Genomic DNA, 57501 nt, shown 5'->3' on the forward strand with positions numbered 1-57501 from the left:
ATGACTAAAACAGCCGATTCAGTTTGGATGGAATGTTTGTCTTTTATAAAAGACAACATTAAGCCGCAGGCATATAAAACTTGGTTTGAGCCTATAAAGCCAATTAAATTGGCAGGGGAAGCATTGACGGTTCAGGTTCCTAGTAAGTTTTTTTATGAGTGGCTAGAAGAGCATTACATCAAACTGTTAAGAGTAGCTTTGGTTCGTCAGTTAGGTAATGATGCTAAGCTAATTTATGATGTACGTATGGAAAATACGTATAGTAGTAATAGTCCGCAAACAGTAAAAATACCTAGTTCAAATCGTAATCCGTTAAAACCACAAAAAGTAACCGTTCCGTTAGAATCAAAACGAGAACTAAAAAATCCATTTGTAATTCCTGGCTTGCAAAAAGTAAAGATAGAATCTCAACTAAACCCAAATTATAACTTTGTAAATTTTGTTGAAGGAGATTCAAATAGATTAGCACGTTCTGCAGGTATGGCTGTGGCTAATAAACCAGGAGGAACTTCATTTAACCCATTACTAATATATGGTGGAGTTGGATTAGGAAAAACACACTTAGCTCACGCTATTGGTGTTGAGATTAAAGATAAATATCCAGATAAAACGGTATTGTATATTTCTTCTGAAAAATTTACACAACAGTTTATTGATTCTGTAAAATCAAATACCAGAAATGATTTTATTCATTTCTACCAAATGATTGATGTGTTGATTATTGATGATGTGCAGTTTTTATCAGGAAAAGCTGGTACGCAAGATGTGTTCTTCCATATTTTCAATCATCTACATCAAAATGGAAAACAGGTTATTTTAACTTCGGATAAAGCACCTGTTGATATGCAAGATATCGAACAACGGTTATTATCTCGTTTTAAATGGGGGTTATCAGCTGAGTTACAAGCACCTGATTACGAAACAAGAATTTCAATCTTACAAAACAAATTGTATAGAGATGGTGTTGAAATGCCTGAAGAAATTGTTGAGTATATAGCAAAGAATATAAAGTCGAATGTTCGTGAGTTAGAAGGAGTGATAATTTCAATGATAGCTCAAGCTTCTTTTAATAGAAAAGAGTTTACAATTGAATTAGCAAAGCAGATTGTAGATAAATTTGTTAAGAACACGAAAAAAGAACTGTCTATTGATTACATTCAAAAAGTAGTATCGAAATACTTTGATATGGATGTGGCAACCTTACAGTCAAAAACACGTAAGCGTCATATTGTACAGGCTCGTCAGTTAGCGATGTACTTTGCTAAACGTATGACAAAATCATCGTTAGCAAGCATTGGAAGTCAAATAGGTAAAAGAGATCACGCTACTGTATTACATGCGTGCAAAACTGTAGATAATTTGACTGAAACTGATAAGCAGTTTAAAAAGTATGTAGAAGACTTAACAAAAAAGTTAACTTTATAAACAACGAACCTCACCTAGTGAGGTTTTTTTATGAGTATGAAAAAAATATTAATGGTTTGTTTAGGTAATATTTGCCGATCTCCTCTTGCTGAGGGAATTTTAAAATCTAAATTATCATCTGAAAGTTTTATAGTTGATTCTGCCGGTACTGCGGGTTATCATGTAGGTGAATTACCTGATGGGCGCTCTATTGAAGTAGCTAGAAAATATGGGATAGATATTACCAATCAACGTTCAAGAAAATTTACAAAAGCTGATTTTGATAAGTTTGACATGATTTTTGCAATGGATCAAAATAATTATGCAGATATTGTAGCTTTGTCTGAAAATGAAGAGCAACATGAAAAAGTAAAGATGATTTTGAACGAATTGTATCCTGATGAAAACAGGAGTGTTCCAGATCCTTACTATGGAGGAGGTCAAGGTTTTGAAAACGTGTATAAAATGTTAGACGAAGCGTGTGAAATTATAGCTTCAAAATTAGAACAGAAATAATGAAAGGTAAATTATACTTGATTCCTACAACGTTAGGTGATACTGAACCATTAGAGGTGATGCCATTGTCAGTAAAAAAAGTGGTAGAACAATTAGATTACTTTATTGTTGAAAACGAAAAGTCTGCTCGAAGGTTCATTAAAAGAATTACACCAACAAAATCACAACCTTCATTGGAGTTGATGTTGTTAGATAAGTATTCTGATGATTTAGAAACTAAGAATTATTTAGATGTTTGTGAAAAAGGAATATCAGTAGGTTTGCTTTCTGAAGCAGGTGTGCCAGCAGTAGCAGATCCAGGCGCAAGTATTGTTAAGTTGGCGCATCAAAAAGGGATTCAAGTAGTTCCATTGGTAGGACCTTCTTCTATTTTGTTGGCAATTATGGCGTCTGGTATGAATGGGCAGAGTTTTGCGTTTAACGGATATTTACCTATTGATAAGTCAGACAGAAAAAAAGCAATTAAAGATTTAGAGAAGCTTTCAAAAGAAAAAAATCAGTCACAGCTTTTTATCGAAACTCCTTACAGGAATGAAAAAATGTTAGATGATTTACGCGCTACTTTGTCTCCTGATACAAGAGTTTGTGTGGCGTGTGATATAACACTTCCAACAGAATATATTAAAACACTAACGATAAAAGAGTGGAAGCAGGTAAAGACTGATTTACATAAGCGACCAGCAATTTTTATCATTCATAAATAAAAAAAGCATCGATTTAATCGATGCTTTTTTTATATCTTCGGTTATTTGGTTAAACTGTTGGTTTTTTGTTGGCTTTGATGTTGGAAACATCATAACCAGCAAACTTTTTAAGGTATGATTGTATAGAGGTTCCATAGGCATCGTTAAAACGGATAGATCCATTTGAACGTAAGAACTTTTTTACATTACCAGCGCCACTTAAGTGCGCTGCTGCTAAAATACCAGATTCGGTTATTTTAACTCCATTAATAGTTTTACCAACACTTCTTTTAATGTCTTTTCTTAAGATCCATTTGTTTAATTTACAGTACGCTACAAATGTGCGTTCTTGTAATTCTGGGTTTCTAAGAAAATGAGTGGTATTGTAAATTCTAAATCTCTTTAGGGTTTCTTTACCAAATTGGTATTTCCCTAAATATCCAAGTGTATTAACTACTCTGTACCTACCTTGTGATTCTTTAAAAGCTAAGGCTTCTTTAAATCCTACAAAATCATTTAATAAAAAAGGAATGTTTACCTTTTCTACCTTGTGAATTGGTATTGGCGTTGTTGTAGTAGTTTTTTCTTTTTTAGTTGTAGTCTCTGTAAAACTGGTTAATAATACAAATCCTAAAAATACTAATACTAAATGTCTGATAATTAAATACTTTCTGTTTAGCGCAGCAAAGATACGGTAAATTTTTATAACAGGCTATAAATCAATAATTTACAGTTTTTTAGCTGTTGATGATAAAGCTGTTTTCCTGTGTTTTTTTTAGGTAAAAACCAAAAAAAACTATTTTATATTAACTTTTTAATAATGTTTTATTGAAATTGATGAGAATAAAATTTTGTTAATTTATCTCTTTATTCCTTGTTGATTTATCCATTGTTGATATTTCACTGCATTTCGATTGTGTTGTGCTAAAGAGTTAGCAAATTCATGAAAGCCAATTTTATCAACACTAGCACACATGTAGTAATAATTGTGTTTTTGATGGTTTAAAACAGCATCAATAGATGAAATATCTGGCATTGCAATCAAAGTAGGAGGAAGTCCTGTGTTTTTATAAGTATTGTAAGGAGAGTCTATCACTAAATCTTTGTTTAAAACCCTTTTTACAACAAAATCTTGTCCTTTAACTTCTTTAATTGCATATATAACTGTTGGGTCGGCTTGTAAAGGCCAATTATCTCTTAATCTATTTAGATACAAACCAGCCACGACAGGGCGTTCTATTTTTTTAGCTGTTTCTTTCTGAACGATAGAAGCTAATGTAATTACCTCTTCTTTTGAAAGGTTTAGTTTTTTAGCTTTTTCTAACCTAGCAGAAGTCCAAAAACGATTGTATTCGCGTAGCATTTTATCGCGAAATTTTTCAGCAGAAGTATTCCAATAAAACTCATAACTATTCGGAATGTACATTCCTAATGCAGATTTTTCAGTAAATTTATTGGTAGCTAAAAAAGCAGGATCTTTCATTGCTTGTAAAAGAGTAATTGAATCTGCTTCAATTTGTTCAGCAATTCTACCTGCTAATTTTTCTAAAGTATCTTGATTGTTGAATGATAGAGTAATAGGTGTTTGATTTCCGCTACGTAAAAGGTTTACAACATCATTCATGTTCATGCCCTTTTTTAGTAGGTATTTTCCGCCTTTAGGTTGTGTGAATTTTTTTTTTTCTGCAACCCAAACAAAATTTTCAGGATTTTTAACAAATTCAGTAAGTTGTTTTTTTACATCTATAAAAGAAGCATTAGAGCCTATGTATATAGCTCCATCTTTAGTAACAGCTTTACCAAAGATTTTTTGATAGTAGTTAAATCCAATAATTCCGCCAATTAAAAAAATAGCAGCAATACCTCCTAAAATAATTTTCTTATTCATTTATTAGTTGAAATAATAGTTCGTCTTTATATGTTTCATTATGAAATATCCAATCTTTTTTAATACCAGTTTGCTTAAAGTTTTGTTTTTCAAAAAGATGTAAGCTACTAGTATTGTCACTAGTGATATTTGCATATAGTTGATGTAAATGCAAATGTATAAAACAGTACTTTATTAGTAACTGTAAAGCTTCAGAGGCAAATCCCTTCTGCTGAAAGTCAGGGTGAATTAAAATTCCGATACCAGCTCTTTTATGTTGCGGATTAAAATCGAACAAATCTATCATCCCAATAGATTTACTAGTCACTTTATCATCAATAACTAATCGTAATTGTTTAGCTTCATAAATATCTAAGTGAGCGTTTTCTAAATATTGTTTTAATAAAAATTTAGAAAAAGGAGCTTGTGTATGGCTTACTTCCCAAAAAGACTCATTATTTTCAATTTGAAATAAAAACTCTAAATCTTCAGGTTCTATAGCTCTTAACTTGATATGTGTTCCAGTTAACGTATGCACTAAATATTTATTTTACCCTCAAATACAAATGTAGCGGGACCTTTTAAAAATACATTCGAATAAACTCCGTCTTGTTCTTCAAAAGAAACTTCTAATTCCCCGCCTTCAACAGGCAAGATTATAGATGAACTGTTGGTTTTTTTAGTAGCATGCATGGCTATAGCAACGGCAGTAACACCCGTTCCGCAGGCTAAAGTCTCATTTTCTACGCCACGCTCGTAGGTACGTACTTTAAAAGTGTTATTTGTGATTTGTTCTACAAAATTAACGTTGCTACCTTCGGCACCATAAATTTCATTCCTGATTTTTTTTCCATTTGAAAAAACACATCATAATTAGTAAGGTCGTTTACCAACTGAACATGGTGTGGAGATCCTGTATTGGTAAAAACGTATTTGTCAAAAATAGTTACCTTGTCAACATCAATCATTTGTAAAGAAACAAGATTGTTAAGAATAGAGGCATGATGCAGCCCGTCAATAGCAATAAAAGTAGTTTCGGTTTCAAAAAGTTCAAGTTTATGCGCAAAAGCTACGATACAGCGTCCGCCATTGCCACACATAGTACTTTCATTACCATCAGAGTTATAATATACCATTTTAAAATCGGTATTATCATCTTCTTCAAGTAATATAAAGCCATCAGCTCCAATACCGAAGTGTCTATCGCATAATTTTGCAATTATGTCAGTTTTATTCTTTGGAAAGGTTTTTGAACGATTATCAATCATGATAAAATCGTTACCAGTTCCTTGGTATTTGTAAAATTCTAAATCCATAATAAAGGACAAAGATACATATTTTATGAAGGAAAGAGGACTGTTAAATAGCGGTTAAAATCAGTTAAATAGAAGTTAAACACATTTACTTGAAATGTTAAAATTGTATATTTGAAGTATAAAATTTTGTAAGCATATGAAGAAAATTATTGGAACTTTAGGAATTGCGATTTTAGGAGGCGCAATAGCACTTGCAGGATACAAAACACTAATAGAAGAACCGCAAGTAATAGTAGAGAAAGAGGTAGAGCCAACAATGCAAACTGTAAAGGCAAGTTATACACCAACAATAATAAACTCAACATCAACACCAACAGATTTTACAGAAGCAGCTGATAAAACAGTACATGCGGTGGTTCATGTTAAAAATACATCTATAAGAACACAACAAGATCCTTATAGTTTTTTCTTTGGAGGAAATGGTACAAGGAAATATCAACAAGTTGGTACAGGTAGCGGTGTAATTATTTCTCCTGATGGATATATTGTAACTAATAATCATGTGATTGAAGGAGCAAGTGATATTGAGATTACGTTAAACAATCAGAAAAAAATAAAAGCGGAATTAATAGGGGCTGATAAAGCGAATGATATAGCATTGTTAAAAGTAGAAGCTGACTTTGAATTACCAAATTTACCTTTTGGAAATTCTGATAATATTAAAGTAGGAGAATGGGTATTAGCAGTAGGAAATCCCTATAATTTAACATCTACTGTTACTGCAGGTATTGTAAGTGCAAAAGGGCGTGATTTAAATGGTAACACAAACATAGATTCATTTATTCAAACAGACGCTGCTGTAAATCCAGGAAACAGTGGAGGAGCGTTAGTGAATACAAGAGGTGAATTAATAGGAATCAATACAGCTATTTCTTCAAGAACAGGCTCTTTTATAGGGTATTCATTTGCTGTACCTTCAAACATTGCTAAAAAAATAGTAGATGATTTACTAGAGTTTGGAATGGTACAACAAGCTGTTTTAGGAATTAATGTAGATATTGAAGCAGTAAATATTGAAGGAGTAAAAATAGGAGAAGTTTTAGAAGAAGGAGGGGCTAAAAAAGCTGGCTTGGAAGAAGGAGATATTATAACAAAAGTAAACGATATAAAGATTTCTAAGTTTTCAGATTTAAAAGGACAGTTAACGGCAAAAAGACCTGGAGAATATGTGAATTTAACAATTGATAGAGATGGAGAAGAGTTGACTAAAGTAGTTAAATTAACCAAGCTTATAAAGTTACCAGTAAGTAGAGTTTTAGAAACAGAGTTTGAAGATCTTACAAAAGAAGATAGGGAAAAGTTTAAATTAGATGGAGGAGCTAAAATCAAAAGAACTCAAAATATAGCTTTTAAACAATTTGAAGTGGGAAAAGGGTATATTTTAACCAAAATTAATGGAAAAAAAGTAAGTAATGCAAAAGAAGCTGTTGGTATGTTAGATCGTTCGTATGGTAGTGGTAAAAGGCTTTTATTAGAGATGATTAGTCCATCAGGTCAAATAGAGCGATTTAGATATTAGGTTAATGAAAAAAATATTTAGAAGAATAAACTATATACTAAATAAAAAAAGTCCTGTTAAAACGATTTTTAACAGGGCTTTTTTCTTTTGTAAAACCAACAAGAAATAAAGAAGAAATACCTATTTTTGCAAAAATTTTTTAATTTTAGTTAACACACAACTATGTCAACAATAACAAATTACGAAAAAGAAGTAGTAAATCAAGCACAAGTTCGAAGAGCTACGGTTGAGTTTATAAACATCGTTAACGATTTATGGTACGATAAATCTATCGAGTTAGTATTATTTAGAAATCCATTGGTAGATAAAAGAGCTAGTGAGGTTTTAAATTTAATCGATTATGCTAAAGAATTTGTAGCGAAGCCAATAACAATAGAAGATGCTTTAGAAATAGCTAAATCAATTCAATCAATTGATTTACCACCATCAAAATTAGATATTGGTAAATTAGCATACGAATATCATTTACAAGATGAAGCATCGGTAGATAAAATAGCTTTTGTAAAAGAGCAATTAAAAGATGCTACAGAGGCAGAAAATATTCAACCAAAAGACGTGGTATTATACGGTTTTGGACGTATTGGTCGTTTATTAGCTCGTGAGTTGAGCAGTAAAATGGGTAAAGGTTCTCAATTACGATTAAGAGCTGTAGTAACTCGTGGTAAAATAGATCAAACAGTATTAGAAAAAAGAGCTTCTTTGTTAAGTGTAGATTCTGTACATGGAGATTTCTTAGGAACAGTTCAGGTAGATGCTGATAACAACGCTTTAATCATTAACGGTACAACTGTTTACATGATTTCTGCTGCACAACCAGAAGATATTGATTATACGCAATATGGAATTAACGATGCGTTAATTATTGATAACACAGGAGCTTTTAGAGATGAAGAAGCATTAAGTCGTCACTTAAAAGCAAAAGGAGCAAGTAAAGTATTATTAACAGCTCCAGGTGCAGGTGTACCTAACATTGTTCACGGTGTAAACCATGAAGAAAATAACCCTGATAATATCGATATTTTCTCAGCAGCTTCATGTACTACCAATGCTATTACACCAGTATTAAAAGTGTTAGAAGATAACTTCGGAATAAAAAAAGGACACTTAGAAACAATTCATGCATATACAAACGATCAAAACTTGGTTGATAACATGCATAAGAAATACCGTAGAGGTAGAGCTGCTGCGTTAAACATGGTAATTACAGAAACAGGAGCAGGAAAAGCAGTAGCAAAAGCATTACCAGCATTAGCGGGTAAGTTAACCTCAAGTGCTATTCGTGTACCAGTGCCTAACGGATCGTTAGCAATCTTAAACTTACAATTAAATACTCCAGCAACAGTAGAGTCAGTAAACGCTATCATGAAGCAGTACGCCTTAGAAGGAGATTTGGTAGAGCAAATTCAATACTCATTAAGTAATGAATTAGTGTCTTCTGATATTGTAGGAACAACAGCACCATCTATTTTCGACAGTAAGGCAACAATAGCTGACGGAGATACTATCGTAATTTATGTATGGTACGATAATGAATATGGTTATTCACATCAAGTAATGCGTTTAGCAAAGCATATAGCTAAAGTACGTCGTTATACCTATTATTAATATACTTTTAAAAGTATATAAAAAGCTGAAGTATTGATTTACTTCAGCTTTTTTATTATATTTGAATAAAGAATAACCCCTAAATATCCCCTTAATGAAAAAAGTAGTAATATTACTATTTCTAGTGCTTGGTGTTAGCTCACTAAGCCATTCACAAGAACTGAGAACATTAGTGTCTGGTAAGTGGTTCGTAGATTCAATGAAAATTGGAAATGAAAAATTCGAGTTTTTGAATGGTAGTAATTGGTTAGAATTAAACTCTGATGGAAGGTATCACGTAATGATGAGTAATAAAGAAGAGAATGGTACATGGAAATTGATAACCGATAAAAATGAGTTAGAGTTTGATGATAAAAGCTTTGATAAAAATTTAAAAATTGAAAAAATTAGTGAAACAATGTTACTAGTTTCAGCAAAAAATGAAGAAACCATCTATACTATGTGGTTAAAAAAATAAACTATACACATAGTTTATTTTTTAACGACCGAGGTAAGGGATTACCTCGGTTTTTTGTTTTTTACTCGTATACTACTTTAGTGTATACCACTCGTATCTTTTTATTAAATTAGCATCAAAATAAAAAAAATGAAAGTAGTACTTACACCAATGTTGTTATTATTTGCAGCAATAACAACCGCACAATCCAAATTACCATATTACGAAATTCCAAAAGAAGAAAAAGAGTTTACTGCGGGTTCTGTGATTAGTAGAATGATAGATGGATTAGGATTTCGTTATTATTGGGCGACAGAAGGTTTAACTGAGAAAGATTTAGAGTATAAACCAAGCACTGAAGCAAAAACGACAGGAGAAACAATAGATCATGTGTTAAGTTTATCGCAGGTAATTTTAAATGCTGCTTTAAGTAAACCTAATGAAAAAAAACAGGTTAAAATGACCTTTGGTGAAAAAAGAAAAATAACCTTAGAAAACTTAAAACGAGCTAGTGATATTTTAAGAAGTAGTGATGATGTGTCACAATTCAAAATAATCTTTGGAGAAAAAGAATTTCCATTATGGAATGCAATTAATGGTCCAATAGCAGATGCTATTTGGCATGCAGGTCAGTTAGCTTCATTCAGAAGAGCATCAGGAAACCCAATCAATTCGAAAATAAATCATTTTACAGGTACCGTTAGAAAATAATTTAATGACAGTTCAGGAGAAGATACAACAATTAAGAGAAGAGTTACACAAACATAATCATAGTTATTATGTGTTGGATGCACCAACCATATCAGATTATGAATTTGATATTAAGTTAAAAGAGCTTCAGCAGTTAGAAGACGAAAATCCAGAATATTTTGATTCAAATTCCCCAACGCAACGAGTAGGAGGAGAAGTAACTAAAAACTTTGAAACGGTTACTCACAAACATAGAATGTATTCGTTAGACAATTCGTATTCTAAAGAAGATTTGTTAGATTGGGAAAAACGTGTCCAGAAAATTTTAGGAACCGATGAAGTTGAATATACCTGTGAATTAAAATACGATGGAGCTTCAATAAATCTTACTTATGAGAATGGTGAGTTTGTACAAGCAGTTACTCGTGGAGACGGTTTTCAAGGAGATAATGTAACCACTAATATTCGTACCATAAAATCCATTCCATTATTACTAAATAACGACTTTGTTTCTGATTTTGAAATGCGAGGAGAAATCATTTTACCGTTAGATGGATTTAATAAAATGAATGAAGAACGTATTGCGAAAGATGAAGAACCATATCGAAACCCGCGTAATACCGCTAGTGGAAGCTTGAAGCTACAAGATAGTGCAGAAGTAGCAAAAAGACCACTAGATTGTTTGTTGTATCAATTAGTGACAAGAGAGCGTAAATATGCTTCGCATTTTGAAAGTTTAGAAGCCGCCAGAAAAGTTGGATTTAAAATTCCAGACACTATTGTTTTAGCTAAGTCGATTGAGGAGGTGTTAGATTTTGTAAACGAGTGGGATGTTAAACGTCACACGTTACCTTATGAAACGGATGGAGTAGTGGTGAAAGTAAATTCGTTTCAGCAACAAGACGAACTAGGTTATACTTCAAAAGCACCTCGTTGGGCAATCGCTTATAAATTTAAGGCAGAGCAAGTTTCAACAGTATTAAATGAAATTACCTATCAAGTAGGTAGAACAGGAGCAATAACACCTGTAGCAAACTTAGAACCTGTACAATTAGCTGGAACGATTGTAAAAAGAGCTTCATTACATAACGCCGACCAAATAGCAAAGTTAGATGTACGAGTAGGAGACACTGTTTTTGTAGAAAAAGGAGGAGAAATTATCCCGAAAATTATAGCTGTTGATTTAACAAAGCGACCAGAAGACTCTGTTCCTACGCAATATGCAACCCATTGCCCCGAATGTAATACTGAATTAGTCAGAACTGAAGGAGATGCAAAACATTATTGTCCGAACGAATTTGGATGTGCGCCTCAAATTACAGGTAGAATCAAGCATTTTATCAGTAGAAAAGCCATGGATATTGATGGCTTAGGAGGAGAAACGGTTGATTTATTACGCAAAGAAGGACTGATAAAGAACTACGCAGATTTATATGATTTAACGGTAGAACAAGTTATTCCGTTAGAGCGAATGGCTGAAAAATCAGCGCAAAATATGATTGAAGGAATTGAAAAATCAAAAGAAATTCCGTTTGAAAAAGTATTGTTTGCATTAGGAATCCGTTTTGTAGGTGAAACTGTGGCTAAAAAGCTAGCAAAACATTTTAAGTCAATCGATAATTTAATGAATGCCGATTTGGAAACCTTAATTTCTGTTGATGAAATTGGTGATAGAATAGCACAAAGTATTATTGATTTTTCGAACAATTTAGGGAACATAGACTTAATAAACCGATTAAAATCACACGGAGTTCAACTAGAAGTTTCAGCAGAAAGTTTAGAAGGACAAACAGATAAGTTAGCTGGGAAAGTATTTGTTGTTTCAGGAGTTTTTCATCAAATGAGTAGAACTGAACTTAAAAAAGCAATTGAAGACAACGGTGGTAAGGTGTCGAGTTCCATTTCTAAAAAAACTACATATATTGTAGCAGGTGATAATATGGGGCCGAGTAAGCTTACCAAAGCTGAAAGCCTGGGAATTCCCATTATTTCAGAACAAGATTTTATTGATACGATTGCTTAGTTTTTAGACAGTAGACGACAGTAGATAGTGAAAATTAAAAACTAATTTATCTAACACCTAACACTAAAAAATGACCAAACAAACTAAAATAACCCTAGCTTCCATCGTTTTTTTATTGGTTGCTATTACCGATGTGTATGCAGTAATTACACAAAATAAAACAATAGAAATGATTTTTAAACCGTTATTAATGACATCACTAGCAGTAGTGTATTTGGTATCGGTAAGTAAGCATCGTTTCTGGTTGTTATCGGCTTTGTTTTTTTCGTTTTGGGGTGATGTTTTCTTGCTTGATAAAACAAACTTTTTTGTATTTGGTTTGGCCTCGTTTTTAGTAGCACATGTTGTTTATATTAAAATAACGACAAGCTTTTTGTATAAGGATTCAGTAGTTAAAATACTAACATCAGCAGTTCCCTTTGTATTGTTATTTGTGGGACTCTTAGGTTTAATTTATAATAATTTAGGAGACATGTTGCTACCTGTATTGGTGTACGGAATAGCTATTTCAACTTTTGGAACAGCAGCATTACTAAATTATCGTCAGCAAAAAAACACAGCGAATTCATGGTTGTTGTTAGGAGCTGTTTTGTTTGTTGCTTCTGATAGCCTTATAGCATTGAATAACTTTTATACAACTAAAAGGTTGTTTGATATTGCTATAATTGTCCTGTATGTCGTTTCTCAATATTTAATTGTTAAAGCAATTATAGCTAAAGAAAATTAAAAACTACTGACATAGGGTTGACATAGCGGCACTTTATTTTTGTTGAAAATAAAAAACAAAAAATGAGTACAGGACAAAAAGAATCGTTTTACGTGATAGGAATTTCAGTAAGAACTACTAATGAGAATCAACAAGCAGCAAAAGATATACCTGCTTTATGGCAACGATTTATGTCGGAGAATATAGTTGAACAAATCCCAAATAAACTTTCAAATGAAGTATATGTTGTGTATACGGATTATGAATCAGATTATACTAAGCCATACACAACAATCATCGGTTGTAAGGTAAGTGAAATAGGTAATATCCCAGAAGGGTTTGTGTGTAAAAAAATAGCAGCACCAAACTATAAAACATATGCAGCAAAGGGAAGCTTAACAGAGAATATTGTCTATAACAAATGGTTAGAAATTTGGAATGAAGATATAAAAAGAGCTTATACTTCCGATTATGAGTTGTATGGAGCAAAAGCATCAGACCCAACAAATGCAGAAGTAGAAATATTTATAGGAGTAAATTAATCAAAAAGGGCAGTTTTAGAACTGCTCTTTTTAATTTAAATTAATGTTTATTTCTAACAAAAGGTATATTATTTCTATTAAAAATTAATAGAATAACTCCAGAGATGAAAGTTACGATAGCACTAATAAACAAAATGCCACCATCGCCATCGTGTTCAATACCTAAAATAGTTAAGTGGCTCATAATTGCTCCACCCATTAAACCAATAGTTAATAAGGCTCCTAACCAAGTTTTTTTGGGGATAAATAAAAGTACGGAAGCAATTAATTCAAAAACACCTGTACCTATTCGCATGTAAGTCTCGTTATCTCCAGCTATTTTAACAAACAAATCAATGCTTTCTTGAGCTCCAGTAAATTTAAAAAATAATGTTTGAAGCATTATAATAGCAGCTATCAGTTTTAAAATTAAAAGAATATATTTTTTCATACATAATAAAAATCTATTTACTTAGACGTTATAATTCTTAATGCTTACATAAACTAAAAACAATACTTTTGTAAGTATGAAAAAAATAGTATTAGTCCTATCCGTTTTTGGTTTACTTGCTTGTAAAAAGCAAAAAACAACACTTAAGTTTTTAGACGAGTATTTGATAAAAGATTCTTTAGTTATCAATAACACTGTTATCGGTGGGATTTCTGGAATTGATTATTACAATAACAACTACTATATGGTAGTGGATGATGCTACAAATCCAAGAATTTTAGTAGGAGATATTATTGTTAAAAATGATTCAATACAATCGGTAAATTTTGAAGATGTTATTATAGTTGATACTATAAGTAAGTTTACTAAAAACCATGTATTGGATTTAGAATCTGTATTCGTAGATAACGGAACCATAAATTTAGTAAGTGAAGGGTCTATTCAATATAAAAAAGACCCAAGTATATTTGAAATAGACACAAAAGGAAACTTTAAACAAGGGGTAGAAATACCTAATTATTTCAAAGCAACATCCAAAGCGAAACCAAAGCATAACGGTGTTTTTGAAAGTTCTTCAAAAAGTTTTGACGGAAAAGGTTTCTGGGTAGCAATGGAAGCTCCTTTAGAAGTAGATGGAGAAGAGCCTACATTTCACGAAACACAATCTCCTATCAGAATTACCTATTTTGATAACGAATCAAAAAAAGCGACCAAACAATTTGCATATCAATTAGAGAAAATTGATAAACCAGCTAAAGGAAAAATAAACCTAAACGGAACTACGGCTATTTTAGAATACCGAAAGAATCAGTTTTTTATAATTGAAAGAGCATATCAAAGTGGTTATGGTAGCCATGGAAATGTAGTTAGAATTTTTAAAGCAACTATAGATAAAACTTCAACAAATACATTAGAAAATCAATCTTTAAAAAACGAAAAATATACACCATTAAAAAAAGAGCTGTTATTTGATTTTAGTACTGTTAAAAATCAATTAACCGATGGGATAATAGATAACATTGAAGCGATTACTTTTGGTCCAATATTGCAAAACGGAAATAAATCGTTAATCTTGGCTGCTGATGATAATTTTCAGTTGTATGGAAGGCAATTAAATCAATTTTTATTATTAGAAATTGATGAGAAATAATATAAATTAGCTACTCGTAATTTTTACAGATGATAAGTACCCTAAAGAAGAAATCTATTCAGAAAGCATACGACAAACTAGTTGTAAAAAAAGAGAATATCCCTCATAAAGAAACTAAAGTTAAAAGTGTAGCAATATTGCTAGATAATGAAGCTTTAGTAAATGTAGTAATAGCCAACTTAACAAACATTTTTCCTTTTCAAAAAACAGACATAAGAGTACTAGTTTGTAAAGAGTACTCAAAAAAGGAGGAACCCTCTCCAGAGTTTTTTACCGAAAAAGATTTTGGTTTCAAAGCGAGTTTAAAATCCGACAATTTAAAAGATTTCGTTAAAAACAAATACGACCTACTTATAAACTATACAAAAACGTCAAACTTATTAACGAATATGGTAACTTTGTTGTCACAAGCAGATTTTAAAGCAGGTTTTGCAGAAATTGACGATAGATTGTACGATATAGTAGTATCTGATGCTAGTTTTAACGAAGCTGTTTTAAACCAAGAATTAAAAAAATACCTAACGATTTTAAATAAAATATAATGCAAAAGTTTGTAGGAACTGGAGTAGCTTTAGTAACTCCTTTCAATGAAGATTTAAGTGTAGACTTTGAAGCACTTAAAAAGTTAGTAAATTACAATATTGAAAACGGTACAAACTATTTAGTAATAAATGGAACTACTGGAGAAAGTGCAACAATTACTAAAGAAGAAAAATTAGAAATAATAAAAGTAATTGCTGAAGAAAATAAAGGGCGTTTACCTTTAGTTTTAGGGGTTGGAGGAAACAACACACAAACTGTTGTTGAAGAACTACAATCTTTAGACTTATCGGAAATAGACGGAATTTTATCAGTAGCCCCGTATTATAGCAAACCAACTCAAGAAGGGTTCTATCAACATTACAAAGCAATTTCTTTAGCGAGCCCTAAGCCAATTATTATGTATAATGTTCCTGGTAGAACAGCAAAAAATATAGAGCCAGCAACAACTTTACGATTAGCAAGAGATTTTGAAAACATTGTTGCAGTTAAAGAAGCAGGAAACAATCAACAACAATACTATGAGTTGTTAAAAGATAAGCCTGAAGACTTTTTAGTAATTTCAGGTGATGATGATTTGGCTGTTGGAGTAACTTTAGCAGGTGGAGCAGGAGTTATTTCTGTAATAGGGCAAGCATTACCAAAAGAGTTTTCAAAAATGATTCAGTTAGGGTTAGAAGGAAAAGCAAAAGAGGCTTACGATATACACTACAAACTAATGGATATAGTAAATCTAATTTTTGAAGAAAATAATCCTGCGGGAATTAAAGCGGTATTACAAAAGTTAGGAATCTGTTTAGATGAAGTACGTTTACCATTAGTAACAGCTTCAGAAGAACTACAAACAAAAATATCAGACTTTATAGATAATCTATAAAAGGAGCATATAGAAAAAGGAGTTAAAAAGACCATAGTTTATTATAAACTATGGTCTTTTTTTAGTTAGAATATTATTCCCATTGTTTTGAAAAACTATAAATTATTAACTTAATAAGTTTTTATTAATTAAAAGCGCCCTAAAAAGGGGCGCTTGAAAGTGTAAAATATAGAATAGGATTAGTTTTGACCTTCTTCACAAACTACTTCCATGACCCAGCCATTTCTGTAAACTAATCTCTCATAACAACATACAGGTTGGTCACAGGCTTTTTTTGGATAATCTAAACCACCATACACGGCTTTTTGCTCATTACTGTTTAAAATTTTTCCTAAACTTTTTAAATTTTTCATATTAAAGTTTTTATAATTAGATTTGCCTTGGTCATTTTAAGGCACCCAAAGTTTATGCCTATAATTTTCAAAACTCATTCATCATGTTCATCATGAAATAAATTTTGCTAGACTATTCTTTTATTAAAATTTGTTTTTAGAAAATAATTTTTGATTATTTTTTTTCATTAATGCAATTTTACTTTAGTAAATGTATGGAAACAAAATAAAAGTTTTTTACTTTTAATAAAATTTTAACGTTTGTTTAAAGGCTTATAATGGATTAAAGTACTTTTATTTTTAGGTCAATGATAAAAAATATAATTACAGACATATTTTTAATAAACAGCATACTTTTTATAACCGTAAGGTAAGGTATTTACTTTTCACTTAAGTCTTTTTTTAGCATCTTTGTATAAAGAGTAATTTTTAAAGTAGAAAATATGTTATCAAAAGTAATAGAACAAGCATTAAATGATCAAATAAGAGTAGAAGCAGAGTCTTCTCAAATATATTTAGCTATGGCATGTTGGGCAGAAGTTCAAGGTTTTGAAGGGGTGTCACAATTTATGTACGCACATTCAGATGAAGAGCGTATGCACATGTTAAAGTTAGTAAAATTCGTAAACGAACGAGGTGGACATGCTCATATTTCTGATTTAAAAGAACCACCAGCAAAATTTGGGTCTTTTAAAGATATGTTTCAAACATTGTTTGATCATGAGGTAATGGTGTCTAAATCGATAAATGATTTAGTACATATCACATTACAAGAAAAAGACTATGCAACACATAACTTTTTACAGTGGTATGTATCTGAGCAAATTGAGGAAGAAGCATTGGCACGTAACATTTTAGATAAAATTAATTTAATTGGAGACGATAAAGGAGGATTGTATTTATTTGATAATGATGTAAAGCAAATAGTAGCTCAATCTGCATCAGGAACACAGGAATAAGATTAACAAACATTTAGGAGTTCTTTGGAAAAATTATAACAGATTTTGTAGTTTCTTGTAAATCTCATTTATGAGATAAAAAATCGTTTTAATAATCCATAATTAATCACTAATTTTGCCAGATGCAAAAAATGAAAAATCTAGCGTATATTGCTGTAATGCTTTTAGTACTTTCTTCATGTGGAGAGTATCAAAAAGTATTGAATAAAGGAACTGTAGAAGAACAATACAAAATGGCTGTAAAAATGTACGAAGCTCAAAAGTACAGTAAAGCTTTACGTTTGTTTGAAAAGATAACACCTTCATACAGAGGTAAACCTCAAATGGAGCGTATTCAATTTATGGTTTCTCAATCTAACTTTAATGAGAAAAATTACGGGTTAGCAGGATATTACTTTAATAGATTTACTGGAAATTACCCAAAAAGTTCAAAAAGAGAAGAGGCCGCTTTTTTATCAGCGTTAAGCTATTACAAAGCAGCGCCAAGTTTTAGTTTAGATCCAACTGATACAAACAAAGCTTTAGAGGCTTTTCAGAAGTTTATAGATAATTATCCAGACTCAGATAAATTAGAGGAGGCTAACAAGTATCATGCTGAATTAAGAGCAAAACTAGAAAAGAAATCTTTTGAAATTGCAAAAACATATTATAGGACTGCTGAATATGATTCTAGAAACTACAAAGCAGCAATTGTAGCTTTTGATAATTTATTAGAAGATTATTTAGGAACAAAGTATAAAGAAGAAGCTTTATATTATCGTTTAAAAGCAGCACACGATTTAGCTATAAGAAGTAGACAAAGGAGAAAAGCAGAAAGGATAAAAAATGCTATCAAGGCATACGAAAAATTAAAAAGAAATTTTCCTGAATCAAAATTCATGGAAGAATCAAACGAAATGTTAGCAACATTAAACAAAGAACAAGAACAATTAGCTAAAAGTTAAAAAATGGATTATAAAGAAACGAAAGCGCCGTTAAGTACCGTAACTTATAATAAAGAAGCTATCGAGGCTCCAACACATAATATTTATGAAGCTATTTCTATTATAGCAAAGAGAGCTACACAAATTAATTCTGATTTAAAGAAGGAATTAGTTGACAAGTTAGATGAGTTTGCTACCTATAACGATAGTTTAGAAGAAGTTTTTGAAAATAAAGAACAAATCGAAGTTTCTAAATTTTATGAGCGTTTACCTAAACCACATGCTATTGCAGTAGAAGAGTGGTTAAATGAGAAGGTATATTATAGAACTCCAGAGACAAAATAATATGTCTGTACTAAGCGGTAAAAAAGTTTTACTTGGTGTTACCGCCGGTATAGCGGCATATAAAACAGCGAGTTTAGTTCGCTTGTTTATAAAATCAGGCGCAGAAGTCAAAGTAATTATGACTCCTGCGTCTAAAGATTTTATAACACCTCTTACACTTTCCACCTTATCAAAAAATCCAGTTCATTCTACCTTTTATGATAAAGAAGATGAAAATGAATTGTGGAATAATCATGTAGATTTAGGTTTGTGGGCAGATTTAATGTTAATAGCCCCAGCTACAGCAAATACCTTATCTAAAATGACAAATGGTACTTGCGATAATTTATTATTGGCAACCTATTTATCAGCAAAATGTCCAGTGTATTTTGCTCCTGCGATGGATTTAGATATGTACCAACATCCATCAACAAAAACTAGTTTAGAAAGTTTACAAAGTTTTGGAAATATATTAATTCCTGCTACTTCGGGTGAATTAGCAAGCGGATTGGTTGGAGAAGGTCGTATGGCTGAACCAGAAGACATTGTTGACTTTATAGAGAAAGATATTGTATCTAAACTACCGCTTCGAGGGAAAAAAATGCTAATTACCGCAGGTCCAACCTATGAAGCAATAGATCCTGTTCGTTTTATTGGAAATCATTCTTCAGGTAAAATGGGGTTTGAAATTGCAAAAACAGCGGCTAATTTAGGAGCTGAGGTGTTTTTAGTAGCAGGTCCTTCTCATCAACAAGTACATCATTCTTTTATTCATAGAATAGATGTGAAATCAGCTCAAGATATGTATGAAACATGTCATAAGTACTTTGCTGAGGTTGATATAGCTGTGTTATCGGCGGCAGTTTCAGACTATCGACCAAAAAATGTAGCTACTCAAAAAATAAAAAAGAAAGAAGCAGCGTTAAGTATTGAGTTAGAACCAACTAAAGATATCTTAAAATCTCTAGGAGAAATTAAGAAAAAACAGTTGTTAGTTGGTTTTGCATTAGAAACGAACGATGAGGTACAAAACGCAAAAAGTAAGCTTACACGCAAAAATTTAGATTTTATTGTATTAAATTCGTTACGTGATAAAGGTGCTGGTTTTGCAACCGACACCAATAAAATTACAGTTATTGATGCTGATTTTAATGAAAAATCATTTGATTTAAAATCAAAAAAAGCAGTGTCAAAAGATATCGTTAACGAAATAATACAAAAATTAAATGCGTAAGTTTTTCTTTATTTTTTTTCTTCTTTCTGTTACTTTTTCTTCTTATTCGCAAGAGTTGAATGCTACTGTAATTATCAATTCAGATAAAGTACAAAGTAGTAACAAGCAAGTTTATCAAACGTTACAAAAAGCATTAACAGAGTTTATTAATGATAAACAATGGACAAATAAAAATTTTAAGCAACAAGAACGAATTAACTGCGCATTCAATATTATAATAAACGAGCAAAACGGGAATAATTTTTCAGGAAGTTTACAAGTGCAGTCAACACGACCTGTATATAACTCAACCTACGCTACACCTGTTTTAAATATTAATGATACAAACTTTAACTTTCGTTATAATGAGTTTGATCCGTTAATTTACAATCCAACTATTTACGAATCAAATTTAATCTCTACAATTGCTTTTTATGTGTATACAATATTAGGAGTTGATACAGATACCTTTGCTTTGAAGGGAGGAGAGACTTATTTAAAACAAGCGGAAAACATTATGTTGCTGGCGCAATCTAATGGAGAATCTGGTTGGCAAAATCAAGTAGGAAAACAAAATCGTTTTGCTTTAATAGATAATTTATTGTCTTCTAAATTTAGTGCCTTACGAAGTATCTACTACAATTATCACCGTAACGGTTTCGATAATTTTGCTGATAATAAAAATTCAGCTAAAGAAGCAATTGAAAAAAGTGTTTTAGATTTAGACAAACTACACAATATTACTATTGGTAATTATATGATTCGCGTTTTCCTAGATGCTAAAGGAGATGAAATAGTAAATATTTTTTCTGATGGAGGTGCATCGAGAAATCAATCACAAATGATAACAGTTTTAAATAAGATTGCACCTACTTATAAAGATAAGTGGAAGAAATTACAGTAGTATTAGACTTGTTATAGGCTTAAATGTAACGTTTATAAGCTGTTGAAAAATCAATAGACTTCCTTTGTTTTAGTTTGACTTAATTCATTCAAAATTCTTACTTTTATTTTTTACAAAAGAATAGAATTTGCTTACACATTTATCTATACATAATTATGCGTTAATCAATCAGTTAACGATTGATTTTACGAACGGTTTATCTATCATAACAGGTGAAACTGGAGCAGGAAAATCCATTTTATTAGGAGCTTTAGGGCTTGTAATGGGGAACCGTGCCGACTTAACTGCTTTAAAAAACACAGAAAAAAAATGTGTTATTGAGGCTCAATTTTCTGTTGAAGGATATGCTTTACAAGAGTTGTTTAAAGAGTTAGATCTCGACTATGAACAAGAAACCATAATTCGAAGAGAAATTTTGCCTTCGGGCAAGTCGAGAGCTTTTGTTAATGATACACCAGTTACTTTATCGATATTAAATGCTTTAAAAACAAAGCTAATTGATATTCATTCGCAACATCAAACCATGCAGTTGTCAGATGTATCTTTTCAATTCTCTGTTATTGATGCCTTAGCAAAAAATCAAGCTAAAATAGCATCGTATAAAAGAGGCTTGCGTACGTATAACAAATTACGAAAAGAGCTGAAAGTACTTCAAGAAGAAACTGAGAAATCGAAAGAGCAGTACGAGTACAATTTACATTTGTTTAATGAGTTTGAAGAAGCTAATTTAAAAGAAGGAGAACAAGAAGTTTTAGAAGAAAAGTTAGATAAATTAAACAATATTGAAGAAATAAAGTTGAACTTATCTGAAGCTTTAGGTGTTTCGATTAATGAAGAAATAGGAATTCAAACATTGCTAAACTCTTTAGAGAGTAAACTGCAAAAAATTAGTTCTTTTTCTAAGCAATATGAAGAGTTAGCGAATCGAGTAACAAGCGTGAAAATTGAGTTAGATGATGTAGTTACTGAGTTAGAAAGTGCGAATGAAGAAGTTGAATTTAATCCGAATGAAATTGAAGAACTAAATGATAGGTTACAACTTATTTACAACCTTCAAAAGAAACATTCAGTATCAACTATAAGTGAATTACAAGAAATTCATGCATCATTATCTGAAAAAGTAGCACAGGTTGAAGATGCAGGAGGAATAGTGGCTCAAAAAGAGGCAGAAATTAAAGAGGTAGCTAAGAAGTTAGATGACGTAGCAAAAATGATTACGACATCTAGAAATAAAGTAATTCCGAAGTTGAAAAAAGATTTAGAATATCTTTTGTCGGAATTAGGAATGCCAAATGCTCGTTTTGCAATTGAATTACTAGCTTCTGAAGAATATTTATCTAACGGAAAAGACAATTTACAATTTTTATTCTCAGCAAACAAAGGAGGTAATTTTGGAGAATTGAAAAAGGTAGCATCAGGTGGAGAATTATCTCGCATCATGTTATCGATTAAAAAAATACTATCAGAAAACATACAACTACCAACCATTATTTTTGATGAGATTGATACCGGAGTTTCAGGGGAAGTATCTAATAAAATTGCAAAAATAATGCAAGATATGAGTGCTCATATGCAGGTAATAACTATAACACATTTACCTCAAATAGCTTCAAAAGGAGTGCAGCACTATAAAGTGTTTAAGGGAGAAGAAAAAGGAGTAACAACTTCTAATTTAAAGTTATTGTCAGAAGACGAGCGTATTAGAGAAATAGCGGAGATGTTAAGTGGAAAAGACGTTTCTGAAAGTGCATTGACTCATGCAAAGGAATTATTAAATTAAGAGTATATTTGCTTTCAAAACAAACAACGATAGACTAAAATATTTTAAATATGTATAATTTATTAAAAGGAAAAAAAGGAATCATTTTTGGAGCATTAGATGAGAATTCTATTGCATGGAAAGTAGCAGAACGCGCTCATGAAGAAGGAGCAGAGTTTGTATTAACCAACGCACCAATAGCAATGCGTATGGGAGGTATTAAAGACTTAGCAGCAAAAACCGGATCTGAAATTATTCCTGCTGACGCCACTTCTATGGATGATTTAAATAACTTGGTTGAAAAGTCTATGGAAATTTTAGGAGGGAAAATCGATTTCGTTTTACACTCTATCGGTATGTCAGTTAATGTACGTAAAGGACGTCATTATACAGATTCTAAATACGATTTTACAACGAAAGGATGGGACGTTTCAGCGGTGTCTTTTCATAAAGTAATGAACGTTTTATATAACAAACAAGCCATGAACGAGTGGGGAAGTATTGTTGCATTAACGTATATGGCAGCACAACGTGTATTCCCAGATTATAACGATATGGCTGATAATAAAGCGTATTTAGAAAGTATTGCTCGTAGTTTTGGGTATTTCTTCGGAAGAGATCATAAAGTACGTGTAAACACAATTTCTCAATCGCCAACGCCAACAACAGCAGGTCAAGGAGTAAAAGGATTTGACGGATTTATTTCGTATGCTGAAAAAATGTCTCCGTTAGGAAATGCTACAGCTTTAGAATGTGCTGATTATACCATCTCATTATTCTCAGATTTAACTAAGAAAGTAACGTTACAAAACTTATTCCACGATGGAGGTTTCTCTAATATGGGAGTGAGTGATGCGGTAATGGAAAGGTTTACTGAAGAGTAAATTAACTTGTGCCTTAAGCGTAGTCGGAAAGGTTCCGAAAGAATATATAATTAAATGCAAATCGTTAGATTTGCATTTTTTATTGATAGTTACAAATGAGCAATATTTTACACATAGAAAAGGAGTTAAAATCCTTAAGACAACAGCTTAAAGAACATGAGTTATATAATTCGTTAAATGATATAAATGATGTAAAATTATTTATGGAATCACATGTGTTCGCTGTGTGGGATTTTATGTCGTTATTAAAAGCATTACAACGAGAACTTACTTGTGTGAATTTACCTTGGTTACCTGCTGTAAATACTAAAACAGCTCGTTTTATTAATGAAATTGTGTTAGGTGAAGAAACTGATATTAATGAGTTAGGAGAGCCTAAAAGTCACTTTGAAATGTATATTGATGCGATGCGTCAAGCAGGAGGAAGTACTTCTCAAATTTCAAGTTTTATTTCAGATATTCTTGACAGTAAATCTGTTGAGCAAGCTCTGGAAAACTGTTCAATTATTGAAGAAGTGAAAGATTTTGTAAATTTTTCTTTTGAAGTTATTAAAACAAGACAACCACATATTATTGCATCTAGTTTTACCTATGGAAGAGAAGATGTGATTCCTGATATGTTTTTAGAAATTGTAAAAAATACGGAAGAGAAAGAAGGAAGTTCATACAGTAAACTTACGTATTATTTGAATAGACACATTGAGTTAGACGGTGATGAACATGGACCATTATCATTACAAATGATTGAAGAATTATGCGGTAATGATCAACAAAAATGGGATGATGTTTTGTTTTATGCTAAAGAATCTTTACAGAAAAGAATACAGCTTTGGGATGGTATAACTAAACAAATTAACAAAGCAGTTTTAGCATAGTGACTATAAGTTTTTCAATAATAATACCTGTTTATAATCGACCTCAAGAAATAGATGAGTTGTTAGGAAGCTTGACTAAACAAGAGTTGAAAGACGACTTTGAGGTACTTGTTATTGAAGATGGTTCTGAAAACTCATCAGAAGAAGTTGTAAATAAATACACTTCTCAGCTTAATCTAAAGTATTTTTCCAAGGGGAATAGTGGAGCAGGAGCAAGTCGTAATTATGGAATGAAAAGAGCATCAGGAAGTTATTTTATTATTTTGGATTCTGATGTTATTGTTCCACCACAATATCTTTCCGAAGTAAAAAAAGTATTAGAAGAAAGTTATACAGATGCTTTTGGAGGTCCAGATGCTGCGCATCCTAATTTTTCTGCTTTACAAAAAGCAATTAATTACTCAATGACTTCGGTATTAACTACAGGAGGAATTCGTGGAAAAAAGAAATCGGTTGGTAAATTTCAACCCAGAAGCTTCAATCTAGGCTTGTCAAAAGTTGCTTTTGAAAAAACAAATGGTTTTTCAAAAATGAAAGCAGGAGAAGATATCGATTTAACTTTCCGCCTTTGGGAAAATGGCTTTGAAACACAATTAATAGAAAAGGCTTTTGTATATCATAAGCGTAGAAGTACTATTAAACAGTTTTTTAAACAAACATTTGCTTTTGGTACTGCAAGACCTATATTGAATAAAAAACATCCAGAAACGGCAAAATTAACGTATTGGTTTCCGAGTTTATTCATCATAGGGATTGATATTGCCATTATAGCAGCTTTTTTTGGTTACTGGCAATTATTAACTTTTTATGGATTTTATTTTACCTGTACCTTTTTAGATTCTCTATTTCAAAATAAAAATCTACAAGTAGCTTTGTTAAGTATTGTAACAACCATCACTCAGTTTTATGGTTATGGATTAGGTTTTCTCGAGTTCAGATTTCTGAAAAAATAAAAAGCTCCCAATTTCTTGAGAGCTTTTAAGTAGTTAAATGATTTCTTTGATGTTTTCAGGTGGACGACCAATCACTGCTTTATTGCCATTAATAACTATTGGGCGTTCTATTAATTTAGGATTGTCAACCATAGCTTTAATGATTTCAGCATCTGATAGTTCTCTTCCTTTATATTCTTCTTTCCAAATTTTTTCATTTTTACGAACTAAATCGATTGGAGAAATATTTAATAGACTAATAACTCCTTTTAACTCTTCAGTAGAGGGAATAGTATCTAAATATTTTACAGTTTCAAACTCTTTACCAGAGTTTTCTATAATCTCTAAACCTTGTCTTGATTTAGAACAACGTGGATTGTGATATATTTTTATCATTATTAAGAGTTTTATAGTATTAATCTTCTTTTTGCCCCATCATCATTAAATAGGCTTTTAAAAACGGATTGATATTTCCGTCCATAACAGCATCTACATTTCCTGTTTCATGGGCTGTACGGACATCTTTTACCAACTTATATGGGTGCATTACGTAGTTACGAATTTGACTTCCCCATTCATTTTTCATTTTGTTTGCTTCAATTTCGTCACGAGCAGCTAAACGTTTTTGTAATTCAATTTCGTACAATTGAGATTTCAGCATTTGCATTGCAGTAGCTCTATTATCGTGCTGCGAACGTGAGTTAGAACACTGAATTTGAATACCTGTAGGTTTATGTAAGAGCTGAACTTTAGTTTCAACTTTGTTTACATTCTGTCCACCAGCACCACTTGAACGTGCTGTAGTAATTTCAATATCGGCTGGGTTTACTTCAATTTCGATAGAATCATCGGCTACAGGATACACATATACAGAAGCAAAGGAAGTATGACGTTTCGCATTACTATCAAAAGGAGAAATACGTACCAGGCGGTGAACCCCATTTTCACCTTTTAACCACCCAAAGGCATAATCGCCTTCAAATTCTAAAGTAACCGTTTTAATACCAGCAACATCACCTTCTTGGTAGTTTAAGGTCTTTATTTTAAAACCTTGTTTTTCTGCCCACATAGTGTACATTCGAGTTAGCATTTCTGCCCAGTCACAACTTTCAGTTCCACCTGCACCTGCTGTAATTTGTATCGTTGCACTTAAACTATCACCTTCTTCTGAAAGCATGTTTTTAAACTCAATATCTTCTAAAAAAGTAGCAGCTTTATCAAATTGTTCTTCTACTTCGTTTTCATCAATATCACCTTCTTTATAAAAATCATACAAAACTGTTAAATCGTCATTCATAGCTACAACAGTGTTATAATCTTCTACCCACTTCTTTTTAAACCGAAGTGATTTCATTACAGCTTCTGCTTCCTTTGGATTGTTCCAAAAATCAGGATTTGCTGTTTTTTCTTCTTCATTTGAAATTTCAATTAACTTCTTGTCAATTTCTAAATATCCTTTTAACTTGCCAATTCGTTCAGCGATATTTTTAAGCTGTTCGTGTGTAATCATAGATGCAAAAATACATTTTAAAAATCGTAGTTAGAAATGGAAATAAACTTAATAAGTGACACAGTAACAAAGCCAACTCAAGGAATGTTGGAAGCAATGATGAGTGCTAAGGTAGGAGATGATGTTTTTAAAGCAGATCCGACAGTGAATTTGTTACAAGAAAAAGTAGCGGATTTGTTTGGAATTGAAGCTGCGTTATTTTTTCCTTCGGGAACCATGGCAAATCAAACAGCGATAAAGATTCACACACAACCAGGGGATAGAATGTTTTGCGACAAATGGGCACATGTATATAACTATGAAGGTGGAGGAGCTGCGTTTAATGCAGGAGTTACTTCTTGTTTAATTGATGGGGGTAGAGGAATGTTTACAGCGAATCAGTTAGCAAGTGTGGTAGGAGAAAGAAATGATATTCATACACCTTATAGTAGATTAGTTTGTGTTGAAAATACAACAAACAAAGGAGGTGGTGCCTGCTGGGACTTTGAAGAATTACAAAAGATTCAAAAAGTAGCTAAAGCCAATGATTTGGCGTATCATTTGGATGGAGCACGTTTATTTAATGCTTTGGTGGCAAAAAAAGAAACCCCAAAACAATATGGAGAGTTATTTGATACGATTTCAATTTGTTTATCAAAAGGATTGGGAGCTCCTGTTGGATCTGTTTTGTTGGGAACTAAAGAACATATAGAAAAAGCGTTACGTGTACGAAAGTTGTTTGGTGGTGGAATGAGACAAGCTGGTTTTTTAGCAGCTGCTGGGATTTATGCTCTGGATAATCAAGTAGAGCGTTTAGCAGAAGATCATCAAAAAGCAAAAGAAATAGGTAAGGTATTAGAAAGTTGTTCGTATGTGAAAAAGGTAGAACTTATTGAAACGAATATTGTTATTTTTTATGTAGAAGATTCTATAAATCCAGATGATTTTATGAAAAAGATGGCAGAAAGAGGTATATTACTAATTTCTATGGGGGAAGGAAAAATACGAATAGTAACTCATTTAGATTATACAAATGAGATGCATGAAAAATTATTACAAGAATTAAGAGAGTTTTTTTAAAAGAAAACTCTTACGATAGGAGAGAAAGCAGAAGCGTATACACTTTTGCTTTCTTCATACAAAACATCGTATTGTACGCCTAAAGAAACAACACCTATTCTATAAGAAGCTCCAATATTTAAAGCAGGGTAATTATATTTTTTAGAAGTACCATTAATGTTTGTATTGACATACATTTGCTGTAAATCGGCAGAAAATTCAATTTCTCTAATAGGTCTATATAAAGTAATTATTTTAGGAGTGATTATATTAGAACTTAAACCTTCGTTTTTATTGTACACATAACCAATTCCTAAGCCTATAGAAAAAGATTCATTAAAATCATAAACAGCAGCTGGAGATATAGCAAGAGTTGTGTTATTTGAACCAAAGCCAAAGCTAGCATCCCCTCCAAAACGAAGATTTTTCCAAAAACTATGTTCTTGAGTAAAAGCAAAAACAGAATAAAAAAGGAAAACAGCTATAATAAATACTTTTTTCATAAGTAATGAATTAATATGGCTAATATAGTGAATGCTAATTATATAACGTTAATAAAAGTTTATGAAAAAACAGTTCTTTTTAATTTAAGTCTTCAAGTTTAGCAAGCTCTTTATAGTTTTTATTTAACTTTCTTAGTAAAATTCCATACAAGAGCTGATAAAAACACCATAAAACTATAAGCATAACTATCAACATTATTACTGTAACAATAATTGAAATTAAAACTTGCTTAGAGTTAAATTCTGGATGAGCTTTTAGTGATGCAATTGCAACTATAATTCCAAAAGTAAATACATATAACAAGTTAAATATAACGTAGTACTTTACAGTTTTTCTTGTTTTAATAATTTTTGTCATTAAAGTTTTAGTAGAGTCTACAACAGAAATGCTTTTATAATTAAGGTAAAATTTAATCAAGAAATAGAGTAGTACAGGGTATATGATAAATTGAGAATAAATCATAAAGTTATATAACCCAAGTTTTTTATATTCCTCATAAGCTTCTTCCATGTCAAAAATAAAATAGAAAGAATTCAAGAAAATAAACTCTAAAATTCCAATAATAAAAATCCACTTTACTATTGATGATGACTTGGAATGCGCCATTCTATAAATGTCGATTTTAGAAACTTTATTTGTTTCTTCAGACTGGTTTCCCCAAGCTTTTTTATATTTATCTAAATCCATTTAAATTATGGGTTTAATATCTTTTTTAATTTATCTTTTGCTCTGTTCATTTTAACTCGAGCATTTACTTGACTAATACCTAAGGTTTCAGAAATTTCTTTATAGGGCTTGTCTTCTAGGTATAAAAAAATTAGCGCTTTATCAATATCATTTAGTTTACGAATAGCACCATATAAGGCTTTTAATTGTATTTCTTCAGTGTCGTCATATTCTTCTGCTTTAATTTTAAAAGAATAGTCTGTAAAGTCTTGTGTTTTTATACTTCTTGTTGATTTTCTATATAAAGAAATAGCAGTATTTAATGCTACTCGATACATCCAAGTACTAAATTTTGCATCTCCTCTAAACTTACCATAGTTTTTCCATAACTGAATGGTGATTTCTTGAAACAAATCGTTATGTGCATTTTGATTGGTTGTATAAATCCTACATACCTTATGCACAATGTTTTGATTGGCTTCGAAATCAGTTAAAAATCTATTTTCTAATTCTTTTTTCACTAAGTTTAGTAGAGTTGTTATGTTATAAGTAGCTCAAAAATACAAATTGTTACAATTCATCCTAAAAATAATACAATTCAGTGTGTTTTTATTTTAGAGATAAAGCATCTTATGAATATTTGTGTCATAATTAACCGTAAAAAATAAATAAAATGAAACTTGTAATCCATATTGTTATTACAGTCGTCTTGTTTACAATTGAAACAATTTCAGCTCAAGACAAAACAATTGCAACGACAGTTGTAAATGTCACTTCAGATAAAGGAAAAATAAAATTTGCCTTATATACTAAAGAGAACTTTAGAAAAGAACCACTACAGGCAAAAGAATCAGTAATAATAAAGGGAAAAAGTACTGTAATTTTTGAAAAAGTATCAGAAGGAGAATATGCTATTATTTGTTTTCATGACGCAAACAATAATAATAAGATGGATTTTGAACCTAATGGAATGCCAATAGAAGACTATGGAGTATCAAACAATAAATTATCACGTTTTGGACCGCCTGTGTTTGACGAAGCAAAGTTTTTGGTTAAAGATAAAAATGTATCTTTCGATATTAAATTTTAGAATGAAGAGGGTAAACCTTTAAATATAATAAGCATAAAGAATGAAAACACCAGTAAAAAAAACATTTAATAGTTTGAAGAATGATATTTGGATTTGCTTAAAGCTTACAATTATTTTTGGTGTTGTTTTTACTATAATAAATCAGGCTTTTACATTAAAAGAAGCTGGATTAGTGTTTTTGTTTTCAGGAATGTATTCTTTTGTTCTGGGGTTAGGTAATGGAATTATTAATGGTTATTTAAGTAAAAAGTGGGATTGGGTTTTGCAAACCAATCAAAGAGTTTGGGCAGGAATCATAGCAACAATAAGCTATACAACTGTAGCTGTATTATTAATCCATTACGTACAGTACTTTGTAATTTTTAATAATAATATAGATAACTTCTTTAATGGACGATTTTTATGGATGCATTTATTTGCAATCATATTATCGTTAGCGATAGCCGTTTTTTTTCATGCCAAAGATTTTATGGTAAACTGGAAAGCGTCTGTAAAAGAAGAAACAACACAGCATGAAATAGTAGCTAAAACAGAAACAGCAAAATTTGAAACATTAAAGAATCAAATAGACCCCCATTTTTTGTTTAATAGTTTAAATGTACTAACCTCTTTAATTAGCGAAAATCCAAAACAAGCAGAGAAGTTTACAACAAAGTTATCTAAAGTGTATAGATATGTACTAGAACAACGTAATAAAGAATTGGTGCCTATACAAGAAGAATTACAATTTGCTAAGACGTATATGGAGTTATTACAAATGCGTTTTGAAGAAGCTATTCAATTTTATATTCCAGAAGAAGTAAGTAATTCAGATTTAAAAATAGTTCCTCTATCTCTTCAATTATTATTAGAAAATGCAGTAAAACACAATGTAGTTTCTTCAAATAAACCCTTAGAAATAAACATTTTTGAAGAAGAAGGTTTTTTAAAGATTCAAAACAACGTTAATCCGAAAGAGGCTATAGGAAAAAGTACAAAAGTAGGATTAAGAAATATAGCAGATCGTTACGGTTTAATAACCGATAGAAATATTCAAATAATTAATAATAATAAAATATTCACAGTGTGTTTACCGCTGTTAATTAATATAAAAGATAGTATCATGGATACAAAAAGTTTAGAAAACAGTAATTATGTAAAAGCAGTAGAAAAGGTAGAAAAACTAAAAGAGTTTTATCAAAACTTAGTTTCGTATTGTATAGTTATTCCTTTTTTAATATTTATAAACCTCAAAACATATTCAAAGTTTCAATGGTTTTGGTTTCCTATGATAGGTTGGGGGATAGGATTAATTTTTCATTATTTAGAAGTAAATAATTATAATTTATTCTTAGGTAAAAATTGGGAAGAACGCAAGATTAAGGAGTTAATGAATGATGATAAAAAATTATAAATGAGATGGAAAAAGAATACACAACAGCTTACAAATATGCAAAAGCAAAAAAGAGAGTAGAGAAAATCAAAGGGTTTTACATTCATCTTATAGTCACTGTATTAATCATTCCAGTTTTAATTTTTATAAACTTAAAGTTTGTGCCAAGTTATCATTGGTTTTATTATCCAATAATAGGAATGTTAATTGGAGTTTTTTTTCATTGGTTGGGCATTTTTGGAATAGAAAAAATAGGTTTAGGAAAAGATTGGGAAGAACGTAAGATTAAAGAATTTTTAGAAAACAATAACAATGGAAGGTAATTATAGAGAAGAAAAAAAGTATTTAGAGGCTAAAAAGAAAGTAAAACAAGTAAAAGGGTTTTATGCTCATGCTTTAGTAAATATCATTTCAGTGATTATTATTGTTTTAGTGAATTTAAAATTCTCACCTTATTATCACTGGTTTTGGTATCCTGTTATAGGAATAGTACTAGTGACTTTTATTCATTGGATGCTAGTTTTTGGTGTTAACATTTTAGGGCTTGGAAAAGATTGGGAGGAGAAGAAGATAAAGGAATACTTAAATAAAAAGGATTAGTATGGAAAATGATTATAAAGAAGAACATAAATATTTACTAGCCAAAAAAAGAGTAGAAAAAATAAAAGGATTTTATTGGCATTTAGCAGCGTATATAATTGTAAATATATTCATTTCAGTTGTAATTATTATGGGGTTGATGAATGAAGACAAGTTAACTTTTATCAAAGCAATAAGCAATTTTGGTGTATATGCTACTTGGGTTTTTTGGGGGATTGGAGTTTTTTTTCATTGGTTAGGAGTATTTGGAACCAATATTTTTTTTAATAAAGATTGGGAACAACGCAAAATACAAGAGTATCTAGATGAACTAAAAAAGAGAGAAAATGGAAACTATAAATAGAGAACAACAATATATAAGAGCTCAAAAAAGAGTAGATGAAATTAAAAAGTTCTACAAACATTTAGTGTTTTACATACTAATAAACTTAATTTTTATAGGAAGAAGAATATATAAAGATATTGTTTATGGAGACGAATCAGTAATGGAAGCTTTTTTAGATGTAAACAACTATAATTTGTTCTTTTGGTGGGGAGTTATAGTATTTTTACACGGATTTAATGTTTTTTCTAAAGGAAAACTTTTTTCTAAAAAATGGGAAGAGCGAAAGATTAAAGAATACATGAACAAGTAATTGCTAAAAATAGACCAAACCAAACTATGAATGTTATAATTATTGAAGACGAAAAGCCAGCTGCAAGACGGTTAAGTAGAATGTTAGCTGAATTAGATATAGAAGTTCAACAAATGTTGCACTCAGTAGAAGAATCGATTAACTGGTTTCAAAACAATTCTCATCCTGATTTAATTTTTTTAGATATTCAACTTTCAGATGGATTATCATTCGAAATTTTTGAAGAAGTAACTGTGAAATCAGCCATTATTTTTACAACGGCTTATGATGAGTATGCATTAAAAGCATTCAAGTTAAATTCTATAGACTATTTGTTAAAACCCATAGATGAAGATGAGTTAACAATAGCAGTAAATAAATTTAAAGAGCATCAACCTATACAAAGTAATATACAGGTTAATATAGATGACATTCGTAAGCTGTTGATTAACCCAGTTGATAGAAAATATAAAAAGCGATTTACTATAAAAGTGGGACAGCACTTAAAAATTATCAATACAGAAGATATTGAATGTTTTTACTCAGAAAATAAAGCAACTTACATACATACAAATGCTAATAGAAATTATTTAATAGATAACTCTTTAGAATATTGGCAAGAAGAGTTAGACCCCGAGCAATTTTTTAGGGTAAATAGAACATTTATAGTACATATAAATGCTATAAAAGATATTGTGTCTTATACAAACTCACGCTTACAACTAAAATTAGAATCTTATGAAGACTCAGAAATAATTGTAAGTAGAGAGCGTGTAAAAGATTTTAAAAACTGGATTGACTAGCTTAAAGGTTTATAATAAAAGTGGTTTTCAAAGTTTTTAGTTACAAAATACTGGGAAGGTTTAAGATTTGTAAAACTTTGAAATTCTTTAATAAAATGACTTTGGTCGTAATAACCATTATCTAAAGCAGTAGACAAATAATGTTTGTTACTCGATAGCAATACTTGTTTTACAGTTTTTTGAAGCCTAGTGATTCGTTGAAATTTTTTAGGAGAAACGCCAAACTTTTGTTTGAACAGACGTTCAAATTGACGGTAACTTAGATTACTTTGAGAAGCCAATTCATGGAGAGGTATTGAATTGAAGTTTTTGTATAGCGTTTTAATTATCAAATCCCAATTAACTATAGTAGAAAAATGATGTTTTTTTAATTGATTATATAGAAAGAAATCAATTAGTTTAATTTTTTCGTCTACACTAGGTAATGAATAAAGAATTTCTAAAAACTCTCTACCTTCATTTTGCCATATTTCTTCTACAGATAAATATTGATTAACAATTTGTGTATGCGGAATAGAAGCAAAATGTCTAAAACCACCACTATGAAAACGTACAGAAATATAATGTACATGGTTAGTTGAATCAAAAATTAATTTTTCTCTCGGACAAATAACATGAGCAATATCTAATTTTTCATTATTGATGGATAAGGGAGTGTCTATATGAAAAAGTACTTCTAAACCAGTGCCTGGTAAAATTAAAGGAAGACTTTTAGTTTGAGAACAAACAAAATACCTATCAATATAAGGAGATAGGTATTTTGATGGCTTATAGTGTTTTATACTCATTTAAATTAATAAATATTTATAATAGGCTCTCTGGTAATTAAAGGAGTAATATCTTTTATAAATTGATGAAAGTGTGCAGAGTTATTATGTGCCTCTACAGCTGTTTTATCAATATACTCTTCAAAAAACAAATAATTACCTTCACTAAATAGGTCTTTATGTAATTGATAGGTAATACATCCTGTTTCAGCGTTACTCGTTTTTACCATTTCTACAGCCAATTTCAAAAAATCGTTTTCTTTTCCTTGTTGAATTGCTATTTGAGCTATAATTACTTTTTGCATTGTGATGAATTAAAATTAAAACTCAAAAATACTGTCAAAGGTTTCTTGTAAATTGTAAAAAAACGACATCTTAAAATTCTAACGGGTTAAAACATCCTTAAAATTTTTAGTAGCTAAAATATTTCTAAATTCATTAATTTTAACTTTAGCATCAGGATGTATGTCGTTTCCGTCTTCAGTAAACCAAGCATGGGTACTACCAAGATAGTTCATACCTAAATATTTAGCACTTTCAATAAAAGGCATTTCAAAACCATTTCTACGGTCATTAGCACCAGAATTACTAATCATAGCCATGTTTTTGCCTCGCAACTGTCTACCTAAATCTTTTTTATAATGTAACAAGTCTGACAATCTATCAAAAAATATTTTTAGCGTAGCACTCATACTATACCAATATACAGGGGTGGCAAATATTAGTGTATCGTATTTACTAACAATTTCTTCTATAAGAGGGATAAAATCATCATCAGAATTGCTAAAATCATATTCAAATACACCAATTTTTTTTGTTCTTAAGTCAATAAAATCAAAAGACTCGTTGTTGTTGAGGTAGTTAACCACTTTGTTTGTGTTTCCTACACTTTTAGAACTTGCTTGTATAATAACTGTTTTATTCATTCTGTCATTTATTTGGAAGTAAAGCTCAAAAAAATAAATAAAAGAATATCTTGGATTTAATTGTAATATTTGATAATAACCAAGAAAAAATCAATAGAAGAAGTCTATATTTTTGTACTTTTATGCTATAAAAAAAGCGGATGAACACAAATGCCTACATATTTTCTAAAAAAAGAAAGTTAAATGAATTTTCTACTAAAGAAGTTGTTGATAATGCTAAGAAGAAGCTGAAAAAATCAAGAAAAAAAATTAGTGATTTACAAGACACAATGTACGCAGAAGGTAAGTATAGTGTTTTATTGTGTTTACAAGGAATGGATACAGCCGGTAAAGATAGTTTAATTCGAGAAGTTTTTAAAGATGTTAATGCACGTGGAGTAGTAGTGCATAGCTTTAAAGTACCAACAGAATTAGAATTAAAACATGATTTTTTATGGCGTCATTATATAGCCTTGCCTGCTAAAGGAAAAATAGGAGTTTTTAATCGTACACATTATGAGAATGTTTTGGTAACAAGAGTGCATCCAGAGTATGTTTTTGCCGAAAATATTCCCACAGTAAATAACGTTGATGATTTAAATGATACTTTTTATCATGATAGAATGGAGCGTATTAATCAGTTTGAAAGGCATATATCTGAAAACGGAACAATTATTTTAAAGTTTTTTTTAAATATATCTAAAGAAGAACAGAAAAACAGGTTATTACGTAGGTTAAACATTCCAGAAAAAAACTGGAAATTTTCTGCGGGTGATTTAGAAGAACGAAAGTTATGGGATAAATATCAAGAGTGTTATGAAGATATGTTGTTGAGAACATCAACAAATTATGCTCCTTGGTATGTAATACCTGCAGATGATAAAACTACAGCACGTTACATTGTAGCAAAAACATTAGAAAAAGAATTAGAAAAATATAATTTTAAAGAGCCTACACTTCCAAAGAAAGTGTTAGACCAAATAGATGAATTTAAAAAAGAATTAACGAACGAATAATATATAGAAAAGACAATAATAGATATATGTAAAGTAAATAGAATATTGTCTTTAAGCACTACAAAAAATGAATTTAAATTTAACAAAACCAATCGTATTTTTTGATTTAGAAACAACAGGAATAAACATTGCTAAAGATAGAGTAGTTGAGATATCTATTTTAAAAGTGTTTCCTAATGGAAATAAAGAAAGTAAAACATGGTTGGTAAACCCAGAAATAGAAATACCTAAAGAAGCTTCAGAAATTCACGGAATTACAAACGAAAAAGTAGTTGCTGAGCCAACTTTTAAAGAATTAGCACCGCAAATTAATGAGTTAATAGGAGATGCAGATTTAGCAGGATTTAATTCTAACCGATTTGATATTCCTTTATTAGCAGAAGAACTGTTAAGAGCAGGAATTGATTTTAATATGAATAATAGAAAAGCAGTTGATGTACAAACCATTTTTCATAAAAAAGAACAGCGAACACTAAGTGCTGGATATCAATTTTATTGCGGAAAAGAATTAGTAGGAGCACATGGAGCAGAAGCGGATACAAAGGCAACCTATGAAATTTTATTAGCACAGGTTGAAAAATATGAAGATTTAGAAAACTCAGTAGAAGCATTGAGTGAATTTTCAACCCACGGAAAAAGAGCAGATTTTGCAGGGTTTATTTTATTTAATGATAAAGATCAAGAAATTTTTTCTTTTGGAAAGTATAAGGGAAGAACTGTTGAAGAAGTATTTAAAGAAAACCCAGGATACAATGCTTGGATTCAGAATGCTGATTTTCCTTTGTACACAAAAAAGGTTTTAAAAGAAATAAAAGAACGAATGTCGGCACCGAAAGATACGATGACTGATGAAGAAAAGCTACAAGCTTTACAACAAAAGTTTAATTTACGTTAAGTGTTTGAAAATTAACAACTACTTAAGAGCTCTTATAATTTTCAATTTTTACATTCGTTAAAAATTAAGTTATGAGAGTTTTTCTTTTTCTATGTTTTGTAAGTATTACAGCATTTTCACAAACAGTAGTTTTAAAAAATAAAGTAATAGATGCATATACAAATGATCCTGTTGCTTATGCGAATATTAGTTTTTTAAATGAAAATGTAGGGGTGTCTTCCGATGAAAATGGTCACTTTTCATTACAGATCAATAAAAAAATATTGAAAAGTAAAGTACATGTTTCTTGTTTGAATTATAAAGACACTGTTGTATTAGCATCGGTTTTACAGAGTGAATCTCTTAAACTTCAACCAAAATTATATGAGCTAGAGGAAGTAATAATTTCAAAAAAAGCGGATAGAGAGTTAGTTGTTGATGAGTACAAAAGAAGAGATATAAAAGCTAGTTTTGGAGGAAGAAAAGGATCACCTTGGATAGTAACCAAGTATTTTCCTTATAAAAGTGAATATAAAAATTTCCCTTTTTTAAAGAGTGTAACGATTTATTTTACAAGTTTTCTTTCTAGAAAGAAAGCAAAATTTAGGGTTCGTTTCTTTAAAGTTGATGAAAAAACAGGTAAACCATCAGAAGATATACTAAAAGAAAGTTTAATTGTTGATGTAAAAAAGACAAATGGGAAGACTGAAGTTGATGTATCTAAGTTTAATATAGAATTTCCAAAAGAAGGTTTTTTTGTAGGATTAGAAAGAATACATATACCATATAATTTTCATAAAATAAAATACACTAAGCAAGGGAGTAGAAAAAAGTATAAAGATACTATAGTTGCCCCAGATTTTGGGGCAATATACACGAAAGATTCAACTTGGGTAAAATCAAGTGGAAAATGGGTAAAACACTATTTTCCCCAAGAATTTTATAAAGGAAATGCGCTAAAACCAGCAATTTCCGTAACTTTGAGTAACTAAGAAATTACATATTCAAAAACTTAAATATAAAGAACAACAATGTTTACAGAATATAAAAAACTACCTCAAAACTCAAGAGTTTGGGTGTATCAATCAGATAGAGAGTTTACACAAGAAGAAATAGAATTAATCAGTGCAAAAGCATTGCTTTTTATTGATAATTGGACGCGTCATGGAGACGATTTAAAAGGATCATTCACTATTAAGTACAATCAATTTTTGGTGTTGGGTGTAGATGAGAACTTTAATAATGTTTCAGGATGCTCAATAGATGCTTCTGTACGTTTTATTCAAGAGTTAGAAAAAGAGCTAGAGCTAGATTTAATGAACAAAATGAATGTTTCTTTTAAAGATGGAGATAACATTAATATTGTTAAACTTCCAGAGTTCCAAAATTTTGCCAAAGAACAAAAAATAACAGCAGAAACAGTTGTGTTTAATAATATGGTAAATACAAAAGGAGATTTTGAAACAAAATGGGAAGTACCAGCAAACCAGAGTTGGCATGCACGATTTTTGGTATAACTATTGATTTTATAAAAAAAGATGTTAAAGCCTTACATGTTTTTTGTAAGGCTTGTTAAGGGATAATATATGAAAAGAAAAGTATTAACATTACTAACGTTTGTTTTTATACAAATAATTCAAGCCCAAGTCCAAGGAGTAAACCCTTTATTGGCAAAAGATTCTATAACACAAAATGTATGGGTAGATAGTATCATGAAAACTATGTCTGTTGATGAAAAAATAGGACAGTTGTTTATGATACAAGCATATTCAAATAAAGATAAAAAACACGAAGATTTTATTTCTAATATGGTTACAAAATACCATGTAGGAAATATTATTTTTATGCAAGGAACACCTGATAAACAAGTAGTTTTAAACAATAAATATCAAGAATTAGCAAAAATACCTTTAATGGTTGGTTTTGATGGCGAATGGGGCTTGGATATGCGTTTGAAAAACACGTATCGTTTTCCTTGGAACATGACATTAGGGGCTATTCAGGACACGGTTTTACTTCAGGAAGTGGGTAAAAGAATTGGAGAACACTGTAAACGAGTTGGAATTCATATAAATTTTGCTCCAGTTGTAGATATAAACACTAATCCTGATAACCCAATTATAGGAAACCGTTCTTTTGGAGAAGATAAAGAAAATGTAGCAGAAAAATCAATAGCATTTACCAAAGGAATGCAAGAGGTAGGAGTGTTAGCGAATGCAAAACACTTTCCAGGACACGGAGATACGGAAGCAGATTCTCACCACACGTTACCAACAATTAATTTTAGTAAAGAACGACTAGATTCAATAGAGTTATATCCATTCAAAAAAATATTTAAAGCAGGTGTAGGAAGTGTAATGACAGCGCACTTGAGTATTCCAGCTTTAGAAACGAATCCAAAATTACCATCATCATTATCAAAAAGTATTGTAACCAATCTATTACAAGATCAGTTAGGCTTTAAAGGGTTGATTATCACGGATGGATTGAATATGAAAGGAGCTGCAAATTATTCAACACCAGCAGAAATAGACTTAGCAGCAATTTTGGCAGGAAACGATATGTTGTTGATTCCTCAAGATGTCCCTGAATCAATTAGGTTGATTAAGAAAGCCCTATTGGAAGGAAAATTAACAGAAGAGCGATTAAATCATTCAGTTAAAAAGATTTTAAAGGCAAAATACTTAGTAGGGTTAAACAAGTATAAGCCTATTACTACAGAAAATGTTGTAAAAGATATAAATACCCCTTATGATGAGGTTTTACATCGTAAATTGATAAAAAACGCTATTACAGTTCTAAAAAATGAAGGAGGAATTTTACCAATTAACAACCTTAAGGATAAAAAAGTAGCTTACATTTCTTTAGGAAGTGATACTGGATCAGATTTCTATGAAATGCTTAAAAACTATACGAAAGTAGATAAGGTTTCTGATAAGCATTTAAGTGTATTGAACAAGAAGTTAGAAAAGTACAATCTTATAGTTATAGGTTTTCATAAATCAAATAAAAACCCTTGGAAAGGTTACAAGTTTTCTAATAAAGACCTTGTATGGTTACAAGAAATAGCAAGGAACCATAAAGTTATTTTAGATGTTTTTGCTAGTCCATATAGTCTACTTCAAGTTCCTTCTTTTACTAACATAGAAGGAGTTGTAATGTCATATCAAAATAGTAAGTTAGCTCAAGAGCTATCAGCGCAAGCCCTTTTTGGAGCTTTTAATTTAAAAGGAAAGTTGCCAGTATCTATAAAAAATGAGTTTAAAGCAGGGGATGGATTATTGGTAGATGGGTTGGATGTGTTACAATACACAATTCCTGAAGAAGCTGGAGTTTCTTCAGAAAAACTTTCAATTATTGATAAAAGAATTGATACAATTTTACAAGAAAAGATGGCTCCAGGTGGACAAATTTTAGTAGCCAAAGATGGAAAAGTAATTTATAATAAAAGTTTTGGTTATCATACCTTAGCAAAAAATAAACCAGTTAGGAATTCAGATATTTACGATTTAGCTTCTTTAACTAAAATTTTAGCTTCGTTACCCATGATAATGAAAGCAGAAGAAGAAAGAAAAATTAGTTTATTTTCAAACTTGGGAGATGTATTACCAAGGTATAGTAAATCGAATAAAGACACTTTGTTATTAAAAGAAGTATTATCCCATTATGGACGTTTACGTGCTTGGATTCCATTTTATTTGCATACTAAAGACAGTGTAACAGGAAAGAACTCTACACAGTTTTACAGAAAAAACCGAACTTCAAGGTTTAGTATAAAAGTAGCAAGAAATTTATACTTAGCTAAAGAATATAAAGATTCAATTTATAAACAAATAGTTGATTCTGAACAACGAAAAAGAGTAGGATATAAGTATAGTGATTTAGGCTACTATATTTTTAAAGAAATTATAGAAAGAAAATATAAAAGACCTTTAAATAAACTGGTTGAAGAACAGTTTTATCAACCTATTGGGGCAGATAGAATGACATACTTACCTTTAAATAAGTTTACTAAAGATGAAATTGTACCCACAGAAAGAGACAATTATTTTAGACATCAATTAGTTCATGGTTATGTTCACGACATGGGAGCAGCTATGTTAGGTGGAGTAGGAGGGCATGCAGGGTTGTTTGCAAATGCAAATGATGTAGCTAAAATTATGCAAATGTTTTTACAGGATGGATCTTATGGAGGAAAGAAGTACTTAGAGCCAGAAACAGTGCATAAGTTTAATAAACGCTATTATGAAAACAAAAGAGTACGTAGAGGGTTAGGTTTTGATAAACCACAATTAAACCCCAAAGTAAAAGCAACTTGTGGCTGTGTTTCGGATGTGAGTTTTGGACATAGTGGTTTTACTGGAACGTATACTTGGGCAGACCCAGCAACAGGTGTCGTGTATGTGTTTTTATCAAACAGAATTTATCCAACAATGAGAAATTATGGTTTAGTAAAAAGTAATATACGTACCAAAATTCAACAAGATATTCAAGATGCTATTTTGATGGTGGAGTAGGTGATAATTTGGTATATAAAAGAATAAGTAAAAAGGAAGTTAAAAAGTAGATTAAAGCTATTTTCCAACCCCAAAATATAGATATTATCCAACTTTGTATACAATAAAAGGAAGGAAATAAAATAGCGTTTACACCAAACCTAAAGGTGTCTATAAACTCTATTTCATCGATTTTTCTACTTAAAAATTTCCAAATTGAATATGGAACTAAACTATTTAAAACAATTAAAAAGAATAAAGGGAGAGCGTAGTTAATACTACGCTTTTTTTGTACAAATACCTTTTTATTTCTTATAAGACTGTTTACTTCATCAACTTTAGTAAAATCTACTTGAGCATTATTTAAATTAGCTAAGGTAGTTTCATAACTTTCATTTTGTTCTATATGAACAGATAAGTTTTCTAATTGATTTGAAACAAGCTCTTTTATATGTTTTACAGATTTATTTATGTTTTGTTTGTCGTAATAATCGTTAGCCAAAATTGGAGAACCAAAATGGATAGCAGTTTTTGAAGGGTAGCTAGATACGTTTTGATATGTAATTCCTACTGGAATAATATTTATTCGAGTGTCAGGGAAATTATCTAAAGTTTTAAAAATAATTCTTGTAAAGCCTTTACTAAGTGGTCTAATAGCTCTGTCTTTTTTGTGTGTTCCTTCAGGAAAGATTAGTAAAGTTTTATTATTCTTTAAAAGGAGTTGACATTTATTAAAAATTTCTTCATTCTTACTAAGTTGTTGTACACCGTCTCTAATACGATAAATAGGCATCATTCCAAGCGAGTTGAAAAACTTAGCAATAATAGGGTTGTTAAATACAGCTGCACGCACTAAAAAGTTTGTTCTCCTTTTTATATGTGTAGCTATAAGTATAGGGTCAATTAAGCCATTTGGGTGATTAGCTGTAAAGATTACGGCTTCTTTTTTGGGAATATGCTCACTTCCAATAATCGTTGTCTTTTTAGAGTAAAAGAATAAGCCAGTTTTTACAAAAGCTTTAAAAAAGTAGTACAACAGTGTTTTCATGTATTATTTATTTCTTCCCCAGTAAGTAGCTAACATTATTCCTGAAAAAATATCCCAAACACCCCAAAACGCAGCAAGAAGGGCCATTCCTCCTAGGCCATCAAAAAAACTAAAAATAAGTAGTAACCCTAAACCACCATTTTGTATTCCTGTTTCCATAGAAATAGTTTTAGAGTCCTTTTTATTTAATTTAAAAGATTTAGCAGTTACATAACCTATAATAAACGCATAAATATTATGAAATATTACAAGAAATAAAACTAGATGTATATAGTCTTTAAAAACATCAGCGTTATCATAAAGGGCTATTACAATTAATAAAATGAAAAAGAAAATAGAAAATGGACGTAAAAGTTTATTGATTTTTTTAGCCATTTCATGATGATAGTGATTAACTAACATTCCTAAAACTATCGGAATTCCTAAAATAAGAAGGACAAGTTTAAAAAGTTCAAAAGGGTTTAAGGAAACACTTTTTAAAATTTCGTTAGTAGGCCCGTATAAACTACCCCATAATTGTAAGTTTAACGGGGTCATTACTAAACAAATTATCGTTGAAAATGCTGTTAAACTAACAGATAATGCAGCGTTGCCTTTTGCCATTTTACTAAAAAAGTTAGAAACATTTCCTCCAGGGCAAGCAGCAATCATAATCATGCCTAAAGCAAAACTAGGGTATGGGTTAATAATATTGATAAGGATAAAGGTTAAAAAAGGAAGTAAAATAAACTGAGATAATAATCCGACAAATAATATTTTAGGTTCATTAATAAGTCTTTTAAAATCCTCTACCTTCATATCTAAAGCAATACCAAACATAATGATAGCTAGAGCAACATTAAGTATCCATAAAGCTTCAGTATCAAAATTAATCTTAATACTATCAATTTGTAAAGTGTTAATGTTTAAAGGCATATTCTATTATGTTAGCCCCCATTTGTAGAGCTTTTGTTCTAATTTCTTTTGGATTGTTATGTACGGCAGTATCTTCCCATCCATCACTTAAATCACTTTCGTAATCATAAAAAACTATAAGTCTACCTTCATAGAACAAACCAAAACCTTGAGGAGGTTTTTTATCATGTTCGTGAATTTTTGGCAAGCCTTTAGGAAAGGAAAAAGTTTGATGATAAATAGGGTGATTGCTGGGAATTTCTTGAAGTTGTAATTCAGGAAAAACTTTTTTTAATTCTCTTCGTATGTATTTATCAAGACCATAATTATCTGATACATGTAAAAAGCCTCCTGAAATAAGATAACTTCTTAGTATTGAAATTTCATTATTTGTAAATAAAATATTACCATGTCCGGTTATGAAAACTATTGGGTAGTCAAAGATAGTTTCGTCGTCTAGCGTAATGTTTTGTATGTTTTTGTCAATCTGGGTTTTCGTGTTTTGATTAGTGAATTTTACAAGGTTAGGTAAAGCTGTAGGATTTGCATACCAATCACCACCTCCTTTATATTGTATAACAGCTATTTCTTGAGAAAAAATATTTTGACTTAATAGAAAAATAAAAAGCAGGGTGAGGTTTTTCATGAATTAACTTGAATTTAAAAGCAATATAGTAAAACAACAATAAAAAAACACTAATAAATTTGTTATCGCCTTCTTTTCTTTAAAAAAATAATTCTTTTGAATATGAAAGCTAATTAATAAAGTATTATGTAGTTCTTAAATAAAAAAAAAACACCAATAATAAATATTGATGTTTTTAAGCTATAGCTTCCTCTTCTTCGTAATTGAGAAATAAATTACACCTCAATAAATTTTTTAGAAATTTCACATTATAAATTGAAAACCCCTTCAACTATTTTCAATTACTAATTTTTTAATTTCTCATCACAAATATAGCTTAAGAGTAAAATATAAGGGTTCGAAAACGTCCATTTTGGATGTTTTCGAACTGTCTTTTTATAAAAAGATTATAAAATTAATTTAAAACAATTACAGATAAGTTTTTAAATTGAACAGGTGTATAACCTGTATGCTTTTTAAAAACGGTATAAAACGTAGATTTAGAGTTGAATCCAGATTCCAAGCCTATTGAAGTTATTGTATAGTCAGCATAATCAGAATCAACTAAAAGAGTCTTAGCAAAATTTACTCTCATTTCATTTAAGTAATCAGTAAAAGACTTTTTAGCAACACTATTTATAATAAGAGAAAGAGTACTAGAACTTATTTTAGTATCTTTTGATAAGTCTTGTAAAGTATATTTATTTAATAAATATTTCTTTTTTGATCTAATAAATTGGTCTATTTCATTAAACTGTTCTTGTTGTTTGTCTATTTGGTTTTGAGAAAAACATTTATTTGTGTTTAAATTAATTAAATCTATACCAAAGTCATCATTTAAATCAATTAAAAGAGATTCTCTAATTTTTTTACGCTCTTTTAATACACGAATTTGTCTTAAACCTTGATAACCTAACCAGTAAATTAAAACAGTAGTGTAAACTCTTAAAGGGTAATAAGAGAATAAGAAACCGGTAAAGTTCATTTTTACTTTAATAATTAAGGCTAAAATCCAAAGAGCATATCCAATTGAAGTTAAAATAAAAAAAGTATAAATCCATCTAAGATTATCAAACGATAAAATTTTAGGAAAGAGCTTTTCTTTCTTATATAAAATATAAAATGAATAAAAAAAAATACTTAACGAAGTAGTTAAGCTAAATATTTCCTCGATGGAGGTATACCGTTCATAAGTATAATTTAAATACTCTCTTGAAGCAGAATCACTGTAATATAGAACAAAGCTAATTTGGCTAATTATAAGAATAAAAAAAATAGGAATAATTAATTTTAATATTTTGTACGACTTTTCAGCAAGGTTTAGGTAGTGAATTAAAAACATATACAAAAAAGGCATTGCTAAAAAATGCCAAGGTATTTGTACATAATCTAAAGCAAACTTATGCTGAAATAATTCTTTTTCTAAAACCCAAGATTGAATATTGTTTAGAGAAATTGCCAAAATTAAAAGGTTTAAGTATATCATACTTTTTTCTCGTCCATTTTTAGAACAAAAAAGTATTATACTAAAAGCAAAACCATGAATGGCACTAATTAACAAAAAGAGATTAAAAAAATCTGCTGTAGTCAAAATAAAACACTTTAAAAGAGCTAAATATACGAAAAATGAATTATTGATGTAAATAGGATATGCTTTGAACTACATTTAAGCCTGCGGTTTCTGTTCTAAGTCTATTCTTTCCTAAAGAAATAGGGATGAATTTCTTGTTTAATGACTCTTGTATTTCTTCAGGAGAAAAATCACCTTCGGGTCCAATAAGCACGGTATATTTTGATGTTAGAGAAGCAACTTTTTTTAAAAACTTTTTTTCAGTATCATTTTCACAATGAGCAATAAAAATTTCTTCTGAAAAATCATTTTTTATGAAGTCAGAAAAATTTATTGGAGGGTTAAGTTTAGGCAATGTAAATTGTAGTGATTGTTTCATTGCAGATTGTATAATTCTTTCTAAACGGTCAACTTTTACAACTTTTCTTTCTGAGTTTTTACAAATAATAGGGGTTATTTCATCAATACCAATTTCTGTAGCTTTTTCCAAAAACCATTCTAAGCGATCGTTGTTTTTCGTAGGTGCTATAGCTACGTGTAAATAATAATCTCTTGTACTAGGTTTTTCTTCGTATTTAATAATTTTGGCAATACACTTTTTATCATTTCCAATAATTATTTCAGCAAAAAAAAGAATACCATTTCCATTAGTGATATGCAATATATCTCCTTCTTTTTTCCGCAAAACACGAATTATATGACGACTTTCATCTTTGTTGAAAGTAATTTCTTTTGAAGTGATTAATAAATCCGGATTATAAAAAAGTTGCATTATAAATCGAGTTTGTATGTTCTTCTTCTTTTGTGAATTTTAGGACTAAAATCTTTCCAAATTTGATGAATTGCATGATTTTCTTCAAGTTCAGGTGTTCTAATACAGTTTTGAATTCCTTTAGCCAAAAATATAGGATGAAATTGCTCAAAAATAATGGCTGTAACTCCTTTGTTTTGATATTCGGGATCAACTCCAATTAAATAAAAAGTAACATCTTTAGAGTTTTTTCTTGCATTCAACAAGTGGAAAATTCCGAAAGGAAAAAGTTTTCCTTTTGCTTTTTGTAAAGCTTTAGAAAAAGAAGGCATAACAATAGCAAATGCGACTAGTTTATGATTTTCGTCAACAACAAATTTTATATACTCAGGGTTTATAAAGCTTATATATTTCTTTTTAAAATAAGCTATTTGAGCATCTGAAATAGGTACATAAGTTGATAGTTTGGAATATGTTTTACTAAACAAGTTAAACATTTCATCAACATAAGGCATAATTTTATCTGTAGAAGTAAAGTTCAAAGGAGTTAAGTTGTATCTCCTTTGAATTATATTACTAGCCTTTCTATATTTCTTAATATCAACGTTACTGAAAGAGAATATACTTTCGATGTATTCTTTTTCTTTAGTAAACCCTAAATGCTCTAGGTGTTTCGCATAATAAGGATGATTGTACCATGTAATCATAGTTCCAATGTGGTCAAACCCTTCAATGAGAACTCCTGTTTTATCTAAATTATTAAAACCAACAGGACCTTCTATGTATTCTAAGTTATTTTCGAGACCTATTTCAGCAACTTTATTTAGTAAAGCTTTAGATACTTCAATATTATCAATAACATCAAACCAGCCAAAACGTATTTTTTTTATATGCTGCTTTTCTACTTCATAAGAATTGATAATAGCTACAACTCTACCAACTATTTCATTGTTTTTTAATGCTAAGAAAAAACGAGCTTTGGCATGTTCAAAAACAGGGTTTTTATTTTTGTCAAAGCTTTCAATTTCATCCTTAATAATAGGAGGAACCCAGTGCTTATTATTTTTATAAAGAGAAAAAGGAAACTTAACAAACTGTTTCATTCCCTTTTTGGTAGTTATTTCTTTAATTTGAATCATTTTACAAATTTAAGGCTTTTAATTATCCTCCTTTTCTTTTTCCTTTTCTTTCTCTTGTTGTTCTTCTTTTTTAATTTCTTCTTCTAGCTTTTTTATTTCTTTTTCAAGCTTTAAACGTTCTTTTTCTTTACGCTTAGCCTCTTTTTCTTCTTCTTTTTTAATTTGTTTCTCAAGTTTTAAGCGTTCTTTTTCTTTGCGTTTCGCTTCTTTTTCGGCTTTTTTCTTAGCTTTTTTAGCAGCTTTTCTTTCTTCTTTAGCTGTTTTTTTCTTTTGTTTTTTATCTTCTTTAACAATCATATCAACCAAAGATCCTTGGCGCTCTCTCTTAGGTTTTTCGTTTAAAAGCTCTCCATTACCTGAGTCATTATCTAAATCAACTTTTCTCTTCTCTTTTTTAGAAAATAGTTTTCCTACTTTACTAAACATTCGACCAAAGAAATTCCTATTCTCGTCATACTTAACAGGTTTTTCTTCTTCAATCTTGTTTCCAAATTCATCTATTTCAACAAAATCGTCTTTATGTCTATTAAGTCTGTATGATACTCCTAAAGAACTATATATACCAATTTCATCTTGTTGTAAGTTTGCCCTTAAAGAAGCATTGAACTGTAAGTTTTCACTAAAAAGATAGGCGGCACCTGCTCCTATATTAGTTTTTTTCTCATATTCTTCAAAAATACCTTGTATTTCAGCAAAACCAGACCAATAATCATTAAAGTTATAGGTACCCGTTACTATGTAAGAAAGTTGAGAAAAATCAGTTCCAATATAATCATAATGTAGGTTAGTAATTACATTTAATTTGTCAGAAAATTCATTTTGTAATAAAATACCAACTTTAGGACTAAACCCACCTCTTTCGTGGTAATCAGTTAAAAAACTTCCAATATTTATACCAGCAGAAACACCAATGTGTGGTATCCACCTTTTCCAGTCGAAAGAATGTCTTTTTTTCCAACTTCTTATTTCTTTGCTCTTATCATTATATTTAGGAGCATAAATCAGATATTTTGCACCTAGACTAAATTGACTTAACCCTGTTTTATTATATGATGACTCAAAAATGTTTTTAAATGCTATTTTATCTCTTTGTAAAGAAGTATTAAAGTTTACTTCTAATTTTTCAGAAATAAAGCTGGTTCTAAAAAACAAGTTTAATCCTAAGGCTTCAGGATTGCTAAAAGTTGGTGTAGCATTCATTTTTCTATAAAAAATACTTGTTTCGAACTGATAAACACCCGAGCCAACACTATAAGGGCTTTCAGAAAAACCTGGCTTATTTGAATTTATAACAGGTGTATATTGCGCGTTAGTAGTTAGAATAGAGCAAAAAACAAAAAGGATAAGAAGTTTCTTAATCATATAATAAATCCAAATTTTCAGGTTGTACAAACATACGTAAAAATACAATTACCTATATAATATAAGTTTTGTAAACTCTTAACGCTTCCTTTTGCTTCAAATTGTTATTTTTGATTGATTTTTTTATTTTAAGAAAAAGATGACATATTTAAATGAAGCTGGACCTGTGAATTTTTTAAAAACCATATTAATTATTCTGTTAGTTTATTACGTTATTAAGTTTTTAGCGAAACTTTTTGGACCATACTTAATAAAAAAAGCAGTAGACAAAGTACAAAAGAAAGCTGAACAACAGTATAGAAACCAAGAACAAGCATCTGATGTTGAAGTAGGAAAAACTGTTATTGATAAAAAGCCAAGTAATTCTAAAGAAAGTAATAATTCTGTTGGCGAGTACGTTGACTATGAAGAAATAGACTAACCATGAACTTAAAGAAATTTTTACCGTTTGCAATAGCAATTATTGTTTTTGCAATAGCATCTGTGTTGTATTTTAATCCGGTTTTAAGCGGAAAACAAATTAAACAAAGTGACATTACTCAGTTTATAGGAATGTCAAAAGATGTAAAAGAATATAGAGCTGAAAAAGGAGAAGAGCCTTATTGGCTAGATAATGCTTTTAGTGGAATGCCAGCATATCAGGTAAGTGCTTATTATCCGAATGACTTTGTACGTTATGTTGATAAAGTTATTCGTTTTTTACCTAGACCTGCGGATTATCTTTTCTTATATTTTTTAAGTTTTTTCTTATTATTAACTGCCTTAAAAGTAGATTGGAAGCTAGCGGTTTTGGGAAGTTTGTCCTTTGGGTTTTCTACCTATTTGATAATTATTTTTGGAGCAGGACACAATGCGAAAGCACATGCTATAGGTTATATGCCAATGGTGATTGCAGGAGTAATTTATATTTTTAGAAAACGATATTTATTTGGGTTTATTTTAACGGCTTTAGCAATGGCTTTAGAAGTTTATTCAAATCATCCACAGATGACTTATTATTTAGGATTTTGTTTGTTGATTTTGGTAATTGTTGAAGGTGTTGAAGCTTTTAAATCGAGAACATTACCTGTGTTTTTTAAACAATCAGCTATTTTGGTTGCAGCAATGTTAATTGGTATTGGAGCTAATTCTACTAGGTTGTTAGCAATGAAAGAGTATGCTGATTATAGTACGAGAGGAAAATCAGAACTAACAATTAACCCTGATGGAACATCAAAAGAAAAGTCTACTGGGTTAGATAAGGAGTATATAACTGAATATAGCTATGGAATAGCCGAAACATTTAACTTGATGATTCCTCGTTTTATGGGAGGAGGAACAGTTGAAGAGTTAGGAGAAGACTCAAACTTTTATCAAGTTTTAGAAGAAAATGCAGGTAGAAGTGTGGCAAAAGATTATTCTAGTCAAGTGTTAATTTATTGGGGAAAGCAACCTATTGTTGAAGCGCCAGCTTATATTGGTGTGATAGTTTTTTTCTTATTCTTTTTAGGAATTTTTCTAGTAAAAGGACGATTAAAATATTGGTTGGTTGCAGCTACCATTTTTTCTATCGTATTAAGTTGGGGTAAAAACTTTTCTATAATAACGAACTTCTTTATCGACTATATACCTTTATATAATAAATTTAGAGCAGTTTCGTCTATTCAAGTAATAGCAGAATTATGTGTTCCATTGTTAGGAATTCTGGCATTAAAAGAATTTTTCTCTTCTGAGAATTCTTCCGAAGAAAAAGAAAATGCAGTAAAGAAAGCTTTTTACATTGTCGGAGGTATTTCTTTATTGTTCTTATTGTTTGGATCTAGTTTGTTCGCTTTTGAAGGATTACGTGATGCACAATATCAGCAACTTCCAGAGTTAATTGATGCTTTAATTTCAGATAGAAAATCAATGTTATTTAACGATAGTTTACGTTCTCTTTTATTGGTTTTAGCTGTTGCAGGAATGTTGTGGTTTTATTTGAAAGGAAAATTGAAGCAAATACCTGTGTTAATTGTATTGGGAGGATTGATAATTTTTGATTTGGTCTCAATAGATGCTAACTATGTTAATAAGGAAGATTTTACTTCAGCTAGAAGAGTGCAAAAACCATTTACAGCAACAAAAGCTGATACAGAAATTTTAAAAGATAAAGGGCATTACAGAGTTGTTAATTTTAGCGTAAGTCCTATGCAAGATGGTAGAACTTCTTATTTCCACAATTCGATAGGAGGGTACCATGCTGCCAAAATGAAACGTTATCAAGAGTTGTTTGATTATCAAATAGCTAAAAATAATATGGAAGTACTAAATATGTTAAATACTAAGTACTTTATTATTAGTGATGAACAATTTCAAGAAAACCCAGAAGCGAATGGAAATGCATGGTTTGTTAATTCACTGAAAAAAGTATCTTCAGCAAATGAAGAAATTATAGCGTTAGATAGTTTGAATACTAAATCAGAAGCAGTTATTAACTCAAGCGAGTTCAATGTAAAAGCCGATGTGTTTCAAAAAGATTCAATTGCTACGATTAATCTAGTTAAGAAAGATATTACTGAATTGATATACGAAGCAAGTACAACTTCAGAACAATTTGCTGTATTTTCTGAAATCTATTATAAAGATGGATGGAATGCTTATATTGATGGAGAAAGTGTGCCATATTATAGAGTAAACTATGTTTTAAGAGGAATAGAAGTTCCTGCAGGAAAACACAAAATAACTTTTAAATATGAGCCTTCAGTAATTAAAACAGGAAGTTCATTGTCTTTAATTTGTTATGCTTTACTCCTTATAATACCTATTGGTTGGTTTGTTATAAAAAAGAAGAAGAACTAATTTTCAAGGTCTTTTAAAAATACAGAAGGGGTTACACCAATATGTTTTTTAAACGCTCTTGTAAAAGCAGATGCGTTGGTATAACCTATTTCTTCAGCAATGGCTTGAATGGAATATTTTCTAAAGTTTTTGTCTGTCTTTAATTTATGTACTACATAGTTAATTTTAAGCTTAGTACAGTATTGTTTAAAAGACTCTTCGTAATACTTATTAAAAACAAAAGAAATATAAGTAGTATTGGTATTTAATTTTTCAGCAATGTAGTTAACTGAAAAATCAGGTTTTAAAAAATCTAAACTATTAGCAATATTCCTAAATTCATTAAGAATTTTAGCTTCTAAGATTTCATCAATATTGTATTCTTTTTTTTCTATTTCTGTCGTTTTATTGTTGCTTATTACAGATATAAGTTTCTTCTTCTTATCTTTTTCTTTTTTAAATAAATAAAAAGTAATAACGAAAAAAGTTAATAATAAAATAATAAAAGAAATAATGAGGTTACGCTGTTTTTCTGCTTCTCTTTGTTCTATAGTTTTTTTAAGCTTTTGAGCTTGAGCAAAATTATTGTTGTAAAAAAGATTGAAAGTTTTGTCTTTAGTATCTTTTGTTAAATGATGTTGTTCTAAAGTAAGTTTAGAGTACTTGTAAGCGCTATCCAGTTTATTTAAATTATTATATTCTTTTGAGAGAATGTCGTAAATAGTAATAAGTTTACTCCTTTCACATTTTTTATAATTCATTAATAATTTATTAGAATGGTAAATAGCGGAATCAGAATTTTTTAAGTTGTGAAAACAAATGGCTTTTAGGTAATATTCTTTGTTAAAATAAGAATAACCATTACTTATATTTTTATAATTATTAATTAAATCAATAGCTTTAGAAAATTCTTTTTTAGCCATTAAAACTTTAGTTTTTCTTAAGTAATAATATATTTTAGAGTCTTTATGTTGAGGAGTAAATTGTTGTGTTAATTTATAAGCTTTGTCAAAGTAATAGTCAGCAGAATCCAGGAGAATGGTATTTGGGTTTTTATTGTTAATTAAAATATATGTGTTTCCAAGGCAATTAAAAGAGTTAGCTTTCCATTGAAGAAAAAAATTGTTTTTTTGAAAATCTTTAAGAACAGTTTTTTTTGATTCCGAAATAGCTTTTAGTAGTATACTTTTAGCTTTTTCTTGCATGTTAAGTTTATTTTTTATTACAGCTTTACTAAGAACAAGTCCCAATTTATTTCTAATCCATTTTTGATCTTTTATAGGATGATTAATTATTTCTTTTTCATACTTAATAAGTATAGAGTAAGCTTCTTCGTACTTTTCTTGATTTTTTTTTATCCAAAAAAGCCTATTTAAAGAAGCAATTTTTCTATCAATAAGGCAAGTCAAGTTATTATTTTGGAGTAAAGAATCAATTTGTGTTATTACCTTATTAGAAGAAGTTGCAGCTTCATCGTATTTTTTTAATCTATAAAGTCCATAAATTTTATCAGTAGCAGCTTCTATTTTTGTACAAATATTGTTAGAATTTTCTAACTTATCACAATAAAAGAACAAGCTATCAGTATTAATGTTTTTATAAAAGTCAATCTTACTTCGGTTTATAGAATCTAAATATATTGTTTGTGATACTGTATTTAATGAAAAAAATAAAGTAATTAATGTTATAAGTATAAACCTAATCATTAGAATAGTTTAAGTAATTAAGAATTCTTTTTCTCAAATAACCTCATAAAAAGCTCTCAAATATACATTAATTTAACTGTGCTTTTTATAAAATACGGGATATAATATTTTATTTTTAAATAAAACAATAATATGTTTGCATTAAACAAAACGTACTAGATAAGTACAAGTTGCTATGGAAAATTAATATTTTATAAAAGCGAAAGATTAATCTTTCGCTTTTATGTTTTTTTTGTATAATATTTAATTAAACTCAATTAAAAGGTTTATTACACGAAATGATAAAATAGTAATACATTTGTGTTAAAATAAATTTCATGTATTTTAAACTACCAAAGAAAAGATATAACCATACACTTCAGTTTTTACAAAAACATCTTACAGCTCCTGCTACAATACTAGATTTAGGAGTGCGTAACCCGTTTTCTGAAATTATGGAAGAAAATGGATATACAGTTTATAATACAAATGGGGAAGATTTAGATTTATTACCCCAAATTGTAAAAGATTATAATGTAGATGCAGTAACGGCTTTTGAGATTTTTGAACATTTATTAGCACCATTTAACGTGTTAAGAGAAATTGAAGCACAAAAAATAATAACCACTGTTCCTTTAAAGTTATGGTTTGCAAGTGCGTACAGAAGCAAAACAGATATGTGGGATAGACATTATCATGAGTTTGAAGACTGGCAGTATGATTGGTTATTAGAAAAATCAGGTTGGAATATTGTTGATACTGAAAAATGGACAAGTCCAATAAATAAGTTGGGTATAAGACCTGTTTTAAGAAAATATACACCTAGGTATTATGCTGTATATGCTGAGAAAGAGAGAAAGGGATGAAGATAGGAATGGTTTTAGATAAGACGTTTCCTCCTGACCCTAGAGTACATAATGAAGCAATAGAATTAATAAAATCTGGACATGAGGTTTTTTTATTTTGTTTAACTTATGGTAATGAGCCAACATCAGAACTTGTAGGTAAAATAAAAGTAAAAAGATATGAGTCAAATAAGTTAGAGTATAAGTTATCTGCTTTGGCTTATACTATCCCATTATATTCTCTTTCACTAAAGAAAAAGATAATACATTTTCTTAATAAATATGATATAGAGGCTATTCATATACATGATATGGTTGTAGCTGAAGCTGTAATGTTAGCCAATAAAAAGAAGCAGCTCCCGGTTGTATTAGATTTACATGAAAATAGGCCTGAGATAATGAGATTTTATCCTCATTTAAAAAAGTTTCCGCAAAATATTTTAATATCAACAAACAAATGGAAGCAAAAAGAAGAAGAACTTATTAAGAAAGCTAGTAAAGTAATAGTTGTTACTCAAGAAGCAAAAGAGGAAATATATAAGAGAACAAAAATAAAATCTGATAAAGTTATTGTTGTTCCTAATACAGTAAGAAAATCATTTTTTGAAAAGCAAGATAATTTTGAAGAAAGCTCAAAAAGAGATACTTTTAACTTACTATATATAGGAGATACAGGAGAGAGAAGGGGAGTAGCTACAGCAATTAAAAGTTTACCAGCATTAAAAAAGGAAATAGAGAATATTCGATTAGTAATTGTAGGAAGTCTAAACACTAAATTAAAAAAGTTATCTGAAGAATTAAAAGTTGAAGAACAAGTATGTTTTGAAGGGTGGCAAGAAGAAACTACATTTCCTAAGTATATAAAACAGAGTAGTGTTTGTTTGTCTCCTTTACATAGAAATTTACATCACGATACTACACATGCTAATAAATTATTCCAGTACATGAGTTTAAGGAAACCTTTGTTGGTAAGCGATGCAACAGCTCAAAAAAACATAGTAGAAAAAGTAAATGCCGGATTGATACATGAAGCAAAAAATGTAGAAGATTTTACTGATAAAGTACTGAGGTTATATAAAGATGAGCTGCTGAGAAAAGAATTAGGAAAAAACGGAGAAGCTTTTATTCGAAATGAATTTACATGGGATAAAACCTCAAAAGAATTAATAAACCTATACAATAGTTTAATTTGAAAGTATTAATAATTACATACTATTGGGTGCCGGCAGGAGGTTCAGGTATACAAAGATGGTTGAAGTTTGTAAAATATTTGCGAAATTTTAATATTGAACCAATAGTTTACACAGTTGAAGATGCTAAATATCCGATAGTTGATACAACATTAAAAAAAGATCTTCCTGAAAATTTAACGGTTTTAAGAAACTCAATTTGGGAACCTAATGACTTGTTATCTGTTTTCAAGAAAAAAGAAACGAAAACAAGTGCTGGTTTTTTAGATCCTAATCCAAGTTTAATAGGTCAGGTAATGCAATATGTTCGAGCTAATTATTTCATTCCTGATGCAAGAAGGTTTTGGGTAAAGCCTTCAGTTAATAAGCTAAAAAAATATTTAAAAGAAAATACTATTGATGCTATTATAACTACTGGACCACCACATAGCTTGCATTTAATCGGATTAAAGCTTAAAAAAGAATTAGGATTGAAGTGGGTAGCAGACTTCCGTGACCCTTGGACAGATATTGATTATTTTCATCAATTACCACTCACGCAAAAATCAAAAGCAACACATCATCAATTGGAGCAGGAAGTGTTAAGATATGCCAATGCGGTATTAGTTGTAGGTAAAACTATGAAAAAGAATTATGAAAAATTTTCTAATAATATTCATGTTATTACTAATGGTTTTGATGCAGAAGAAAGTAGAGAAACAAATGTAATACTAGATAAAAAGTTTTCAATTACGCATATAGGTTTGATGAATGATGATAGGAATCCTGAAGTTTTATGGAAAGCATTATCAGAGTTATGTAAAGAAGATAAAGAGTTTACAGAAGATTTAGAAATTAAACTAATAGGGAAAATAGCGAAAGGAGTTAAAAAATCTTTAGAAACACATCAATTTAAAAATATTACAAAAATTACTTATCTACCTCATAAAAAAGCACAACAACAACAACAAACATCACAAGTTTTATTGTTAGCAGTAAATAAAGTACCAAGTGCTAAAGGAATTATTACAGGTAAAATATTTGAATATTTACAAGCAAAACGTCCTATCTTAGCAGTAGGTCCAGAAGATGGTGATTTAGCAGAAATACTTGCTAAAACTAACTCAGGAACTATTGTTGGTTTTGATGATTTAGTAAAAATGAAAAAAGAAATTAAACTTCTTTATAATCAATATAAGAAAGGGATTTTAGAGGTTAATTCTAAAAACATAGAGCAATATCATCGGAAAAAGTTAACAGAGAAATTATCTATAGTATTAAAAAAAGTCGTTAATTCTTGAAAAAAATAATAACCATATTAGGAGCACGTCCACAGTTTGTAAAAGGAGCTGTATTAAGTAGAGTGATTCAAAAGCATAATGAAGTAGAAGAAATAATAGTGCATACAGGGCAACATTTTGATGCTAACATGAGCGCTGTTTTTTTTGAAGAAATGCAAATACCTAACCCCAAATATAATTTAAATATCAATGGTTTAAGTCATGGTGCTATGACGGGGCAAATGTTAGAGAAAATAGAAGAAATTTTAGTATTAGAAAAGCCAGATGCAGTTGTTGTATATGGAGATACAAATTCGACGTTAGCAGGAGCTTTAGCAGCTAAAAAACTACATATAAAAGTAGTACATATTGAAGCGGGCTTGCGTTCATTCAATATGCAAATGCCTGAAGAAATAAATCGTATTTTAACAGATAGAATAGGAAACCTACTAAGTTGTCCAACAGATACTGCTGTATCAAACCTGAGAAATGAAGGTTTTGATAGTTTTGATATTTTGATAGAAAAGCATGGTGATATCATGAAAGATGCTGTAGAGTTTTATAATCAAGTTTCCGAAGAGAAGTCAACTATTATTAAAGACTTAGGTTTAGAGAAAAAAGAGTTTGTGTTAGCAACAATTCATCGTCAAGAAAATACTGATGAAAAAGAGAG

The 57501-nt window shown here is 30.1% G+C and carries 62 protein-coding genes and 1 pseudogene (1 of these 63 only partly in view); 41 read left to right on the top strand and 22 right to left on the bottom strand.

What is annotated here, in order from left to right; all coding sequences use genetic code 11:
• The 3 genes from dnaA to ACXIHB_RS00015 are packed head-to-tail and all read left to right on the top strand — an operon-like array spanning position 1 to position 2624.
• The gene (gene dnaA / locus ACXIHB_RS00005) at positions 1-1425 is read left to right on the top strand and encodes a chromosomal replication initiator protein DnaA (protein ID WP_047789195.1); all 1425 of its coding nucleotides are present in this window, start codon (positions 1-3) and stop codon (positions 1423-1425) included.
• A 36-nt stretch (positions 1426-1461) separates the two neighbouring features.
• Positions 1462-1920, top strand: coding sequence for a low molecular weight protein-tyrosine-phosphatase (locus tag ACXIHB_RS00010; RefSeq protein ID WP_167713548.1), 459 nt, complete (start codon positions 1462-1464; stop codon positions 1918-1920).
• A complete protein-coding gene (locus tag ACXIHB_RS00015; protein WP_159492357.1) occupies positions 1920-2624 on the top strand; it encodes an SAM-dependent methyltransferase in 705 nt (234 codons plus the stop codon). The genes ACXIHB_RS00010 and ACXIHB_RS00015 overlap by 1 nt, the downstream gene beginning before the upstream one ends.
• A 49-nt stretch (positions 2625-2673) precedes the next feature.
• Here the strand turns inward: ACXIHB_RS00015 and ACXIHB_RS00020 are convergent, their stop codons facing one another.
• From ACXIHB_RS00020 to dapF, 4 genes and pseudogenes are all read right to left on the bottom strand, one after another.
• On the bottom strand, positions 2674-3294 hold the full coding sequence (locus ACXIHB_RS00020) for a peptidoglycan-binding protein LysM (protein ID WP_073182625.1): 621 nt from the start codon (positions 3292-3294) through the stop codon (positions 2674-2676).
• 168 nt (positions 3295-3462) lie between these two features.
• Positions 3463-4491: an endolytic transglycosylase MltG gene (gene mltG, locus ACXIHB_RS00025; protein ID WP_462098608.1), complete on the bottom strand. Its 1029-nt coding sequence runs from the start codon at positions 4489-4491 to the stop codon at positions 3463-3465.
• Positions 4484-5008: a GNAT family N-acetyltransferase gene (locus ACXIHB_RS00030; protein ID WP_462098609.1), complete on the bottom strand. Its 525-nt coding sequence runs from the start codon at positions 5006-5008 to the stop codon at positions 4484-4486. The genes mltG and ACXIHB_RS00030 overlap by 8 nt, the downstream gene beginning before the upstream one ends.
• A pseudogene (gene dapF / locus ACXIHB_RS00035) lies at positions 5008-5786 on the bottom strand (diaminopimelate epimerase). The gene ACXIHB_RS00030 and the pseudogene dapF overlap by 1 nt, the downstream one beginning before the upstream one ends.
• A 136-nt stretch (positions 5787-5922) precedes the next feature.
• On the opposite strand from dapF, the gene ACXIHB_RS00040 reads away from it, so the two are divergent.
• From ACXIHB_RS00040 to ACXIHB_RS00070, 7 genes are all read left to right on the top strand, one after another.
• Positions 5923-7305, top strand: coding sequence for a trypsin-like peptidase domain-containing protein (locus tag ACXIHB_RS00040; protein WP_047789190.1), 1383 nt, complete (start codon positions 5923-5925; stop codon positions 7303-7305).
• A 162-nt stretch (positions 7306-7467) separates the two neighbouring features.
• A complete protein-coding gene (locus ACXIHB_RS00045) occupies positions 7468-8910 on the top strand; it encodes a glyceraldehyde-3-phosphate dehydrogenase (protein ID WP_073181150.1) in 1443 nt (480 codons plus the stop codon).
• A 94-nt stretch (positions 8911-9004) separates the two neighbouring features.
• Positions 9005-9367 carry a hypothetical protein gene (locus ACXIHB_RS00050; protein WP_047789188.1) on the top strand — a complete coding sequence of 121 codons (363 nt, stop codon included), beginning with the start codon at positions 9005-9007 and terminating at the stop codon, positions 9365-9367.
• A 129-nt stretch (positions 9368-9496) separates the two neighbouring features.
• On the top strand, positions 9497-10057 hold the full coding sequence (locus tag ACXIHB_RS00055) for a hypothetical protein (RefSeq protein ID WP_239178880.1): 561 nt from the start codon (positions 9497-9499) through the stop codon (positions 10055-10057).
• Between the two features lie 4 nt (positions 10058-10061).
• Entirely contained in the window at positions 10062-12059 is a 1998-nt protein-coding gene (gene ligA / locus ACXIHB_RS00060; protein WP_462098610.1) for an NAD-dependent DNA ligase LigA, read from the top strand.
• 70 nt (positions 12060-12129) lie between these two features.
• Positions 12130-12786 carry a lysoplasmalogenase gene (locus ACXIHB_RS00065; RefSeq protein WP_073181144.1) on the top strand — a complete coding sequence of 219 codons (657 nt, stop codon included), beginning with the start codon at positions 12130-12132 and terminating at the stop codon, positions 12784-12786.
• Between the two features lie 62 nt (positions 12787-12848).
• Positions 12849-13307 carry a GyrI-like domain-containing protein gene (locus tag ACXIHB_RS00070; RefSeq protein WP_173360844.1) on the top strand — a complete coding sequence of 153 codons (459 nt, stop codon included), beginning with the start codon at positions 12849-12851 and terminating at the stop codon, positions 13305-13307.
• Positions 13308-13347: 40 nt separating this feature from the next.
• Here ACXIHB_RS00070 and ACXIHB_RS00075 read toward each other — a convergent pair whose 3' ends face one another.
• Positions 13348-13737, bottom strand: coding sequence for a DoxX family membrane protein (locus ACXIHB_RS00075; protein ID WP_047789184.1), 390 nt, complete (start codon positions 13735-13737; stop codon positions 13348-13350).
• 76 nt (positions 13738-13813) lie between these two features.
• Between ACXIHB_RS00075 and ACXIHB_RS00080 the strand changes: the two genes are divergently transcribed.
• Genes ACXIHB_RS00080 through dapA form a run of 3 tightly spaced genes read left to right on the top strand, consistent with a single transcriptional unit; the run spans position 13814 to position 16304 of the window.
• Positions 13814-14887: an esterase-like activity of phytase family protein gene (locus ACXIHB_RS00080; protein WP_462098611.1), complete on the top strand. Its 1074-nt coding sequence runs from the start codon at positions 13814-13816 to the stop codon at positions 14885-14887.
• A gap of 29 nt (positions 14888-14916) precedes the next feature.
• Complete coding sequence (locus tag ACXIHB_RS00085; protein ID WP_047789183.1) at positions 14917-15429, top strand: DUF6913 domain-containing protein; 513 nt, start codon at positions 14917-14919, stop codon at positions 15427-15429.
• Positions 15429-16304 carry a 4-hydroxy-tetrahydrodipicolinate synthase gene (gene dapA, locus ACXIHB_RS00090; RefSeq protein ID WP_462098612.1) on the top strand — a complete coding sequence of 292 codons (876 nt, stop codon included), beginning with the start codon at positions 15429-15431 and terminating at the stop codon, positions 16302-16304. Before ACXIHB_RS00085 ends, dapA begins: the two co-directional genes overlap by 1 nt.
• A 179-nt stretch (positions 16305-16483) precedes the next feature.
• On the opposite strand, the gene ACXIHB_RS00095 is transcribed toward dapA, so the two are convergent.
• Positions 16484-16657 carry a hypothetical protein gene (locus ACXIHB_RS00095; RefSeq protein WP_253055842.1) on the bottom strand — a complete coding sequence of 58 codons (174 nt, stop codon included), beginning with the start codon at positions 16655-16657 and terminating at the stop codon, positions 16484-16486.
• A 422-nt stretch (positions 16658-17079) separates the two neighbouring features.
• Between ACXIHB_RS00095 and ACXIHB_RS00100 the strand changes: the two genes are divergently transcribed.
• The 9 genes from ACXIHB_RS00100 (at position 17080) to ACXIHB_RS00140 (ending at position 25430) form a co-directional block, all read left to right on the top strand.
• The gene (locus tag ACXIHB_RS00100; RefSeq protein WP_159615472.1) at positions 17080-17595 is read left to right on the top strand and encodes a ferritin; all 516 of its coding nucleotides are present in this window, start codon (positions 17080-17082) and stop codon (positions 17593-17595) included.
• Positions 17596-17726: 131 nt separating this feature from the next.
• Entirely contained in the window at positions 17727-18539 is an 813-nt protein-coding gene (locus ACXIHB_RS00105; RefSeq protein ID WP_231128391.1) for an outer membrane protein assembly factor BamD, read from the top strand.
• Between the two features lie 3 nt (positions 18540-18542).
• The gene (locus tag ACXIHB_RS00110; RefSeq protein WP_047789179.1) at positions 18543-18863 is read left to right on the top strand and encodes a DNA-directed RNA polymerase subunit omega; all 321 of its coding nucleotides are present in this window, start codon (positions 18543-18545) and stop codon (positions 18861-18863) included.
• A gap of 1 nt (position 18864) precedes the next feature.
• Positions 18865-20076 (top strand): bifunctional phosphopantothenoylcysteine decarboxylase/phosphopantothenate--cysteine ligase CoaBC, encoded by a 1212-nt coding sequence (gene coaBC, locus ACXIHB_RS00115; RefSeq protein WP_462098613.1) that lies wholly within the window; start codon positions 18865-18867, stop codon positions 20074-20076.
• Positions 20069-20959, top strand: a complete 891-nt coding sequence (gene porD, locus ACXIHB_RS00120; protein ID WP_462098614.1) for a type IX secretion system protein PorD — start codon at positions 20069-20071, stop codon at positions 20957-20959. Before coaBC ends, porD begins: the two co-directional genes overlap by 8 nt.
• Before the next feature lie 127 nt (positions 20960-21086).
• Complete coding sequence (gene recN / locus ACXIHB_RS00125; protein ID WP_462098615.1) at positions 21087-22739, top strand: DNA repair protein RecN; 1653 nt, start codon at positions 21087-21089, stop codon at positions 22737-22739.
• A gap of 50 nt (positions 22740-22789) precedes the next feature.
• Positions 22790-23602 carry an enoyl-ACP reductase FabI gene (locus ACXIHB_RS00130; protein ID WP_099216418.1) on the top strand — a complete coding sequence of 271 codons (813 nt, stop codon included), beginning with the start codon at positions 22790-22792 and terminating at the stop codon, positions 23600-23602.
• A gap of 95 nt (positions 23603-23697) precedes the next feature.
• A complete protein-coding gene (locus tag ACXIHB_RS00135) occupies positions 23698-24477 on the top strand; it encodes a DUF3050 domain-containing protein (RefSeq protein WP_047789173.1) in 780 nt (259 codons plus the stop codon).
• A gap of 5 nt (positions 24478-24482) precedes the next feature.
• On the top strand, positions 24483-25430 hold the full coding sequence (locus ACXIHB_RS00140; RefSeq protein ID WP_349265053.1) for a glycosyltransferase family 2 protein: 948 nt from the start codon (positions 24483-24485) through the stop codon (positions 25428-25430).
• 33 nt (positions 25431-25463) lie between these two features.
• Here ACXIHB_RS00140 and arsC read toward each other — a convergent pair whose 3' ends face one another.
• Both arsC and prfB read right to left on the bottom strand, forming a co-directional pair.
• Positions 25464-25805 (bottom strand): arsenate reductase (glutaredoxin), encoded by a 342-nt coding sequence (arsC, locus tag ACXIHB_RS00145; protein ID WP_047789629.1) that lies wholly within the window; start codon positions 25803-25805, stop codon positions 25464-25466.
• Positions 25806-25824: 19 nt separating this feature from the next.
• A complete protein-coding gene (gene prfB, locus ACXIHB_RS00150) occupies positions 25825-26919 on the bottom strand; it encodes a peptide chain release factor 2 (protein WP_253055838.1) in 1095 nt (364 codons plus the stop codon).
• 36 nt (positions 26920-26955) lie between these two features.
• On the opposite strand from prfB, the gene ACXIHB_RS00155 reads away from it, so the two are divergent.
• Positions 26956-27978, top strand: coding sequence for a threonine aldolase family protein (locus tag ACXIHB_RS00155; RefSeq protein ID WP_462098616.1), 1023 nt, complete (start codon positions 26956-26958; stop codon positions 27976-27978).
• Here the strand turns inward: ACXIHB_RS00155 and ACXIHB_RS00160 are convergent.
• The 3 genes from ACXIHB_RS00160 to ACXIHB_RS00170 form a co-directional block, all read right to left on the bottom strand.
• Entirely contained in the window at positions 27975-28460 is a 486-nt protein-coding gene (locus ACXIHB_RS00160; protein WP_073183242.1) for a hypothetical protein, read from the bottom strand. The genes ACXIHB_RS00155 and ACXIHB_RS00160 overlap by 4 nt on opposite strands.
• Before the next feature lie 79 nt (positions 28461-28539).
• A complete protein-coding gene (locus ACXIHB_RS00165) occupies positions 28540-29148 on the bottom strand; it encodes a hypothetical protein (protein ID WP_047789633.1) in 609 nt (202 codons plus the stop codon).
• A gap of 5 nt (positions 29149-29153) precedes the next feature.
• Positions 29154-29648: an RNA polymerase sigma factor gene (locus ACXIHB_RS00170; RefSeq protein ID WP_073183239.1), complete on the bottom strand. Its 495-nt coding sequence runs from the start codon at positions 29646-29648 to the stop codon at positions 29154-29156.
• Between the two features lie 152 nt (positions 29649-29800).
• Between ACXIHB_RS00170 and ACXIHB_RS00175 the strand changes: the two genes are divergently transcribed.
• From ACXIHB_RS00175 to ACXIHB_RS00205, 7 genes are read left to right on the top strand one after another with little or no spacing between them, the layout of a single operon-like run.
• Positions 29801-30217: a DUF2141 domain-containing protein gene (locus ACXIHB_RS00175; protein WP_073183237.1), complete on the top strand. Its 417-nt coding sequence runs from the start codon at positions 29801-29803 to the stop codon at positions 30215-30217.
• A 40-nt stretch (positions 30218-30257) separates the two neighbouring features.
• Positions 30258-31610 (top strand): 2TM domain-containing protein, encoded by a 1353-nt coding sequence (locus tag ACXIHB_RS00180; RefSeq protein WP_167714048.1) that lies wholly within the window; start codon positions 30258-30260, stop codon positions 31608-31610.
• Positions 31611-31615: 5 nt separating this feature from the next.
• Positions 31616-31912, top strand: a complete 297-nt coding sequence (locus ACXIHB_RS00185; RefSeq protein WP_047789637.1) for a 2TM domain-containing protein — start codon at positions 31616-31618, stop codon at positions 31910-31912.
• The gene (locus ACXIHB_RS00190) at positions 31902-32189 is read left to right on the top strand and encodes a 2TM domain-containing protein (protein WP_462098617.1); all 288 of its coding nucleotides are present in this window, start codon (positions 31902-31904) and stop codon (positions 32187-32189) included. Before ACXIHB_RS00185 ends, ACXIHB_RS00190 begins: the two co-directional genes overlap by 11 nt.
• Before the next feature lies 1 nt (position 32190).
• Positions 32191-32532 (top strand): 2TM domain-containing protein, encoded by a 342-nt coding sequence (locus ACXIHB_RS00195; protein WP_047789639.1) that lies wholly within the window; start codon positions 32191-32193, stop codon positions 32530-32532.
• The gene (locus ACXIHB_RS00200) at positions 32516-32824 is read left to right on the top strand and encodes a 2TM domain-containing protein (RefSeq protein ID WP_047789640.1); all 309 of its coding nucleotides are present in this window, start codon (positions 32516-32518) and stop codon (positions 32822-32824) included. The genes ACXIHB_RS00195 and ACXIHB_RS00200 overlap by 17 nt, the downstream gene beginning before the upstream one ends.
• A gap of 26 nt (positions 32825-32850) precedes the next feature.
• A complete protein-coding gene (locus ACXIHB_RS00205; protein WP_073183232.1) occupies positions 32851-33606 on the top strand; it encodes a LytR/AlgR family response regulator transcription factor in 756 nt (251 codons plus the stop codon).
• Here the strand turns inward: ACXIHB_RS00205 and ACXIHB_RS00210 are convergent.
• The 3 genes from ACXIHB_RS00210 to ACXIHB_RS00220 form a co-directional block, all read right to left on the bottom strand.
• The gene (locus ACXIHB_RS00210; RefSeq protein WP_047789642.1) at positions 33603-34394 is read right to left on the bottom strand and encodes a helix-turn-helix domain-containing protein; all 792 of its coding nucleotides are present in this window, start codon (positions 34392-34394) and stop codon (positions 33603-33605) included. The genes ACXIHB_RS00205 and ACXIHB_RS00210 overlap by 4 nt on opposite strands.
• A 5-nt stretch (positions 34395-34399) precedes the next feature.
• The gene (locus ACXIHB_RS00215) at positions 34400-34678 is read right to left on the bottom strand and encodes a putative quinol monooxygenase (protein ID WP_173360855.1); all 279 of its coding nucleotides are present in this window, start codon (positions 34676-34678) and stop codon (positions 34400-34402) included.
• 78 nt (positions 34679-34756) lie between these two features.
• On the bottom strand, positions 34757-35299 hold the full coding sequence (locus ACXIHB_RS00220; RefSeq protein ID WP_173360856.1) for a flavodoxin family protein: 543 nt from the start codon (positions 35297-35299) through the stop codon (positions 34757-34759).
• A 140-nt stretch (positions 35300-35439) separates the two neighbouring features.
• Between ACXIHB_RS00220 and ACXIHB_RS00225 the strand changes: the two genes are divergently transcribed.
• From ACXIHB_RS00225 to ACXIHB_RS00245, 5 genes are all read left to right on the top strand, one after another.
• Positions 35440-36294, top strand: a complete 855-nt coding sequence (locus ACXIHB_RS00225; protein ID WP_173360857.1) for a PPK2 family polyphosphate kinase — start codon at positions 35440-35442, stop codon at positions 36292-36294.
• Positions 36295-36361: 67 nt separating this feature from the next.
• Positions 36362-37189: a 3'-5' exonuclease gene (locus ACXIHB_RS00230; RefSeq protein WP_047789646.1), complete on the top strand. Its 828-nt coding sequence runs from the start codon at positions 36362-36364 to the stop codon at positions 37187-37189.
• Between the two features lie 71 nt (positions 37190-37260).
• On the top strand, positions 37261-38160 hold the full coding sequence (locus ACXIHB_RS00235) for a carboxypeptidase-like regulatory domain-containing protein (RefSeq protein WP_125067921.1): 900 nt from the start codon (positions 37261-37263) through the stop codon (positions 38158-38160).
• A 39-nt stretch (positions 38161-38199) separates the two neighbouring features.
• Positions 38200-38685 (top strand): ABC transporter ATPase, encoded by a 486-nt coding sequence (locus ACXIHB_RS00240; RefSeq protein ID WP_462098618.1) that lies wholly within the window; start codon positions 38200-38202, stop codon positions 38683-38685.
• Between the two features lie 69 nt (positions 38686-38754).
• A complete protein-coding gene (locus ACXIHB_RS00245) occupies positions 38755-41685 on the top strand; it encodes a glycoside hydrolase family 3 N-terminal domain-containing protein (RefSeq protein ID WP_173360858.1) in 2931 nt (976 codons plus the stop codon).
• Here ACXIHB_RS00245 and ACXIHB_RS00250 read toward each other — a convergent pair.
• The 7 genes from ACXIHB_RS00250 to ACXIHB_RS00280 all read right to left on the bottom strand — a co-directional run bounded on the left by ACXIHB_RS00250 (position 41666) and on the right by ACXIHB_RS00280 (position 49053).
• Positions 41666-42712 carry a 1-acyl-sn-glycerol-3-phosphate acyltransferase gene (locus ACXIHB_RS00250; protein ID WP_349265043.1) on the bottom strand — a complete coding sequence of 349 codons (1047 nt, stop codon included), beginning with the start codon at positions 42710-42712 and terminating at the stop codon, positions 41666-41668. The two genes, ACXIHB_RS00245 and ACXIHB_RS00250, sit on opposite strands and share 20 nt — an antisense overlap.
• 3 nt (positions 42713-42715) lie before the next feature.
• Positions 42716-43627: a bile acid:sodium symporter family protein gene (locus tag ACXIHB_RS00255; protein ID WP_281980214.1), complete on the bottom strand. Its 912-nt coding sequence runs from the start codon at positions 43625-43627 to the stop codon at positions 42716-42718.
• Positions 43611-44252 carry a DUF4159 domain-containing protein gene (locus ACXIHB_RS00260; protein ID WP_159615504.1) on the bottom strand — a complete coding sequence of 214 codons (642 nt, stop codon included), beginning with the start codon at positions 44250-44252 and terminating at the stop codon, positions 43611-43613. The genes ACXIHB_RS00255 and ACXIHB_RS00260 overlap by 17 nt, the downstream gene beginning before the upstream one ends.
• 394 nt (positions 44253-44646) lie before the next feature.
• Positions 44647-45717, bottom strand: a complete 1071-nt coding sequence (locus tag ACXIHB_RS00265; protein ID WP_462098619.1) for a helix-turn-helix domain-containing protein — start codon at positions 45715-45717, stop codon at positions 44647-44649.
• Positions 45718-45862: 145 nt separating this feature from the next.
• Positions 45863-46573, bottom strand: coding sequence for a 16S rRNA (uracil(1498)-N(3))-methyltransferase (locus ACXIHB_RS00270; RefSeq protein WP_462098620.1), 711 nt, complete (start codon positions 46571-46573; stop codon positions 45863-45865).
• Entirely contained in the window at positions 46573-47691 is a 1119-nt protein-coding gene (locus ACXIHB_RS00275; protein ID WP_462098621.1) for a GTP cyclohydrolase, read from the bottom strand. Before ACXIHB_RS00275 ends, ACXIHB_RS00270 begins: the two co-directional genes overlap by 1 nt.
• Positions 47692-47709: 18 nt before the next feature.
• Positions 47710-49053, bottom strand: a complete 1344-nt coding sequence (locus ACXIHB_RS00280) for a transporter (RefSeq protein ID WP_462098622.1) — start codon at positions 49051-49053, stop codon at positions 47710-47712.
• Positions 49054-49192: 139 nt separating this feature from the next.
• Here ACXIHB_RS00280 and ACXIHB_RS00285 point away from each other — a divergent pair, with 139 nt between their 5' ends.
• Together ACXIHB_RS00285 and ACXIHB_RS00290 are read left to right on the top strand one after the other, a co-directional pair.
• Positions 49193-49474, top strand: coding sequence for a DUF4834 family protein (locus tag ACXIHB_RS00285; RefSeq protein WP_462098623.1), 282 nt, complete (start codon positions 49193-49195; stop codon positions 49472-49474).
• Positions 49475-49476: 2 nt separating this feature from the next.
• Complete coding sequence (locus ACXIHB_RS00290; protein ID WP_462098624.1) at positions 49477-51870, top strand: YfhO family protein; 2394 nt, start codon at positions 49477-49479, stop codon at positions 51868-51870.
• On the opposite strand, the gene ACXIHB_RS00295 is transcribed toward ACXIHB_RS00290, so the two are convergent.
• Positions 51867-53555, bottom strand: coding sequence for a helix-turn-helix domain-containing protein (locus ACXIHB_RS00295; protein ID WP_167714038.1), 1689 nt, complete (start codon positions 53553-53555; stop codon positions 51867-51869). The genes ACXIHB_RS00290 and ACXIHB_RS00295 overlap by 4 nt on opposite strands.
• A gap of 317 nt (positions 53556-53872) precedes the next feature.
• Between ACXIHB_RS00295 and ACXIHB_RS00300 the strand changes: the two genes are divergently transcribed.
• The 4 genes in view from ACXIHB_RS00300 to wecB are tightly spaced (each overlapping or abutting the next) and all read left to right on the top strand, a layout consistent with a single transcriptional unit that may run on beyond the window.
• On the top strand, positions 53873-54400 hold the full coding sequence (locus ACXIHB_RS00300; protein WP_047789658.1) for a methyltransferase domain-containing protein: 528 nt from the start codon (positions 53873-53875) through the stop codon (positions 54398-54400).
• On the top strand, positions 54397-55572 hold the full coding sequence (locus ACXIHB_RS00305) for a glycosyltransferase family 4 protein (protein WP_167714037.1): 1176 nt from the start codon (positions 54397-54399) through the stop codon (positions 55570-55572). Before ACXIHB_RS00300 ends, ACXIHB_RS00305 begins: the two co-directional genes overlap by 4 nt.
• On the top strand, positions 55569-56849 hold the full coding sequence (locus tag ACXIHB_RS00310) for a glycosyltransferase (RefSeq protein ID WP_239178822.1): 1281 nt from the start codon (positions 55569-55571) through the stop codon (positions 56847-56849). The genes ACXIHB_RS00305 and ACXIHB_RS00310 overlap by 4 nt, the downstream gene beginning before the upstream one ends.
• Positions 56846-57501, top strand: partial view of a non-hydrolyzing UDP-N-acetylglucosamine 2-epimerase gene (gene wecB / locus ACXIHB_RS00315; RefSeq protein ID WP_159616820.1) — the 5' portion only. Its footprint extends 430 nt past the window's final position; 656 of the gene's 1086 nt are visible here — the first part of the coding sequence; the start codon lies at positions 56846-56848; its stop codon lies beyond the right edge, outside the window. Before ACXIHB_RS00310 ends, wecB begins: the two co-directional genes overlap by 4 nt.

It is taken from the genome of Tenacibaculum sp. IMCC1, assembly GCF_054906355.1.

Coding starts and splice junctions, on each gene's coding strand:
- ACXIHB_RS00235 (WP_125067921.1), top strand. CDS start 37,261: ATGAGAGTTTTTCTTTTTCTATGTTTTGTAAGTATTACAGCATTTTCA.
- ACXIHB_RS00010 (WP_167713548.1), top strand. CDS start 1,462: ATGAAAAAAATATTAATGGTTTGTTTAGGTAATATTTGCCGATCTCCT.
- ACXIHB_RS00055 (WP_239178880.1), top strand. CDS start 9,497: ATGAAAGTAGTACTTACACCAATGTTGTTATTATTTGCAGCAATAACA.
- ACXIHB_RS00075 (WP_047789184.1), bottom strand. CDS start 13,737: ATGAAAAAATATATTCTTTTAATTTTAAAACTGATAGCTGCTATTATA.
- ACXIHB_RS00285 (WP_462098623.1), top strand. CDS start 49,193: ATGACATATTTAAATGAAGCTGGACCTGTGAATTTTTTAAAAACCATA.
- ACXIHB_RS00050 (WP_047789188.1), top strand. CDS start 9,005: ATGAAAAAAGTAGTAATATTACTATTTCTAGTGCTTGGTGTTAGCTCA.
- mltG (WP_462098608.1), bottom strand. CDS start 4,491: ATGAATAAGAAAATTATTTTAGGAGGTATTGCTGCTATTTTTTTAATT.
- ACXIHB_RS00040 (WP_047789190.1), top strand. CDS start 5,923: ATGAAGAAAATTATTGGAACTTTAGGAATTGCGATTTTAGGAGGCGCA.
- ACXIHB_RS00245 (WP_173360858.1), top strand. CDS start 38,755: ATGAAAAGAAAAGTATTAACATTACTAACGTTTGTTTTTATACAAATA.
- ACXIHB_RS00110 (WP_047789179.1), top strand. CDS start 18,543: ATGGATTATAAAGAAACGAAAGCGCCGTTAAGTACCGTAACTTATAAT.
- ACXIHB_RS00080 (WP_462098611.1), top strand. CDS start 13,814: ATGAAAAAAATAGTATTAGTCCTATCCGTTTTTGGTTTACTTGCTTGT.
- ACXIHB_RS00190 (WP_462098617.1), top strand. CDS start 31,902: ATGGAAGGTAATTATAGAGAAGAAAAAAAGTATTTAGAGGCTAAAAAG.
- dapA (WP_462098612.1), top strand. CDS start 15,429: ATGCAAAAGTTTGTAGGAACTGGAGTAGCTTTAGTAACTCCTTTCAAT.
- ACXIHB_RS00165 (WP_047789633.1), bottom strand. CDS start 29,148: ATGGATTTAGATAAATATAAAAAAGCTTGGGGAAACCAGTCTGAAGAA.
- ACXIHB_RS00205 (WP_073183232.1), top strand. CDS start 32,851: ATGAATGTTATAATTATTGAAGACGAAAAGCCAGCTGCAAGACGGTTA.
- prfB (WP_253055838.1), bottom strand. CDS start 26,919: ATGATTACACACGAACAGCTTAAAAATATCGCTGAACGAATTGGCAAG.
- ACXIHB_RS00100 (WP_159615472.1), top strand. CDS start 17,080: ATGTTATCAAAAGTAATAGAACAAGCATTAAATGATCAAATAAGAGTA.
- ACXIHB_RS00180 (WP_167714048.1), top strand. CDS start 30,258: ATGAAAACACCAGTAAAAAAAACATTTAATAGTTTGAAGAATGATATT.
- ACXIHB_RS00225 (WP_173360857.1), top strand. CDS start 35,440: ATGAACACAAATGCCTACATATTTTCTAAAAAAAGAAAGTTAAATGAA.
- ACXIHB_RS00175 (WP_073183237.1), top strand. CDS start 29,801: ATGAAACTTGTAATCCATATTGTTATTACAGTCGTCTTGTTTACAATT.
- ACXIHB_RS00070 (WP_173360844.1), top strand. CDS start 12,849: ATGAGTACAGGACAAAAAGAATCGTTTTACGTGATAGGAATTTCAGTA.
- ACXIHB_RS00210 (WP_047789642.1), bottom strand. CDS start 34,394: ATGAGTATAAAACACTATAAGCCATCAAAATACCTATCTCCTTATATT.
- ACXIHB_RS00215 (WP_173360855.1), bottom strand. CDS start 34,678: ATGCAAAAAGTAATTATAGCTCAAATAGCAATTCAACAAGGAAAAGAA.
- ACXIHB_RS00265 (WP_462098619.1), bottom strand. CDS start 45,717: ATGATATACTTAAACCTTTTAATTTTGGCAATTTCTCTAAACAATATT.
- ACXIHB_RS00220 (WP_173360856.1), bottom strand. CDS start 35,299: ATGAATAAAACAGTTATTATACAAGCAAGTTCTAAAAGTGTAGGAAAC.
- ACXIHB_RS00240 (WP_462098618.1), top strand. CDS start 38,200: ATGTTTACAGAATATAAAAAACTACCTCAAAACTCAAGAGTTTGGGTG.
- ACXIHB_RS00275 (WP_462098621.1), bottom strand. CDS start 47,691: ATGATTCAAATTAAAGAAATAACTACCAAAAAGGGAATGAAACAGTTT.
- coaBC (WP_462098613.1), top strand. CDS start 18,865: ATGTCTGTACTAAGCGGTAAAAAAGTTTTACTTGGTGTTACCGCCGGT.
- arsC (WP_047789629.1), bottom strand. CDS start 25,805: ATGATAAAAATATATCACAATCCACGTTGTTCTAAATCAAGACAAGGT.
- ACXIHB_RS00015 (WP_159492357.1), top strand. CDS start 1,920: ATGAAAGGTAAATTATACTTGATTCCTACAACGTTAGGTGATACTGAA.
- porD (WP_462098614.1), top strand. CDS start 20,069: ATGCGTAAGTTTTTCTTTATTTTTTTTCTTCTTTCTGTTACTTTTTCT.
- ACXIHB_RS00260 (WP_159615504.1), bottom strand. CDS start 44,252: ATGAAAAACCTCACCCTGCTTTTTATTTTTCTATTAAGTCAAAATATT.
- ACXIHB_RS00185 (WP_047789637.1), top strand. CDS start 31,616: ATGGAAAAAGAATACACAACAGCTTACAAATATGCAAAAGCAAAAAAG.
- ACXIHB_RS00130 (WP_099216418.1), top strand. CDS start 22,790: ATGTATAATTTATTAAAAGGAAAAAAAGGAATCATTTTTGGAGCATTA.
- ACXIHB_RS00045 (WP_073181150.1), top strand. CDS start 7,468: ATGTCAACAATAACAAATTACGAAAAAGAAGTAGTAAATCAAGCACAA.
- ACXIHB_RS00250 (WP_349265043.1), bottom strand. CDS start 42,712: ATGAAAACACTGTTGTACTACTTTTTTAAAGCTTTTGTAAAAACTGGC.
- ACXIHB_RS00295 (WP_167714038.1), bottom strand. CDS start 53,555: ATGATTAGGTTTATACTTATAACATTAATTACTTTATTTTTTTCATTA.
- ACXIHB_RS00200 (WP_047789640.1), top strand. CDS start 32,516: ATGGAAACTATAAATAGAGAACAACAATATATAAGAGCTCAAAAAAGA.
- ACXIHB_RS00290 (WP_462098624.1), top strand. CDS start 49,477: ATGAACTTAAAGAAATTTTTACCGTTTGCAATAGCAATTATTGTTTTT.
- ACXIHB_RS00270 (WP_462098620.1), bottom strand. CDS start 46,573: ATGCAACTTTTTTATAATCCGGATTTATTAATCACTTCAAAAGAAATT.
- ACXIHB_RS00095 (WP_253055842.1), bottom strand. CDS start 16,657: ATGAAAAATTTAAAAAGTTTAGGAAAAATTTTAAACAGTAATGAGCAA.
- ACXIHB_RS00195 (WP_047789639.1), top strand. CDS start 32,191: ATGGAAAATGATTATAAAGAAGAACATAAATATTTACTAGCCAAAAAA.
- ACXIHB_RS00160 (WP_073183242.1), bottom strand. CDS start 28,460: ATGAAAAAAGTATTTATTATAGCTGTTTTCCTTTTTTATTCTGTTTTT.
- ACXIHB_RS00135 (WP_047789173.1), top strand. CDS start 23,698: ATGAGCAATATTTTACACATAGAAAAGGAGTTAAAATCCTTAAGACAA.
- ACXIHB_RS00230 (WP_047789646.1), top strand. CDS start 36,362: ATGAATTTAAATTTAACAAAACCAATCGTATTTTTTGATTTAGAAACA.
- ACXIHB_RS00280 (WP_462098622.1), bottom strand. CDS start 49,053: ATGATTAAGAAACTTCTTATCCTTTTTGTTTTTTGCTCTATTCTAACT.
- ACXIHB_RS00255 (WP_281980214.1), bottom strand. CDS start 43,627: ATGCCTTTAAACATTAACACTTTACAAATTGATAGTATTAAGATTAAT.
- ACXIHB_RS00085 (WP_047789183.1), top strand. CDS start 14,917: ATGATAAGTACCCTAAAGAAGAAATCTATTCAGAAAGCATACGACAAA.
- ACXIHB_RS00065 (WP_073181144.1), top strand. CDS start 12,130: ATGACCAAACAAACTAAAATAACCCTAGCTTCCATCGTTTTTTTATTG.
- ACXIHB_RS00155 (WP_462098616.1), top strand. CDS start 26,956: ATGGAAATAAACTTAATAAGTGACACAGTAACAAAGCCAACTCAAGGA.
- ACXIHB_RS00300 (WP_047789658.1), top strand. CDS start 53,873: ATGTATTTTAAACTACCAAAGAAAAGATATAACCATACACTTCAGTTT.
- ligA (WP_462098610.1), top strand. CDS start 10,062: ATGACAGTTCAGGAGAAGATACAACAATTAAGAGAAGAGTTACACAAA.
- dnaA (WP_047789195.1), top strand. CDS start 1: ATGACTAAAACAGCCGATTCAGTTTGGATGGAATGTTTGTCTTTTATA.
- ACXIHB_RS00305 (WP_167714037.1), top strand. CDS start 54,397: ATGAAGATAGGAATGGTTTTAGATAAGACGTTTCCTCCTGACCCTAGA.
- ACXIHB_RS00105 (WP_231128391.1), top strand. CDS start 17,727: ATGAAAAATCTAGCGTATATTGCTGTAATGCTTTTAGTACTTTCTTCA.